The 56,882-nt window shown below is 56.2% G+C and carries 54 protein-coding genes and 5 tRNA genes (2 of these 59 only partly in view); 16 read left to right on the top strand and 43 right to left on the bottom strand.

Annotated features, from left to right (window positions below):
• From tuf to O1721_RS04910, 5 genes are all read right to left on the bottom strand, one after another.
• On the bottom strand, positions 1-1,163 hold the 5' portion of the coding sequence (gene tuf / locus O1721_RS04930; RefSeq protein WP_014885484.1) for an elongation factor Tu. 22 nt of this gene lie to the left of the window's left edge; only the first 1,163 of its 1,185 coding nucleotides appear in the window; its start codon is at positions 1,161-1,163; its stop codon lies off the left edge, out of view.
• A gap of 118 nt (positions 1,164-1,281) precedes the next feature.
• Positions 1,282-1,357: transfer RNA gene (locus O1721_RS04925), tRNA-Thr, on the bottom strand.
• Between the two features lie 6 nt (positions 1,358-1,363).
• A tRNA-Gly gene (locus O1721_RS04920) sits at positions 1,364-1,438 on the bottom strand.
• A gap of 116 nt (positions 1,439-1,554) precedes the next feature.
• Positions 1,555-1,639, bottom strand: a tRNA-Tyr gene (locus O1721_RS04915).
• 8 nt (positions 1,640-1,647) lie between these two features.
• Positions 1,648-1,723 (bottom strand) — tRNA-Thr (locus O1721_RS04910).
• 317 nt (positions 1,724-2,040) lie between these two features.
• Between O1721_RS04910 and coaA the strand changes: the two genes are divergently transcribed.
• A complete protein-coding gene (coaA, locus tag O1721_RS04905) occupies positions 2,041-2,991 on the top strand; it encodes a type I pantothenate kinase (RefSeq protein WP_015569977.1) in 951 nt (316 codons plus the stop codon).
• A gap of 43 nt (positions 2,992-3,034) precedes the next feature.
• Here the strand turns inward: coaA and dppF are convergent, their stop codons facing one another.
• The 9 genes from dppF to O1721_RS04860 all read right to left on the bottom strand — a co-directional run bounded on the left by dppF (position 3,035) and on the right by O1721_RS04860 (position 13,445).
• Positions 3,035-4,048, bottom strand: a complete 1,014-nt coding sequence (dppF, locus tag O1721_RS04900; protein WP_017383568.1) for a dipeptide ABC transporter ATP-binding subunit DppF — start codon at positions 4,046-4,048, stop codon at positions 3,035-3,037.
• The gene (gene dppD, locus O1721_RS04895; RefSeq protein ID WP_015569978.1) at positions 4,045-5,028 is read right to left on the bottom strand and encodes a dipeptide ABC transporter ATP-binding protein; all 984 of its coding nucleotides are present in this window, start codon (positions 5,026-5,028) and stop codon (positions 4,045-4,047) included. The genes dppF and dppD overlap by 4 nt, the downstream gene beginning before the upstream one ends.
• Positions 5,029-5,038: 10 nt before the next feature.
• Positions 5,039-5,941 (bottom strand): dipeptide ABC transporter permease DppC, encoded by a 903-nt coding sequence (dppC, locus tag O1721_RS04890; protein ID WP_017383569.1) that lies wholly within the window; start codon positions 5,939-5,941, stop codon positions 5,039-5,041.
• 9 nt (positions 5,942-5,950) lie between these two features.
• Positions 5,951-6,970, bottom strand: coding sequence for a dipeptide ABC transporter permease DppB (gene dppB / locus O1721_RS04885; protein ID WP_006810536.1), 1,020 nt, complete (start codon positions 6,968-6,970; stop codon positions 5,951-5,953).
• A 161-nt stretch (positions 6,971-7,131) separates the two neighbouring features.
• Positions 7,132-8,739: a dipeptide ABC transporter periplasmic-binding protein DppA gene (gene dppA, locus O1721_RS04880; protein ID WP_479953641.1), complete on the bottom strand. Its 1,608-nt coding sequence runs from the start codon at positions 8,737-8,739 to the stop codon at positions 7,132-7,134.
• A gap of 621 nt (positions 8,740-9,360) precedes the next feature.
• Positions 9,361-9,437, bottom strand: a tRNA-Pro gene (locus O1721_RS04875).
• Between the two features lie 91 nt (positions 9,438-9,528).
• Positions 9,529-11,223, bottom strand: a complete 1,695-nt coding sequence (gene eptB / locus O1721_RS04870) for a kdo(2)-lipid A phosphoethanolamine 7''-transferase (protein ID WP_017383570.1) — start codon at positions 11,221-11,223, stop codon at positions 9,529-9,531.
• Between the two features lie 238 nt (positions 11,224-11,461).
• Positions 11,462-12,664, bottom strand: coding sequence for an L-lactate MFS transporter (locus O1721_RS04865; RefSeq protein WP_015569982.1), 1,203 nt, complete (start codon positions 12,662-12,664; stop codon positions 11,462-11,464).
• Positions 12,665-12,902: 238 nt separating this feature from the next.
• Complete coding sequence (locus tag O1721_RS04860) at positions 12,903-13,445, bottom strand: lipase (protein ID WP_032646846.1); 543 nt, start codon at positions 13,443-13,445, stop codon at positions 12,903-12,905.
• A gap of 160 nt (positions 13,446-13,605) precedes the next feature.
• Here O1721_RS04860 and tag point away from each other — a divergent pair, with 160 nt between their 5' ends.
• Together tag and O1721_RS04850 are read left to right on the top strand one after the other, a co-directional pair.
• Positions 13,606-14,187 carry a DNA-3-methyladenine glycosylase I gene (gene tag, locus O1721_RS04855; RefSeq protein WP_017383572.1) on the top strand — a complete coding sequence of 194 codons (582 nt, stop codon included), beginning with the start codon at positions 13,606-13,608 and terminating at the stop codon, positions 14,185-14,187.
• Complete coding sequence (locus O1721_RS04850; RefSeq protein ID WP_032646843.1) at positions 14,165-14,605, top strand: N-acetyltransferase; 441 nt, start codon at positions 14,165-14,167, stop codon at positions 14,603-14,605. Before tag ends, O1721_RS04850 begins: the two co-directional genes overlap by 23 nt.
• Here O1721_RS04850 and O1721_RS04845 read toward each other — a convergent pair.
• Entirely contained in the window at positions 14,574-16,943 is a 2,370-nt protein-coding gene (locus O1721_RS04845; RefSeq protein WP_045324790.1) for a molybdopterin guanine dinucleotide-containing S/N-oxide reductase, read from the bottom strand. The genes O1721_RS04850 and O1721_RS04845 overlap by 32 nt on opposite strands.
• A gap of 122 nt (positions 16,944-17,065) precedes the next feature.
• Between O1721_RS04845 and O1721_RS04840 the strand changes: the two genes are divergently transcribed.
• From O1721_RS04840 to ghrB, 6 genes are all read left to right on the top strand, one after another.
• On the top strand, positions 17,066-17,728 hold the full coding sequence (locus O1721_RS04840) for an OmpA family lipoprotein (protein WP_032646838.1): 663 nt from the start codon (positions 17,066-17,068) through the stop codon (positions 17,726-17,728).
• A gap of 180 nt (positions 17,729-17,908) precedes the next feature.
• Positions 17,909-18,925 carry a LacI family DNA-binding transcriptional regulator gene (locus tag O1721_RS04835; protein WP_015569988.1) on the top strand — a complete coding sequence of 339 codons (1,017 nt, stop codon included), beginning with the start codon at positions 17,909-17,911 and terminating at the stop codon, positions 18,923-18,925.
• Positions 18,926-19,027: 102 nt separating this feature from the next.
• Positions 19,028-19,777, top strand: coding sequence for a sugar phosphate isomerase/epimerase family protein (locus tag O1721_RS04830; protein ID WP_032646836.1), 750 nt, complete (start codon positions 19,028-19,030; stop codon positions 19,775-19,777).
• A 3-nt stretch (positions 19,778-19,780) separates the two neighbouring features.
• Positions 19,781-20,719, top strand: coding sequence for a sugar kinase (locus tag O1721_RS04825; RefSeq protein WP_032646834.1), 939 nt, complete (start codon positions 19,781-19,783; stop codon positions 20,717-20,719).
• A 117-nt stretch (positions 20,720-20,836) separates the two neighbouring features.
• Positions 20,837-22,117, top strand: coding sequence for an MFS transporter (locus O1721_RS04820; RefSeq protein WP_001089079.1), 1,281 nt, complete (start codon positions 20,837-20,839; stop codon positions 22,115-22,117).
• Positions 22,118-22,144: 27 nt separating this feature from the next.
• Positions 22,145-23,119, top strand: a complete 975-nt coding sequence (gene ghrB, locus O1721_RS04815; protein WP_032646831.1) for a glyoxylate/hydroxypyruvate reductase GhrB — start codon at positions 22,145-22,147, stop codon at positions 23,117-23,119.
• A gap of 58 nt (positions 23,120-23,177) precedes the next feature.
• On the opposite strand, the gene cspE is transcribed toward ghrB, so the two are convergent.
• Positions 23,178-23,390, bottom strand: a complete 213-nt coding sequence (gene cspE, locus O1721_RS04810; protein ID WP_003860775.1) for a transcription antiterminator/RNA stability regulator CspE — start codon at positions 23,388-23,390, stop codon at positions 23,178-23,180.
• A 244-nt stretch (positions 23,391-23,634) separates the two neighbouring features.
• Positions 23,635-24,345, bottom strand: coding sequence for a DUF3053 domain-containing protein (locus O1721_RS04805; protein WP_017383576.1), 711 nt, complete (start codon positions 24,343-24,345; stop codon positions 23,635-23,637).
• A gap of 330 nt (positions 24,346-24,675) precedes the next feature.
• On the opposite strand from O1721_RS04805, the gene O1721_RS04800 reads away from it, so the two are divergent.
• Complete coding sequence (locus tag O1721_RS04800) at positions 24,676-24,963, top strand: HTH-type transcriptional regulator (RefSeq protein WP_003860776.1); 288 nt, start codon at positions 24,676-24,678, stop codon at positions 24,961-24,963.
• Between the two features lie 38 nt (positions 24,964-25,001).
• Here the strand turns inward: O1721_RS04800 and O1721_RS04795 are convergent, their stop codons facing one another.
• The 3 genes from O1721_RS04795 to ubiD form a co-directional block, all read right to left on the bottom strand.
• Positions 25,002-26,621: an ABC-F family ATP-binding cassette domain-containing protein gene (locus O1721_RS04795; protein ID WP_032646826.1), complete on the bottom strand. Its 1,620-nt coding sequence runs from the start codon at positions 26,619-26,621 to the stop codon at positions 25,002-25,004.
• Positions 26,622-26,837: 216 nt separating this feature from the next.
• Entirely contained in the window at positions 26,838-27,539 is a 702-nt protein-coding gene (gene fre, locus O1721_RS04790) for an NAD(P)H-flavin reductase (RefSeq protein WP_003860778.1), read from the bottom strand.
• Between the two features lie 39 nt (positions 27,540-27,578).
• The gene (ubiD, locus tag O1721_RS04785) at positions 27,579-29,075 is read right to left on the bottom strand and encodes a 4-hydroxy-3-polyprenylbenzoate decarboxylase (protein ID WP_017383578.1); all 1,497 of its coding nucleotides are present in this window, start codon (positions 29,073-29,075) and stop codon (positions 27,579-27,581) included.
• Positions 29,076-29,244: 169 nt separating this feature from the next.
• Between ubiD and rfaH the strand changes: the two genes are divergently transcribed.
• Positions 29,245-29,736, top strand: coding sequence for a transcription/translation regulatory transformer protein RfaH (gene rfaH, locus O1721_RS04780; RefSeq protein WP_003860779.1), 492 nt, complete (start codon positions 29,245-29,247; stop codon positions 29,734-29,736).
• Here the strand turns inward: rfaH and tatD are convergent.
• The 9 genes from tatD to udp form a co-directional block, all read right to left on the bottom strand.
• A complete protein-coding gene (tatD, locus tag O1721_RS04775) occupies positions 29,733-30,515 on the bottom strand; it encodes a 3'-5' ssDNA/RNA exonuclease TatD (RefSeq protein ID WP_032646824.1) in 783 nt (260 codons plus the stop codon). The two genes, rfaH and tatD, sit on opposite strands and share 4 nt — an antisense overlap.
• A 41-nt stretch (positions 30,516-30,556) precedes the next feature.
• Positions 30,557-31,327: a Sec-independent protein translocase subunit TatC gene (gene tatC, locus O1721_RS04770; RefSeq protein ID WP_032646822.1), complete on the bottom strand. Its 771-nt coding sequence runs from the start codon at positions 31,325-31,327 to the stop codon at positions 30,557-30,559.
• A 2-nt stretch (positions 31,328-31,329) separates the two neighbouring features.
• Positions 31,330-31,872 carry a Sec-independent protein translocase protein TatB gene (gene tatB / locus O1721_RS04765; RefSeq protein WP_003860783.1) on the bottom strand — a complete coding sequence of 181 codons (543 nt, stop codon included), beginning with the start codon at positions 31,870-31,872 and terminating at the stop codon, positions 31,330-31,332.
• Between the two features lie 3 nt (positions 31,873-31,875).
• Entirely contained in the window at positions 31,876-32,130 is a 255-nt protein-coding gene (gene tatA / locus O1721_RS04760; protein WP_003860787.1) for a Sec-independent protein translocase subunit TatA, read from the bottom strand.
• A gap of 76 nt (positions 32,131-32,206) precedes the next feature.
• Positions 32,207-33,847: a ubiquinone biosynthesis regulatory protein kinase UbiB gene (gene ubiB, locus O1721_RS04755; protein ID WP_017694740.1), complete on the bottom strand. Its 1,641-nt coding sequence runs from the start codon at positions 33,845-33,847 to the stop codon at positions 32,207-32,209.
• Positions 33,844-34,449 carry a ubiquinone biosynthesis protein UbiJ gene (ubiJ, locus tag O1721_RS04750; RefSeq protein ID WP_023295740.1) on the bottom strand — a complete coding sequence of 202 codons (606 nt, stop codon included), beginning with the start codon at positions 34,447-34,449 and terminating at the stop codon, positions 33,844-33,846. The genes ubiB and ubiJ overlap by 4 nt, the downstream gene beginning before the upstream one ends.
• 13 nt (positions 34,450-34,462) lie before the next feature.
• Positions 34,463-35,218, bottom strand: a complete 756-nt coding sequence (ubiE, locus tag O1721_RS04745; RefSeq protein ID WP_003860790.1) for a bifunctional demethylmenaquinone methyltransferase/2-methoxy-6-polyprenyl-1,4-benzoquinol methylase UbiE — start codon at positions 35,216-35,218, stop codon at positions 34,463-34,465.
• A 66-nt stretch (positions 35,219-35,284) separates the two neighbouring features.
• Positions 35,285-36,742, bottom strand: coding sequence for a DNA recombination protein RmuC (rmuC, locus tag O1721_RS04740; protein ID WP_032646818.1), 1,458 nt, complete (start codon positions 36,740-36,742; stop codon positions 35,285-35,287).
• 139 nt (positions 36,743-36,881) lie between these two features.
• Positions 36,882-37,643, bottom strand: a complete 762-nt coding sequence (gene udp / locus O1721_RS04735; RefSeq protein ID WP_003860792.1) for a uridine phosphorylase — start codon at positions 37,641-37,643, stop codon at positions 36,882-36,884.
• Between the two features lie 259 nt (positions 37,644-37,902).
• Here udp and O1721_RS04730 point away from each other — a divergent pair, with 259 nt between their 5' ends.
• Entirely contained in the window at positions 37,903-38,709 is an 807-nt protein-coding gene (locus O1721_RS04730) for a dienelactone hydrolase family protein (protein WP_032646815.1), read from the top strand.
• Between the two features lie 47 nt (positions 38,710-38,756).
• Here O1721_RS04730 and metE read toward each other — a convergent pair whose 3' ends face one another.
• Entirely contained in the window at positions 38,757-41,018 is a 2,262-nt protein-coding gene (gene metE / locus O1721_RS04725; protein ID WP_032646813.1) for a 5-methyltetrahydropteroyltriglutamate--homocysteine S-methyltransferase, read from the bottom strand.
• 116 nt (positions 41,019-41,134) lie between these two features.
• On the opposite strand from metE, the gene metR reads away from it, so the two are divergent.
• Complete coding sequence (metR, locus tag O1721_RS04720) at positions 41,135-42,088, top strand: HTH-type transcriptional regulator MetR (protein WP_015570000.1); 954 nt, start codon at positions 41,135-41,137, stop codon at positions 42,086-42,088.
• Here metR and O1721_RS04715 read toward each other — a convergent pair.
• The 3 genes from O1721_RS04715 to pldB all read right to left on the bottom strand — a co-directional run bounded on the left by O1721_RS04715 (position 41,976) and on the right by pldB (position 44,782).
• The gene (locus O1721_RS04715) at positions 41,976-42,875 is read right to left on the bottom strand and encodes a carboxylate/amino acid/amine transporter (RefSeq protein WP_023295736.1); all 900 of its coding nucleotides are present in this window, start codon (positions 42,873-42,875) and stop codon (positions 41,976-41,978) included. The genes metR and O1721_RS04715 overlap by 113 nt on opposite strands.
• An 82-nt stretch (positions 42,876-42,957) precedes the next feature.
• Positions 42,958-43,758: a sugar/pyridoxal phosphate phosphatase YigL gene (gene yigL, locus O1721_RS04710; protein WP_015570001.1), complete on the bottom strand. Its 801-nt coding sequence runs from the start codon at positions 43,756-43,758 to the stop codon at positions 42,958-42,960.
• A 31-nt stretch (positions 43,759-43,789) separates the two neighbouring features.
• On the bottom strand, positions 43,790-44,782 hold the full coding sequence (pldB, locus tag O1721_RS04705; RefSeq protein WP_015570002.1) for a lysophospholipase L2: 993 nt from the start codon (positions 44,780-44,782) through the stop codon (positions 43,790-43,792).
• A gap of 111 nt (positions 44,783-44,893) precedes the next feature.
• On the opposite strand from pldB, the gene rhtB reads away from it, so the two are divergent.
• Positions 44,894-45,514, top strand: a complete 621-nt coding sequence (rhtB, locus tag O1721_RS04700; RefSeq protein WP_006812363.1) for a homoserine/homoserine lactone efflux protein — start codon at positions 44,894-44,896, stop codon at positions 45,512-45,514.
• Here the strand turns inward: rhtB and rhtC are convergent.
• From rhtC to pldA, 3 genes are all read right to left on the bottom strand, one after another.
• Positions 45,511-46,131, bottom strand: coding sequence for a threonine export protein RhtC (gene rhtC, locus O1721_RS04695; RefSeq protein WP_006179256.1), 621 nt, complete (start codon positions 46,129-46,131; stop codon positions 45,511-45,513). The two genes, rhtB and rhtC, sit on opposite strands and share 4 nt — an antisense overlap.
• 61 nt (positions 46,132-46,192) lie before the next feature.
• On the bottom strand, positions 46,193-48,022 hold the full coding sequence (recQ, locus tag O1721_RS04690; protein WP_032646811.1) for an ATP-dependent DNA helicase RecQ: 1,830 nt from the start codon (positions 48,020-48,022) through the stop codon (positions 46,193-46,195).
• A 90-nt stretch (positions 48,023-48,112) separates the two neighbouring features.
• Positions 48,113-48,982: a phospholipase A gene (gene pldA / locus O1721_RS04685; RefSeq protein WP_003860803.1), complete on the bottom strand. Its 870-nt coding sequence runs from the start codon at positions 48,980-48,982 to the stop codon at positions 48,113-48,115.
• A 160-nt stretch (positions 48,983-49,142) separates the two neighbouring features.
• Between pldA and yigI the strand changes: the two genes are divergently transcribed.
• On the top strand, positions 49,143-49,610 hold the full coding sequence (gene yigI, locus O1721_RS04680; protein WP_006812366.1) for an acyl-CoA thioesterase YigI: 468 nt from the start codon (positions 49,143-49,145) through the stop codon (positions 49,608-49,610).
• Between the two features lie 51 nt (positions 49,611-49,661).
• The gene (gene rarD / locus O1721_RS04675; RefSeq protein WP_017694744.1) at positions 49,662-50,558 is read left to right on the top strand and encodes an EamA family transporter RarD; all 897 of its coding nucleotides are present in this window, start codon (positions 49,662-49,664) and stop codon (positions 50,556-50,558) included.
• 428 nt (positions 50,559-50,986) lie between these two features.
• Here the strand turns inward: rarD and corA are convergent, their stop codons facing one another.
• The 7 genes from corA to dapF form a co-directional block, all read right to left on the bottom strand.
• On the bottom strand, positions 50,987-51,937 hold the full coding sequence (gene corA, locus O1721_RS04670) for a magnesium/cobalt transporter CorA (RefSeq protein WP_003860807.1): 951 nt from the start codon (positions 51,935-51,937) through the stop codon (positions 50,987-50,989).
• A gap of 150 nt (positions 51,938-52,087) precedes the next feature.
• A complete protein-coding gene (gene ysgD / locus O1721_RS04665) occupies positions 52,088-52,144 on the bottom strand; it encodes a YsgD/CorL family protein (RefSeq protein ID WP_212743980.1) in 57 nt (18 codons plus the stop codon).
• Between the two features lie 149 nt (positions 52,145-52,293).
• Complete coding sequence (uvrD, locus tag O1721_RS04660) at positions 52,294-54,456, bottom strand: DNA helicase II (protein WP_032646809.1); 2,163 nt, start codon at positions 54,454-54,456, stop codon at positions 52,294-52,296.
• 79 nt (positions 54,457-54,535) lie between these two features.
• Positions 54,536-55,252, bottom strand: a complete 717-nt coding sequence (yigB, locus tag O1721_RS04655; RefSeq protein ID WP_015570005.1) for a 5-amino-6-(5-phospho-D-ribitylamino)uracil phosphatase YigB — start codon at positions 55,250-55,252, stop codon at positions 54,536-54,538.
• Positions 55,252-56,154 (bottom strand): tyrosine recombinase XerC, encoded by a 903-nt coding sequence (xerC, locus tag O1721_RS04650; RefSeq protein ID WP_015570006.1) that lies wholly within the window; start codon positions 56,152-56,154, stop codon positions 55,252-55,254. The genes yigB and xerC overlap by 1 nt, the downstream gene beginning before the upstream one ends.
• Positions 56,151-56,858 (bottom strand): DUF484 domain-containing protein, encoded by a 708-nt coding sequence (locus O1721_RS04645; RefSeq protein WP_023295731.1) that lies wholly within the window; start codon positions 56,856-56,858, stop codon positions 56,151-56,153. Before O1721_RS04645 ends, xerC begins: the two co-directional genes overlap by 4 nt.
• Positions 56,855-56,882: the 3' portion of a diaminopimelate epimerase gene (gene dapF / locus O1721_RS04640; protein ID WP_017383590.1), read on the bottom strand. The gene runs 797 nt beyond the window's last position; the window shows 28 of its 825 coding nt (coding positions 798-825); the start codon falls outside the window, past its right edge — the gene reads right to left on this strand; its stop codon occupies positions 56,855-56,857. The genes O1721_RS04645 and dapF overlap by 4 nt, the downstream gene beginning before the upstream one ends.

Genomic DNA, 56,882 nt, shown 5'->3' with positions numbered 1-56,882 from the left:
ACGCCCGCGCCAACGGTACGGCCGCCTTCACGGATTGCGAAACGCAGACCGTCGTCCATCGCGATTGGGTGGATCAGCGTCACAACCATCTTGATGTTGTCGCCTGGCATTACCATCTCTACACCTTCTGGCAGTTCGATGGTACCGGTCACGTCAGTTGTACGGAAGTAGAACTGTGGACGGTAGCCTTTGAAGAACGGAGTATGACGGCCGCCTTCGTCTTTGGACAGAATGTACACTTCAGATTCGAACTTGGTGTGTGGCTTGATTGAGCCTGGCTTCGCCAGAACCTGACCACGTTCGATTTCTTCACGTTTGATACCACGCAGCAGAACACCAACGTTCTCACCAGCACGGCCTTCGTCCAGCAGTTTGCGGAACATTTCAACGCCAGTACAGGTAGACTTCGCAGTCTCTTTGATACCAACGATTTCAACTTCTTCACCAACTTTGATGATACCGCGCTCTACACGACCGGTAACAACGGTACCACGACCGGAGATGGAGAATACGTCTTCGATTGGCAGCAGGAATGGCTTGTCAATCGCACGCTCTGGTTCTGGGATGTAAGAATCCAGGTAGCCAGCCAGTTCGATGATTTTCGCTTCCCACTCTGCGTCACCTTCCAGCGCTTTCAGCGCGGAACCACGAACGATTGGAGTGTCGTCGCCTGGGAAATCGTACTGAGACAGCAGTTCACGAACTTCCATCTCTACCAGTTCCAGCAGCTCTTCGTCATCAACCATGTCGCATTTGTTCAGGAACACGATGATGTAAGGAACGCCTACCTGACGACCCAGCAGGATGTGCTCACGAGTCTGAGGCATAGGGCCGTCAGTCGCAGCAACAACCAGGATCGCGCCGTCCATCTGCGCAGCACCGGTGATCATGTTTTTAACATAGTCGGCGTGGCCTGGGCAGTCTACGTGCGCGTAGTGGCGAGTCGGGGTGTCATACTCAACGTGAGAGGTGTTGATGGTGATACCACGAGCTTTTTCTTCTGGTGCGTTATCGATCTGGTCGAAAGCACGAGCAGCACCGCCGTAGGTTTTAGCCAGTACGGTAGTGATTGCAGCGGTCAGCGTTGTTTTACCATGGTCAACGTGGCCGATAGTACCGACGTTAACGTGCGGTTTTGTACGTTCAAACTTTTCTTTAGACATCGATTGTCCCTCTAAGACACGGATAAATCGGTGATATCACCACATCAACCAGGCGAAAATGCCTGAACTGTTGAATACATTTACATTGAAACAGAGAGAAAGGGAGGGAGAAGTGAAGTGGTGCTGATACCCAGAGTCGAACTGGGGACCTCACCCTTACCAAGGGTGCGCTCTACCAACTGAGCCATATCAGCACGTATTGGAGCGGGCAGCGGGAATCGAACCCGCATCATCAGCTTGGAAGGCTGAGGTAATAGCCATTATACGATGCCCGCATCCTGAAACTCGGCTACCCAGTTCTTTCTGTAACAAAAAAAGAGATTTCTCTCTTTTCTGTTCGAGCTGGTCAATTTTTCCAACCAGCTCCGGCGGCGTTGTCGCTGCCAGAAAGTGGTGGTGGGGGAAGGATTCGAACCTTCGAAGTCTGTGACGGCAGATTTACAGTCTGCTCCCTTTGGCCGCTCGGGAACCCCACCGGACTTGATGGTGCCGACTACCGGAATCGAACTGGTGACCTACTGATTACAAGTCAGTTGCTCTACCTACTGAGCTAAGTCGGCATCAAGTAGCGCGCATTCTATGGAGACCTGCGCAGTCATGCAACTAAAAAATTGCATAAAACGTTCTTTCGCTCACATTTTATTCGAAACCAGGGCTAACCGCTGTAAATTCATCCGCTCACGGTTAAAAATTCAACATGAACGCCTGATTTCGGCACGCTATAGCCCCAGGTGATGCCTGCCCGGTTAAGCATCGCTTTCCCATATTTTTTCTTATTATTCCTCTCATCTGGTGTTAACCTCCTGCCCATTGTCCAAAATTAACTATGTGATGAGCCCGCACCCGCCGTTTCGTGATGGTTCACAGAAGCATGCTTATGAGCAAAAAAGAGCAAACGTTAATGACGCCCTATCTTCAGTTTAACCGTAGCCAGTGGGCAGCCCTGCGTGACTCCGTCCCTATGACACTGACGGAAGGTGAAATCGCACGGCTAAAAGGGATAAACGAAGATCTCTCCCTGGAAGAGGTGGCAGAAATCTATCTCCCCCTTTCTCGCTTGCTTAACTTCTATATCAGCTCCAATTTGCGCCGTCAGGCCGTACTGGAACAGTTCCTCGGCACGAACGGTCAACGTATTCCTTATATCATCAGTATTGCGGGCAGCGTGGCAGTGGGTAAAAGTACCACCGCGCGCGTGCTACAGGCGCTGCTGAGCCGCTGGCCGGAACACCGCAGCGTGGAGCTGATCACCACCGACGGCTTCCTGCATCCCAACGAGGTGTTGAAAGAACGCGGCCTGATGAAAAAGAAGGGCTTCCCGCTCTCTTATGATATGCACCGCCTGGTAAAGTTTGTTTCAGATCTAAAATCGGGCGTACCTCACGTTACCGCGCCGGTTTACTCGCATCTGATCTACGACCGCATCCCGGATGGCGACAAAACGGTTGTGCAGCCCGACATCCTGATTCTGGAAGGCTTAAACGTCCTGCAAAGCGGGATGGATTATCCTCACGATCCGCATCATGTGTTTGTCTCTGACTTTGTCGATTTCTCAATTTATGTCGATGCGCCGGAAGATTTGCTGCAACGCTGGTATATCAACCGCTTCCTGAAGTTCCGCGAAGGCGCGTTCACCGACCCGGATTCCTACTTCCACAACTACGCCCAGCTCTCTGAAGAAGAGGCTATCAGCGTGGCGACCGGGCTGTGGAATGAGATCAACTACGTCAACCTCAAAGAGAACATCCTGCCGACGCGCGAACGCGCAAGCCTGATCCTCACCAAGAGTGAGAAACACGCCGTCGACCAGATTCGTTTACGGAAGTAGACCTCAGACGTAAAAAAAACCGGCTTAACGCCGGTTTTTTTATTTATGCCTGCGGCTTTTCGCCGTTTTCATCCTGATCGACCGCGAAGCAGGCCACCAGCTGTCCGCCATAATCCTTCAGCTGTGGCTGCAACTGCGTGCACGGGCCGAAGCGGCGACGGCAACGGGCGTTGAACGCACATCCCGGCGGCGGGTTAAGTGGGCTTGGCAACTCGCCGGTCAGCTTAATGCGCTCCCGGCGGTCATCCGGGTTCAGCCGCGGCGTTGCAGACAGCAGCGCCTGCGTATACGGATGACGCGGGTTAGTAAAGATCTGATCTTTCGTCCCCTTCTCCACGCAGCGTCCCAGATACATCACCATCACCTCATCGGCAATGTGCTCAACCACGGACAGGTCATGGGAGATGAAGACGTACGACAGTCCCAGATCCTGCTGTAAATCCATCATCAGGTTAAGCACCTGCGCACGTACGGACACGTCAAGCGCTGAGACCGGCTCATCGGCAATCACCACGTCCGGGTCAAGCATCAGCCCACGGGCGATGGCAATACGCTGACGCTGACCGCCAGAGAACATATGCGGGTAGCGATCGTAATGCTCGGTTTTAAGCCCCACCTTCGCCATCATCGCCAGCGCTTTTTCACGACGCTGCTCTTTGCTCAGATTGCTGTTAATCAGCAGCGGCTCTTCCAGAATCTGCCCCACTTTTTTACGCGGGTTTAAAGAACCGTACGGGTTCTGGAACACAATCTGGATTTTTTGACGACGCAGCTTCTGCGCCTGCGGATCGTGCTTGAGCAGATCCTGGCCCTGATAGTAAAGCTCGCCGCCGGTTGGCGTTTCGATCATCGTCAGCAGACGGCCCAGCGTGGATTTTCCACAGCCCGACTCCCCGACGACCGCCAGCGTTTTACCGCGTTCAAGGCTGAAGGAGACGCCGTCCAGCGCTTTTACCAGGCGCTCGGGGGCAAAAATCCCCTTCTTCACCGGGTAATGTTTTTTCAGGTCGATAGCCTGCAACAGCGGCTGTTGCGTGGTGGCCTCGTGCGTACTCATAGTGTTGGCCTCCCGGCATCATCGAGTGGGTAGTGGCATTTTGACTGCCGACCATCGGCCAGCAGATTCAGCTCTGGCTCCTCGGCGCGGCATTTATCCGTCGCATACGGGCAGCGCGGATTCAGCAGGCAGCCCTGCGGACGGTCATATTTACCCGGAACCACACCCGGCAGTGACGCCAGACGCGCTTTGTCCTGGGCAAACTCCGGCAGCGCGCGCAGTAACGCCTGCGTATACGGGTGACGCGGCGCGCGGAAGATATCGTGCGAACTTCCGGTCTCCACTACCTGACCCGCATACATCACGATGATTTTGTGTGCCGCTTCCGCCACCAGCGCCAGGTCGTGCGTAATCAGCACCAGCGCCATATTCTCTTTCTGCTGCAACTCCAGCAGCAGCTCGATGATTTGCGCCTGGATGGTTACGTCCAGCGCGGTAGTTGGTTCATCCGCAATCAGCAGTTTTGGTCGACAGGCAATCGCCATGGCGATCATCACGCGCTGGCTCATGCCGCCGGAAAGCTGATGCGGGTAAACGTCCAGACGCGATGCTGGGTCAGGTATCCCCACCAGGTTCAGCAGATCGATAGCACGCTGGCGACGGGTTTTCTTGTTGCCGCCCTGATGCACCTTAATGGCTTCCATAATCTGGAAACCGACGGTGTAGCATGGGTTCAGGCTGGTCATGGGGTCCTGGAAGATCATCGCCACTTCCGCGCCCACCAGCTGGCGGCGCTGTTTTTCGGAAATGCGCTTCAGATCCTGACCGTTGAACTCCAGATTTTCCGCCATCACGCGACCGGGGTAGTCAATCAGCCCCATAATCGCCAGCGAACTCACTGACTTACCGGAGCCCGACTCTCCTACAATCCCGACCACTTCGCCCTGATTAACGCTGTAGCTGATGCGGTCCACGGCGCGAAACGGTGTGCCTTCGTCGCCAAAGTGCACGGATAATTTATCTACATTTAATAACGCCATCTCGTGCCTCTTACTGCTTCAGTTTGGGATCAAGTGCATCACGCAGACCGTCACCCATCAGGTTAAATGCCAGCACCGTCAGCAGAATCGCCAGACCCGGGAAGGTGACGACCCACCAGGCGCTTTGCGCGAACTGCAACACGTCGGAGAGCATGGTGCCCCACTCCGGTGTTGGCGGCTGCGCACCCATGCCAAGGAAGCCAAGAGCGGCCATATCAAGAATGGCGTTAGAGAAACCGAGCGACGCCTGAACAATCAGCGGAGCAAGGCAGTTTGGGAAGATATTGATAAACATCTGACGCATAGCACCGGCACCCGCCACGCGAGAGGCGGTAACGTAGTCCCGGTTCACTTCCACCAGCACCGCCGCACGGGTCAGACGCACGTAATGCGGTAGCGCAACAAACGTCAGCGCAAGCGCGGCGTTACCAATCGACGGACCAAAGATCGCCACCAGCACCAGCGCCAGCAGCAGGCTTGGCAATGCCAGCATAATGTCGACGACGCGCATGATGATGTTATCAACAATGCCGCCGAAGTAGCCTGCCACCAGGCCGAGTACGATCCCCATGATCAGCGACAGTACGACAACGAGGCAGCCAACCAGCAGCGACAGGCGTGCGCCGTACATCAGGCGCGACAGCACATCGCGGCCCACGTCGTCGGTGCCCAGCAGGTGCGTCAGGCTTCCGCCGTCCTGCCATGCAGGAGGTGCCAGCAGCGCATCGCGGAACTGATCAGCCGGGTTATACGGCGCAAGGAAGTTCGCAAACACCGCAATCAGGATCATGATGGAAACATACACCAGCCCGACGACCGCGCCTTTGTTGCGCTTGAAGTAGTGCCAGAACTCCTGCATCGGCGTCATTGGCACCGGTGCGGTGACCACTTTATTTTGAGTAACTTGTGACATGATGGCCCCTTACTTCTTATGACGAATACGCGGGTTCACCACGCCGTACAGCAAATCGACCAGCAGGTTGACGAGGATAATCATCGTCGCGACCAGCAGTACACCGCCCTGCACAACCGGATAGTCACGGCGTTGTAGCGCATCAATCAGCCAGCGTCCAAGACCCGGCCAGGAGAAGATGGTTTCGGTCAGGATCGCCCCCGCCAGCAGCGTACCGACCTGCAAACCGATAACGGTTACCACCGGCAGCATAGCGTTACGCAGGGCATGAATGATGATGACGCGCATACGGGTCAGGCCTTTAGCGCGGGCAGTACGAATATAATCCTCGCCCAGCACTTCCAGCATGGAGGAACGGGTCATACGCACGATCACCGCCAGAGGGATGGTGCCCAGCACCATTGCAGGCAGGATCATGTGCGCAACCGCATCAATGAAGTTGCCCTCTTCGCCCCAGATCGCCGTATCAATCAGCATAAAGCCGGTTAACGGGTTGGTGTCGTCAAGGAAAACCATGTCGCTGACGCGTCCGGAGACCGGCGTCAGGTTCCACTGCACCGAGACCAGCATGATCAGCATCATGCCCCACCAGAAGATAGGCATGGAGTAGCCGGTCAGTGCCAGGCCAACAGCGGTGTGGTCGAAAATAGAGCCACGCTTAACGGCAGCCAGTACGCCAACGGGGATCCCTACCGCGGTCGCGAAGATCATGGCGCAGATACCGAGTTCCAGCGTCGCTTTAAAGCGCGGTACGAACTCGTCCCACACCGGAAGACGGCTTTTCAGTGAAATCCCTAAATCGCCGTGCAACACACCCCAGATATAGTGGAGATACTGCTGCCACATCGGCTTATCAAGGCCGAGTTCAGCCAGCAGTTGCGCATGACGTTCAGGGGAGATACCACGCTCGCCCGCCATAATCATTACCGGGTCACCCGGGATCATATGGACGAAGGCAAAAGTGAGAAGGGTGATACCGATAAACGTCGGGATAACCAGTCCCAGACGTCGGAGGATGAACTGCAACATAACCCGGATTCTCTCTGATGACGCACGCCCAGTGGCGTGACGTCTGTATTGCTCACAAATGTAAATTCCCTCTCCCTGTGGGAGAGGGTTAGGGTGAGGGGGTGCATGCACGACCCTCACCCCTGCCCTCTCCCACAGGGAGAGGGAGAACACCCTACTTATTATTCAACAGACACGTTTTCGAAGTGGTGTTTGCCCAGTGGATCAACCACGTAGCCCTTCACTTCTTTACGCACTGGCTCGTACACGGTGGAGTGAGCAACAATCAGCGCCGGAGCCTGATCGTGCATGACAACCTGAGCTTGCTTGTACAGTTCAATACGTTTGTTGTGATCGTCGGTCGCACGCGCCGGCTGGATCAGATCTTCAAATGGCTTGTAGCACCAGCGAGAATAGTTAGAACCGTCTTTCGCTGCCGCACAGCTGAACAGGGTCGCGAAGAAGTTGTCCGGATCCCCGTTGTCGCCGGTCCAGCCCATCATGACCGCCTGGTGTTCGCCCGCTTTAGCGCGCTTCAGGTACTCGCCCCACTCGTAGGTCACAATTTTGGCCTGTACGCCAATCTTCGCCCAGTCAGCCTGAACCATTTCCGCCATACGACGTGCGTTCGGGTTGTAAGGACGCTGTACCGGCATCGCCCACAGCTCGACGGTGAAGCCTTTGTCCTGGCCCGCTTCTTTCAGCAGCGCTTTCGCTTTCTCAGGATCGTAGGTGTAGTCCTTAATGTCGTCGTTATAACCCCACATGGTTGGTGGGATCAGGTTCTTGGCCGCAACGCCCGCGCCCTGGTAAACGGCTTTGATGATCGCTTCTTTGTTCACCGCGTAATTCAGCGCCTGACGCACTTTCACGTCATCGAACGGTTTCTTCTCGGTGTTGAAGGAGAGATAACCCACGTTCAGGCCCGCCTGCTCCAGCAGGTTGATATTTTTGTCCTGCTTCATGCGCGCGATGTCAGCCGGGTTTGGATACGGCATCACCTGACATTCGTTTTTCTGCAATTTTGCGTAACGCACGGATGCGTCAGGCGTGATGGAGAAGACCAGACGGTCGATCTGCGGCTTGGTACCCCAGTAGCCCGGGAAGGCTTTATACAGAATACGGGAATCTTTCTGGTACTGAAGCAGCTGGAACGGGCCGGTACCGATTGGGTTCAGGTCCACTTTTTCCGGGGTGCCGGCTTTCAGCATGTTGTCCGCGTACTCTTTAGAGAGAATCGAGGCGAAGTCCATCGCCAGGTCAGCCAGGAATGGCGCTTCCGGACGCGTCAGCACAAACTGAACGGTTTTATCGTCCACTTTTTTCACTTCAGCGATCAGGTCTGGCAGACCCATCCCTTCGAAGTATTCATAGCTGCCGCCAGACACTTTATGGTACGGGTTCTGGGCATTTTTCTGACGGTCGAAGGAGAACACAACGTCGTCGGCGTTAAAGTCGCGCGTAGGTTTAAATTCTTTGCTGTCCTGCCACTTCACGCCCTGGCGCAGGTGGAAGGTGTAGGTTTTACCGTCTTCGCTGATATCCCACTTTTCAGCCAGACCAGGAATTACTTCCGTGGTGCCGGTTTTAAATTCAACCAGACGGTTATAGATCGGTACAGAGCTTGCGTCGTAAGTCGTACCAGAGGTAAAGAGCTGTGGGTTAAAGCCTTCCGGAGAGCCTTCAGAACAGTAAACCAGGGTTTTTGCCTGTACGCTTGCTGCAACGGTCATGGCCACCAGGCTCAGACCAAGCTTCAGCATCCCTGACTTCTTCAAGGAAATACTCATTATTGTGCTCCAATGTGATGTTTTGCTTTGTTGTGTTACGCCGCCTGACCTTTATTTATTTTTTACCCGGTCCGGTCGGTGATGCCCGAAGGCGTTAAAAGGGATAGAGAATCCTTTCAGAAGAGCGTTTGAGTTGCAGCGCAGATCCTCCCTGAAATGCCCCTCGTGCCCTACAATCTGTCAACAGAATGTGAAAACGTCAATACAGGTGGCGGGGATTTACGTGGAGTGTGAGAAACCGCAAACAAAGATTAAAAAAACCCTGACCGTGAGTTTTCAGCAGAGAAATTTATGCTACTCGCCATGATGCAGCACAATTATCTTCATATTTCGCAACACTCAGTGATTAAGTTTTATTCAGAATGGGTAAATTTTCTTACAGAATGGTGATTATCTGAGCACTAAATACCGCGAACGTTAAAACGCACAGCGAAAAATGCTGAGGTTATCCATAAGCAACGCGAAAAAAGATCAAACTATATATAAAAAAATACAATGGATTATGTCACAAAACCGCAAGCAGGCAGGGGGAAGCAGGGCTAAGGGGTATTTTGAGGACTCGTGCGGGGTAACGCGTTAATGCAAAAAGGGCTAACCTTGCGGTTAGCCCTTTTTAGAATGTGGTCGGCGAGAGAGGATTCGAACCTCCGACCCACTGGTCCCAAACCAGTTGCGCTACCAAGCTGCGCTACTCGCCGAATGCGGAGCGCATCTTACTGCTGAGGTGCGCCCCCGTCAATCCCTTATTTTCAAAAAGCCATTCAACTGGCGATATTCTCGCCAGACCAGCTACTGCGCGGCTTTTGTGGTGTTATCAGGGAGTTTACACCAGTTGTTGTTTTCGTTAATCCCACCGTTCGGTGAGGTATAGCCGAGACAACCCATAATGGTGTCGTACAGCTCAACGTGACGGCGCGGTACCTTGATCTCTGCCTGCTGTTTCAGATGGGCAAACATTTTGGCTTTGTCCGGGTTTTCCAGGTACTTATCCGACATCCACATGATCATCGGCACGCGGAACTGCTCAGGCGGGGCCAGCTTACGCGGCGTGCCGTGTAAATGCTCTTTCTCGTTGATGGACTCGCCGTGGTCGGCCGCGTAAATCACAATCGCTTTCTTATCGCGAAGCTGGTCGATCACCCGGCTGAGGAAGGTATCCACATACAGAATCGAGTTATCATAGGCATTGATCAGCTCCTGCTTGCTACAGTTCTTGTTAATGCCGACGCACTCAGGCGTCCATTTGGCGAAATCGCGCGTGTAACGCTGATAGTAGCTGTAGTGTGAACCTTTGGTATGCAGAACAATAAGGTGCTTACCCTGCGGATGGTTTTTCAGCGACTGTTCCATCTCAGAGAGCAGCAGCATATCATCAACGTTCTTTCCGCGGTTACGCGGCTCGGCGCCAATCTGCTCGCGGTAGGCGATGTTATCCGCCATGGTGTTGGTGTAGAACCACATCTCACTTTGCATGGCGAACAGATCGGAGCTAAATCCAAGCTGCTTCAGAACAGCAAACACGTTTTGCTCTTTGAGAGTGCGCTGAGGATTATCACTCGCACCGCCCTCACGAACAAACATACAGCGCAACGAGAGCTTCGTGGCGGTATCGCAGGAGTAGCCGCGGTATGCCACCAGGTTCTTTTCCTGCGCCAGTTTCGGGGTGGTATCGCGGTCATAACCGAGAATACCCATATGATCCCAGCGCGTCGTTTCGCCGATAACGAAGACCACGTAAGTATCATCCAGTCCGTCAGCCGGAGCCTGGTAGGTGAACTTTTTGGTCGGGTTAATCAGCGATTTCACATCGCTGGATTCGTCCGCCTGAGCCCAGGCATAGAGACCTAACGCCGACAGCCAGTTAGACGGCAGATACGAGTTAGCCACCACGCCGCCGTAGCTTGGCATATCTACGCCTGTCGCTTTTTCGATCCGCTTTTGCTGTTTTTCCATCAGGCGAATAGGCGCCCATACCAGCAGACCCGCCAGAAGAACGACGGCGACGTTGCGGATGCGTTGCCCACGGGTACGCAGCTGGCGTAACAGGGTATAGCGACAGGTATTACTCCAGATAAAGAAGAGCGGGATCAGGCAGGTCAAAATCGTCCACATGATGAACCCTTGCCCCACCACCTCTTTCGAGAGGTCGATGTCCGTGGTCATCACCGAGGCCACAATACCGTAGCCAATGACCACATTCATGAATGTCATGTAATAGCTTGCGGCGGCAGAGATAATCACCACCAGCGAGGCCAGAACCTGCCATGTACGTCTGCCAAAAAGCGAGAGCAGACGTAGCAGGAAGAAGGTTGCCAGAATTGAGCCAAACACTTCAATCGCGGCGAAAATCCCGTTTCTTACGGTGAGGTGTTCAAAATAACCTTCCACTCTTCTGAACAGCACCGCGCCATTCAGAAACAAACCGATATAGACAGCCAGCATCAGACACAATCTTTGCTGGGTAAGAGACCTGATATATTTCATGCAAACAACCCTGGGGGAAGGGGTATAAAGACCCGCCGAATCTCATTGAGAAAGCAGACAGAGTAAGTAGGTGCGAGATAAACCGTTATCAGAAACGTCTACAAGCGCGATAAGTAGACCACAGCGAGGAAGAAAAGTGGCAGCAGAGAATGTGAATCGATGAAAATTTTTACAAAATAACAAGTCCGGAAGTGATATTGCGATAAAAAAAGAGGCCCTGCGGCCCCTTTTTATCGAATCATGCATGCGCTTCTTTATAGACCTCGCGTTGCGGCTGACGAATCGTGGTGGACAGCGCCAGTGAAATAATCAGCAAGGCAAATATCACGCAGAATGTCACGTAGAAGCCACCAAACAGCGAGGCAATCAGCGATCCGCAAATACTGCCGATACCGAAGCCGAGATAAATCACACCGTAGTTTTTCGCCAGATTGTTCAGCCCGAAGAACTCGCTCACCAGCGACGGGAAGACGGTAATGGTACCGCCAAAGTTAAAGGCTACGCAGGCTATCGCCGCAAAGAATGTCGCTTCGTTCAGCGGTGCAAACAGCAGCGCCGCCATGCCCACCAGAGAGATGACCTGCCCCAGCGTAATCACGCGGATGCGGGCGATTTTGTCAGACAGGATACCGAGCACCAGACGACCCGAGAGGTTAGCGATGGAGATGACCGTTACCGCGTTCGCCGCCGTCGCCGCGTCCAGTTTTACCATCCCTTGCGCGATATCTTTCGCCACACCGATGACATACAGACCGCTCATGCAGGCCGTCAGGAACATCACCGCCAGCATCCAGTACTGCGGTTTACGCATGGACTGTGCGAGGGTGAAATCATTCTCCACCACACCGTTAACGGTTTTCACTTCCTGCTGCGGCGCGTCTTTCATCAGCGTTGCGCCGAAGAGGATCATCACCAGCACAATCACGCCCCAGATCATAAAGGTTTTCTCAAGCCCCACCGAGGCCAGCAGATGCGCATCGATGAATTTGAAGCCAAGGCTGCCCAGGCCATATGAACCAATGGCAAACGCGGAGATAAGCCCTTTACGCTCCGGGAACCACTTCACGCAGTTAGACAGCGTCAGCAGGTAACCTGCGCCGTCCGCCAGCCCCACCAGCACCCCGGCGCTCAGCCACAGCATCATCAGGTTGTCGGAATATGCCGTCAGGAAGAAGCCCACGCCCAGCAAGATCCCGGAGGCCATGGTTACACGCTTCACGCCGAAGCGCTCCTGAAGTTTGCCCGCCACGGAAGAGGAAATTGCTAACCCAAGACTCAGCAAGCCGAAGGAGAACGCCACCTGGCTTATCGGCGCGCCGATCTTATCAGACAGGGCGCTGTTAAACAGGCTCCAGGTATAGACCGATCCCAGTGCGAACTGGGTAACGATGGTGCCGAATAGCGTCAGCCAACGCGTGCGGTTATAAGTTGATGTGTTCATGGCAGTGTCCTGCAAGATAAATTAAGGAAATTCGCTGAGGACACGATAAACAAAACCCCATAACGCCAGGGGTAAAACGGCATGAAATGCAGGAGAAACGGAATGAAATGCCTGGAAGCGGGAATGAATGACCTTGCCGGAGAAGAAAAAGGTCAAAGGTGAGCGATCACTATCGCTACAGTCCTCGCCGTTATTGTATTAAATATGTTACCGCAGCGTTTAAAAAAGTGACAACCCTTTAAAATTTGGCGCTCAATCCCAGCGTATATAAATATTCTTCTTCAGTTTGCTGGTTATAGCTGATCTTCGCCCAGGGGTGTAAATCACCATACTGCGTATCGACACGCCACCCCAATGAGTTCACGCTGGCATGCCAGAGTGGATCGGTAAGCGACTGCGTGGTGGTTGTATCCTCAAACGCATTCACTGGTGCGGAGGGAGCGCCATCAGTGCGCCACGCCATTACGGGCCCGGTGGTGAAATGTCCCGCCACGGGAAAATTCCAGCCAACGCTCAGAACGGTTTCCGCATCCGAAGCGGAGGGATCGTTCAGGGTAAACCCCGCAGCATTCTGCGTGCGGTTAATACGCTCCGCGAGAATATCTTCATAACGAGGTTGGTGATCGGCGTCCCATGTATAGCGTTCCATCGTATTACTTTGAGTATCTGAAACGATATATTCCTGTTGCCACGCAAAAGCGGTGTTACAAAAAAGCAGGCAGACTGAAACACCCACCAGGCCAGAAGCAGCATGGCGACCACTGATTTTTTTTATCATCATCAAAGCGACTCCAGAAAGAGCCGAGTTCGGCGATATATGTCATTGTTCGAAGAGGTATTAGGGCGTATAGCCCTGTATTAACTATTGTCTCTTTAGCAGACACGTCAAGCCGGGCAGATTGAAATTTTTGCGTTTACCGTATCAGGAAGGGAGATGACCTATGCAACGTTGCGGCTGGGTAAGCCAGGATCAGCTTTATATCGATTATCACGACAAGGAATGGGGCGTACCGGAAACCGACGGTAAAAAACTGTTTGAAATGATTTGCCTTGAAGGCCAGCAGGCCGGACTGTCGTGGATCACCGTTCTGAAAAAGCGTGAGAACTATCGCAAAGCCTTCCACCAGTTCGATCCGGCTGCGGTTGCCGCCATGACCGACGACGACGTGGAAAGGCTGGTTCTGGATACCGGTATCATCCGCCATCGCGGTAAAATTCAGGCCATTATTGGTAACGCGCGTGCTTATCTGGCGATGGAGCAAAACGGCGAACCCTTCTCAGCATTCGTCTGGTCGTTTGTGGATAACGAGCCGAAGGTGACGCAGGCCGCCACGCTTGCAGAGATCCCAACGTCGACCCCCGCCTCAGATGCCCTGTCGAAAGCGCTGAAAAAACGCGGCTTTAAGTTTGTGGGCACCACCATCTGTTACTCCTTTATGCAGGCCTGCGGGCTGGTCAATGACCACATTACGGGCTGCTTCTGCCATCCGGAGGGCCACCATGATCCGCAAATGGCAAAGTGAGGACACCGCTCCGCTTTTGAGTCTGTGGCTGGAGAGCACCACCGAGGCGCATCCGTTTATCGACGCAAGTTACTGGCAAGCGAATGAAGCGGTAGTGCGGGATGAATACCTTCCCGCCGCCGAGACCTGGGTCTGGGAGGAAAGCGGTACCCTGTGCGGTTTTATCAGCGTCATGCAGTTCCAGTTCGTGGGGGCGTTGTTTATCGCCCCGGCGTTCATCGGAAAGGGGATCGGGCGTGCGCTGCTGAACCACGTTCAGCAGCACTATCCGTATTTAACTCTGGAGGTGTATCAGAAAAACGTGCGGGCGGTGAATTTCTATCATGCTCAGGGTTTTCGCATCGAAGACAGCGCCTGGCAGGATGATACCCAACACCCGACGTGGATCATGAGCTGGCAGGCGGATCAAACGCCGTAAGGGTAAGCGCCGGCCCCTCATATTTCTCCACCCATGCCAGCGCCGTATTCCCCGCGCAGCCATTCCCCAGCTTCGAGCTGGGGAGATCTTTGGTCAGCACGTTTACGGCGCCGTTCTTACAAATACCGCCCTCGTCCAGCGCCAGATCCGGCCATGCGCCCTGATGAATGCAGAAAACGCCAGGGCGGATCCCGTCACTCACCACGGCGCCTGCCAGCACCTGCCCGCGCGCGTTCCAGACCCGAACGAGGTCGCCGTGGTTAATCCCCCGCGCCTTTGCGTCATCGCTGTTCAGCGCAATCGGCTCACGACCCGCCACCGCATACTGCTCGCGCAAAGCCGAATAGTTGAGCTGGCTGTGCAGACGATGGGCGGGATGGGCAGACAGCAGCTGAAGCTGCCCCGGCTGCGCATTGCCATGCCATTCGTCCGGCTCCAGCCACGCCGGATGTGGCGGACAGTCCGCGTAGCCAAAGCTGGCGATGCGTTCGCTGTAGATCACAATCTTCCCGCTTTCGGTTTTTAACGGATGATTCTCCGGATCGCGACGGAAGTCAGCAAAGCGCACAAACCGCGCATTCTGCTCGCTTTCCGGCATTTCGAAGAGTTGATTCGCCTCCCAGAACTCAGCGAATGGCGGCAGCGTCACGCCCTGCGCAGCCCCACGCTGGCTGGCAATCTGGTAAAACGTTTCCAGCCATTGCAGATCGGTTTTGCCCTCGGTGAAACGCTCCCGACCGCCCGCTTCCCACATTTCACTCAGGTCGGCAAAGACATCAAAATCATCCCGCGCTTCATCCCGGGGAGCCACGACGCGCTTCATCGGCACCATATGCTGATTACTGTAATCCCCCGTCATGGTGAGATCGTTACGCTCGAACGAGGTCGTGGCGGGCAAAACGATATCAGCATGTTTCGCTGACGCGGTCCAGAAGCACTCCGAGATCACCACCAGCTCCGGTTTCTGCCAGGCGCGGATCAGGCGGTTAGTATCCTGGTGATGGGTGAAGTTGGCCCCACCCGCCCACCAGACAAACTTAATATCCGGGAAATGCCGATCCTGGCCGTTGTGCTGATAAAACCCGCCAGGGTTCTCCAGGGCTTCAACAATGCGTGCCACCGGAATTTTATCTACCGCGTCCACGCCACCCTGCACCGAGCCCTGCATGGAGGCCAGCACCGCCGCTTTTCGCGTCGGGTTGCCGCCGTTAGCAAAGTGATAGGAAAGCCCAAAACCGCCGCCGGGTGTGCCAATCTGCCCGAGCATCGCGGCGAGCGTCACCAGCATCCAGTGCTTCTGCTCGCCAAACTGCTGGCGCTGCATCCCCCAGCCGGACATGAGCATCGTGACACGGCTATGGAATAACGTCGCCAGTTCGCGGATTTTAACGGCATCAACGCCGCAAATCGCCGCAGCCCACTCTGCGGTTTTGGCGATACCGTCGGTTTGTCCCGTCAGGTAGTCGGCAAATTTATCGAAGCCCGTGGTGCAGCGCGCCAGAAATTCCGTATCGTGCCAGCCGTTCTCCACCAGGGTGTGGGCGATGCCCAGCATCATCGCCACGTCGGTGCCCATATGCGGCGCGATCCACTCGGCGCTGTCGCCGAAGAAATCCAGCGTTTCAGAACGCATCGGATCGATACAGATGATGCGCTTGCCGCTTTTGCGCAGCGCATCAAAGTAGGAAACGCCCTGCTCGTCGGACGCATTCCAGGCAATTTTCAGGGTATTGAGCGGGTTGGCGCTCCAGAGCACCACCACCTCCGCATGCTCCAGCACCAGCGGCCAGCTGGTCTGCTGCTGATAAACCTCATTCCCGCCCACGACATACGGCATGATTGCCTGCGCCGCGCCGGTCGAGTAATCGCCCAGATGGCCGGTGTATCCTCCGGCCAGGCTCATATAGCGTTGCAGCAGGGTTGCGGCCTTATGCAGCACGCCGTTCGAGCGCCAGCCATAGGAGCCGGCAAAAATGGACGACGGGCCATAGCTGTCGCGAATGCGTTTATGCTGGGTATGGATCAACGCCAGCGCGTCGTCCCAGCTCACGCGTACGAACTCATCCTGCCCACGAGTACCCTGCGGCTTATCCGGTGACGCCAGAAAGCCTTTACGCACCATCGGCCAGCGGACGCGGGTTTTACTGTGTACCTGATCGCGAACGACGGTCTGTAAAGAGTTGAGATGGCGCGAAGGCAAAGCCCCGCGAGACGACAGCACAGTGTCGCCATCGGTTTCGACCAGCATCGGCCCCCAGTGGGCGGCGGTCAGAATGGTTTTTGTTGAGGTGCTCAAAGCGTGCGCTCCTGGTTGCGTGCAGGTGTTTCGGCCTTTCATTGAGGCAGTTTATCGTTTGTGACAAATTTCAGAGTTATACACTGAATTTTCTCCGTATCCGGACGTCATAATCCACTGCCACGTCCATCGTGGCAAAGAATAAAAAGGATTAAGGAAATAAGATGAAAAAACGCGTACTCGTTATTGCCGCTCTGGTGAGCGGCGCACTGGCTGTTTCTGGCTGCACAACCAACCCTTACACCGGTGAACGCGAAGCGGGCAAATCCGGCATTGGCGCGGGTATTGGTTCCCTGGTGGGCGCTGGCGTTGGCGCACTCTCCTCCTCCAAGAAAGATCGCGGCAAAGGTGCGCTGATTGGCGCAGCGGCAGGCGCAGCCCTGGGCGGCGGCGTGGGTTATTACATGGACGTGCAGGAAGCAAAACTGCGTGACAAAATGAAAGGTACGGGCGTGAGCGTGACGCGCAGCGGTGACAACATCATCCTGAACATGCCAAACAAAGTGACCTTTGACAGCAGCAGCGCGACGCTGAAACCCGCAGGCGCAAACACCCTGACCGGCGTGGCCGCGGTGCTGAAAGAGTACAATAAAACTGCCGTGAACGTGATTGGCTACACCGACAGCACCGGCAGCCAGGATCTGAACATGCGTCTGTCCCAGCAGCGCGCCGATTCCGTGGCCAGCTCGCTGATCGCCCAGGGCGTAGAAGCGAACCGCATCCGCACCAGCGGCATGGGTCCGGCTAACCCGATCGCCAGCAACAGCACGGCGGAAGGCAAAGCGCAGAACCGCCGCGTTGAGATTACGTTAAGCCCGGTGCAGTAGGTAAAAGCAAAACGGCAACCCCGTTGCCGTTTTTAGTGTTTGCGCCCTCTCCCGTGGGAGAGGGTTGGGGTGAAGGCATCAGACCGCAACCTCCGGTAAGCGAAGCCGCCACCCGGCAAATAGCTTGATTCGCCAGATTTTCCCGCTAAGGTATTCTCACTAAATTCAGGGAAATCAGCGATGATCAAACCAACCCGGGCCACCATCAGCGACGTGGCGAAAGCCGCCAAAACCGGAAAAACCAGCATTTCACGCTACCTCAACGGCGAGAAACACCTGCTTTCCGATGCGCTGCTGGCGCGAATCGAACAGGCCATTGCCGATCTCGACTACCGTCCCAGCCTGATGGCGCGCGGTCTCAAGCGGGGTCGCACTCGTCTGATTGGCCTTATCATCGCCGATATCACCAACCCCTATTCCGTTAACGTCCTCAGCGGCATCGAAGCGGCGTGCCGTGAGAAAGGCTTTACCCCGCTGGTCTGTAACACCAATAACGAGGTTGATCAGGAGCTGCATTATCTCGATCTGCTGCGCAGCTATCAGGTGGAAGGGATTGTGGTGAATGCCGTCGGGATGCGCGAAGAGGGGCTAAATCGCCTGCAACAATCGTCGCTGCCAATGGTGCTTATTGACCGCAAAATCCCGGAATTTGCCTGCGATGTGGTCGGGCTGGATAACACCCAGGCGGCCACCACCGCCACCGAGCATCTGATTGAACAGGGCTTCGAAGCCATTCTGTTCCTGAGCGAACCGCTGGGCATGGTTAATACCCGCCGCGACCGCCTGGCTGCATTTCGTGCCACGCTGGCGCGATATCCCGGCGTGATCGCCGAGAATGCCGAAATCCCCCTGCATGAAGCCGGGCAGCTGGATAATACCCTGCGCCAGTTCCATACCCGCCATCGGGGAATGCGCAAAGCGGTGATCTCCGCGAACGGGGCGCTGACGCTTCAGGTTGCCCGCTCGCTTAAACGCATTGGCCTGCACTGGGGCAGCGACATCGGCTTACTCGGCTTTGATGAACTGGAGTGGGCAGAACTTGCTGGCGTAGGCATCACCACCCTCAAACAACCCACCTGGCAGATCGGCTATGCCGCGGTTGAACAAGTGGTTCGCCGCATTGAAGGCACCCGCGACGCCGTACGCGAGCAGGTTTTTTCCGGCGAGCTGATCGTTCGCGGCTCTACTGCCCGTTAATTTCCCCTTCGTGACAGCGATCATAAATTCAGCATCCCGATCTTTTCTTTGGAACCGGTTCCATCTAGCGTAATACTATCGATTACGCTCTGGAGTCAGGAAATGAGCAGGAAAATTATGGTGGTCACCGCCGCATATGGTGCGGATCAGGTGCGACAGGCAGGCGGTCAACGGGCAATGCTTCCCGTTATTGCCGGCGCGGGAGCTGATGGCGTTGAAATCCGCCGCGAGCTCTTCAGCAACGACGAGTTAATGGCCCTGCCTGCGCTCGGCGAGTCCATTGAACTGCTGGGTTTACTGGCGTGCTACTCCGCCCCGGCCCCCCTGTTTATGCCCGATGGCACCCTCAACACGGATCTCCCGCGCTACCTTAGCGAAGCCAGCGCCCTGAACGCGCTGTGGCTTAAAGTCTCGCTGGGTCATTTCAGCGACAAACAGCCGCTTGAAGCCCTGCGCACACTGCTGGATGAAAGCGGCATGACGCTGGTGGTGGAAAACGACCAGACCGACTGCGGGCAGCTCGCGCCGATGCAGCGCTTCAAAGCCGCCTGCCGGGTAATGGCGCTGCCGGTCACGCTGACGTTCGATATGGGCAACTGGCTGTGGGTTGGCGACTCCCCGGAAGAGGCTGCACGTCAGCTGGCTCCCGCCGTGAGCTATATTCATGTAAAGGCCGCAGTCCCACATAAGGCGCAGTTCCGCGCCGTCGCACCGGATCAGACCGATTCTCGCTGGCGGGATCTGCTTAATCAACTCCCTGCCGATGCGCCACGCGGTATCGAATTTCCGCTGGAAGGGACGGATCTCACCGCCGTCACCCGCCATTACGTCAACCTGCTGCGCGAGGAGTAAACCATGCACAAGACGCTGGATGTCATCACCATTGGCGAGGCCATGGCGATGTTTGTCGCCACCGAAACGGGCGAGCTGAGCGCAGTGGAGCACTTCATTAAACGCGTGGCAGGTGCCGAGCTGAATGTTGCTACCGGCCTTGCGCGGCTGGGGCTGAATGTCGGCTGGGTAAGCCGCGTGGGAAATGACAGCTTTGGCCATTTTGTTCTCGACTCGCTGAAAAAAGAGGGCATTGATGCCGCAGGCGTGACCCTCGACGGACGCTTCCCGACGGGCTTTCAGCTGAAATCTAAAGCTGAAAATGGAACCGATCCCATCGTGGAGTATTTCCGCAAAGGCTCAGCGGCAAGCCATCTCTCCGTGGATGATTATCACGCCGCGTATTTCTCCTCCGCGCGCCACCTGCACCTGAGCGGCGTGGCGGCGGCGCTCTCGGCCAGCTCGTACGATTTACTGGATCACGCGGCTTCGGCAATGAAAGCACAGGGCAAAACGATCTCTTTCGATCCTAACCTGCGCCCGGTGCTGTGGAAAAGCGAAGCGGAGATGGCTGAGAAACTCAACCGACTGGCGTTTCAGGCGGACTGGGTTCTGCCTGGCATAAAAGAGGGAATGATCCTTACTGGCGAAAGCACGCCCGAAGGCATTGCCGATTTTTACCTCAACAAAGGGGTAAAAGCCGTGGTGCTGAAAACCGGTGCCGACGGCGCATGGTTTAAAACTGCCGACGGCGAGCAAGGTGCCGTCGCTGCGGTAAAAGTCGACAACGTGGTCGATACCGTGGGCGCGGGCGATGGGTTTGCCGTCGGAGTCATCAGCGCTCTGCTGGAGGGCAAACCGCTGTCGCAGGCCGTGGCGCGAGGCAACAAAATTGGTTCGCTGGCGATTCAGGTGCAGGGTGACAGCGAAGGATTACCAACACGAGCAGAGCTCGGCGTCTAAATTCCCTCTCCCTGTGGGAGAGGGCCAGGGTGAGGGCAGCAATCCGCACCAGATAATTAAGCCACCGTGTACCCTACAGACAACGGCGGCAACAACCTCAACAACAGAGGCAAGCCTATGAACAGTTCGACCAATGCAGTAAAACGCTGGTGGTACATCATGCCAATCGTGTTTATCACGTACAGCCTGGCGTACCTGGATCGTGCCAACTTCAGTTTCGCATCCGCCGCCGGGATCAACGAAGACCTCGGGATCACCAAAGGGGTCTCCTCCCTGCTGGGTGCCCTCTTCTTCCTGGGTTATTTCTTCTTCCAGATCCCCGGCGCGATTTACGCTGAACGCCGCAGCGTGCGAAAGCTCATTTTCATCTGCCTGATCTTATGGGGTGCCTGTGCGTCGCTTACTGGCGTGGTGAATAACATTCCTGCTCTGGCGGCTATTCGCTTTATTCTCGGCGTGGTTGAGGCGGCCGTCATGCCAGCAATGCTGATTTACATCAGCAACTGGTTCACAAAATCTGAGCGTTCACGTGCTAATACGTTCCTGATACTCGGTAACCCGGTCACCGTGTTGTGGATGTCGGTGGTTTCCGGCTACCTGATCCAGTCCTTCGGCTGGCGCGAGATGTTCATCATCGAAGGGGTTCCCGCGATTATCTGGGCCTTCTGCTGGTGGGTGCTGGTGAAAGATAAGCCAGCCCAGGCAAAATGGCTTTCAGAGGACGAAAAAGCCGCACTCCAGGCGCAGCTGGATAAAGAGCAGCAGGGGCTGAAAGCGGTGCGTAACTACGGTGAAGCCTTCCGCTCCCGGAACGTTATTCTGCTGTGCGCACAGTATTTTACCTGGAGTATTGGCGTGTACGGCTTTGTGCTGTGGCTACCGTCGATTATCCGCAGCGGCGGTGAAAACCTTGGCATGGTGGAAGTGGGCTGGCTGTCATCGGTGCCTTACCTGGCTGCGACCATCGCGATGATTATCGTCTCCTGGGCATCGGACAAGCTGCAAAACCGTAAGCTGTTCGTCTGGCCACTGCTGCTGATCGCTGCTTTTGCCTTTATTGGCTCCTGGGCCGTAGGCGCGAACCACTTCTGGGCTTCGTATACGCTGCTGGTGATTGCGGGTGCGGCCATGTATGCCCCGTATGGTCCGTTCTTTGCCATCATCCCGGAAATGCTGCCGCGTAACGTCGCTGGGGGCGCGATGGCGTTGATCAACAGTATGGGCGCGCTGGGTTCGTTCTTTGGCTCGTGGTTTGTGGGCTATCTGAACGGCGCCACTGGCAGCCCATCGGCCTCTTACATCTTTATGGGGGTGGCGCTTTTTGCCTCGGTATGGCTTACTCTGATTGTTAAGCCTGCTAATAATCAACAGCTACCCGTCGGCGCACGCCACGCCTGAATCCTTTTAAAATCAACGGAGATTAGCATGAAGCCGTCCGTCATTTTGTACAAAGCACTGCCTGAAGACCTGCAAAAACGCCTGGAGGAACACTTTACCGTTACCCGGGTCAAGAACCTCAGCCCGGAAACCGTGGCACAGCACGCCGACGCGTTTGCCAGCGCCGAGGGCCTGCTGGGTTCGAGCGAAAAGGTGGATGCAGCGCTGCTGGAGAAAATGCCGAAGCTTCGTGCTACCTCAACCGTTTCGGTGGGATACGACAATTTCGACGTGGATGCGCTAAACGCGCGCAACATCCTGCTGATGCACACGCCGCATGCCCTGACAGAGACCGTCGCCGACACGCTGATGGCGCTGGTGCTCAGTACCGCGCGTCGCGTGGTGGAAGTGGCCGAGCGCGTGAAAGCGGGCGAATGGACGAAAAGCATTGGCCCGGACTGGTTCGGCGTGGACGTTCATGGCAAAACGCTGGGGATTGTTGGGATGGGCCGCATCGGTCTGGCGCTGGCACAGCGCGCGCATTTCGGCTTCAGCATGCCCATTCTGTATAACGCACGCCGTCACCACACTGAAGCCGAAGAACGTTTCAATGCCCGCTACTGCGAGCTTGATACGCTGTTGCGGGAAGCCGACTTTGTCTGCCTGATCCTGCCGCTGACGGATGAAACGCGTCATCTCATCGGCAAAGCGGCGTTTGAAAAGATGAAGAAATCGGCCATTTTCATCAACGCGGGTCGTGGTCCGGTGGTCGATGAGAAGGCGCTGATTGAGGCACTGCAAAACGGTGAGATCCACGCCGCTGGTCTGGACGTGTTTGAACAGGAGCCGCTGCCGGTGGATTCTCCGCTACTGACCATGCCGAACGTCGTCACCCTGCCACACATCGGCTCTGCCACTCATGAAACACGCTACAATATGGCGGCGACCGCCGTGGATAACCTGATTGCCGCGCTCGGCGGTAAAGTGGATAAGAACTGCGTTAACCCACAGATACAACAGTAGAAACGAAAAAACCCGCCAGAAGGCGGGTTTTTGAATTTTGTGCTACTGGGTTGGAAGCTTACAGGCTTACAACGTTACCAGCTGCTGGGCCTTTAGCGCCGCTTTCGATGGTGAAGGAAACTTTCTGACCTTCATCCAGAGATTTGTAGCCATCGTTCTGGATAGCAGAGAAGTGTACGAACACGTCTTTAGAACCATCGTCAGGAGTGATGAAGCCGAAACCTTTATCAGCGTTGAACCATTTTACCAGACCAGTCATTTTAGCAGACATAGAAATTACCTTATTAACAAATATATTGTGCCTTCCGGCTTGATGGATTGCGTTACAGATTTTTAAGCGATGAAGGAAGGGTCACTACGAAGGGTATCTATGGATAACAATCTGGACTGCTTTACTAAACTGCTTTAGGTCTGTGTAACAAACCGACGAACATAGTTATACCGATGTGGTAGATGAATGACAAGCGTTATTTTCATCAAGCATAAAAAAAACCCCGCCGAAGCGGGGGTTTTTCTTATTCCGTAGCAGCGACCGCTGCGCTCCAGGCCTGGCTAAAGGCCTGATGCTGGGACGCGAGCGGCCCGATCAGCGCGTTGTACTGGCTCGCCTGCTGGGAGGTCGGGAACTGGATACCGTTAGAGACGAAGCTCACCTGCGTACCTTGTTCACTGATAAAGTCACCCACCTGAACCAGCTGCTGAGTAAAGACCTGCGCCGCCGGGATCAGCGGTTGCAAGGCGTTTGACGGCTTGGTCACGACTTTCTCATACACCTGGTCATAGACCGGTTTGAGATCCTCGCCCTGCTTCAACGCGGAACGCGACGCATCAGCCTGCATTTTGGCATTTTGCAGCTGCTGGCTCAGTACCCCAAGCGCGCCATTTGACTGGCGCAGCGGTTCGCGCTGGGTCATATAATCCTGTGGAACGCGGATGGCATTCACGCTATCCACTACCGGGCGAATACCGGAATCCATCGCCTGGCTTACCTGCTGTGAATAGCCATACAGAATGGCGTAATCCGACACGAATGGACCAAACTGTTTTTTCTGATCCGCAGTCAGCGTTGGTAAACGCTCGCCGCTACGCATCACTGTATTCTGTAGAAAATCGATAAACGCTTTGCGCTGATCGCCTTCTTTATCGAAACACCCACTCAGGCTAACAACCATCAACAACGCCGCAATAGGCGCAAACCAGCGAGAGCAGGACTTTCCTGTCGCCATTTTATTACTCCTTTCACCCAAAAAGCGCACACCGGCACACGCGTGCCCAACGCTGACAAGGATAGTCCAGGTCAGCCTTGCAAGATAGAGTTTTCATGCAAAACGGGTATTCCCGTTTTTGTACTGACTATTTACAAAAAAATACCTGTGCATACCTACATATGACTAATCAGGTAATTAGCATAACTATCCATATAGCTGAAACGCGTAAAGCGATCGTTATCGCACAATTAATCACAGCCGTGACGATCCTGTGTCTGGTTTAGGGACTATTCTTAACAGGCTCTCTGATGTTCATGATCCCGATGTGTGATTTATGAGGAGTTCTCAATGGAATTAAAAGATCCTGAGTTTGAGCTGCTGAGCAGCCTGGAACAGATTATTTTTAAAGATGTACCGCCGACGGTTACCCTGAATCAAAAGTCCAATCCTTTTAGTGAATTTGAGCGTTTACGCAAAGGATCGGGCCTGAAAACAGATGAATTCGCAAGAGCGATGGGTGTCAGCGTAGCGATGGTGCTGGAGTGGGAGTCAAAACGTGAAAAACCAACCCCAGCCGAGCTAAAGCTGATGCGCCTGATCCAGGCAAACCCTGACCTTCGCAAGCAGTTAGCCTGATAAAGTTTGTTTGCCCCCGCCCTTGCGGGGGCTTGTGTTTACAGGCTTTCACATCGCCATCCCGTCTCTTCCCATACCAGTTCATGCGTCAACTTCAGCCCTGCCAGAAAGGCTTCATCATGCGACACCACCAGCAGCGCGCCGGGGTAATCGGCTAAGGCCGCTTCTATAGCCTGAACAGAGGCCAGATCAAGATGGTTGGTCGGCTCATCCAGAAGCAACAGCTGCGTTGCCGCTTCACGCCACAATACGCAGGCCAGCGCGGCCTTCAGGCGCTCGCCGCCACTCAGTTCGGCCAGTGGTAGTGCCACTTTCTCTGCGCCCAGCTGAAGCTGCGCTAAACGGGTACGCAGCTCCCCTTCTTCGAGCGGCGTATTGCCCAGGCTAAGGTGAGTCATCACCGACTGCGACAGATCCAGCCGGGAAAGATGCTGATCGAGATAAGCACACCTGACGGAGACCTTACAGGTTCCCGTGACAGGGGCGGTTTCGCCCAACATCACTTTCAACAGCGTGGATTTTCCACAGCCGTTCGGCCCGCGTAGCGCCACGCGCATCGGGCCATCCATTCGCCAGTTTATCGGGGAGACAGGCACGTACGGAACCACCAGTTCTTCCAGCACCAGCACCTGTTTTCCTTCCGGGATTTCACTGCCCGGCAGGGTAAACATCACCGCGTTCTCCTCTTCAACCCGCTCGCGTGCCTGGTTGACCGCAGCGTTCAGAGCATAATTTTGATCGCTATGCTGTTTTTTCCAGGAACCAATACGCTCTTTCGCCGCCCCTTTGTATTTGACCCGTTCAAACGAGGCGATGTTAAGGCTGTCGACCGTGCGAAGCGTTTTGGCTGAACGCCGCAGGCTGTCGTCATGCTCTTTATGCATACGGGCGCGGGTACGCTTGCGTTCGGTGGCAGCATGCTCCAGCGCGGCGCGGGCAGCCAGCTGCTCAGCATCACGCTGGGTTCGATAGTCAGCATAATTCCCCCCGTAGCTGCGCAAGCCCAACGCGCTCAGTTCAAGGATACGCGGTACCTGGGCCAGCAACTCACGGTCGTGAGAGGCCACCAGTACCCCGCCCTGATACCGGGAAAGCTGCTCGTAGAACCACACGCGGCCTTGCCTGTCGAGGTGGTTGGTCGGTTCGTCCAGCAGCAGGTAATCAGCATCTGCGGTGAATGCGCTGCACAGCAAAGCACGAATGCGCTCGCCGCCGCTCAGTTCTGCCGCGCGTTTATTCGGGTCAAAAGGGGGAAGTTTTGCAGCGATAAAAGCCTGGCTCAGCCGTTCAGCCAGATCCCAGTAACCGTCGAGCGTGTCGAGATCGTCGGGTTCATAATGACCGCTGTCGATGCGCGTGCGCGCCGCAAAGATCGCGTCGTAACCAAGCAGTCCGGCAAGCGTGGTATCCGCAGAAATATCCTGCTGTTGCGCCACATAGACGTGTGTACCAAAGCGCTCAATATGACCGCTGGCGGGTTCATCAACCCCTGCCAGCAGCCGCAGCAGCCGTGTTTTGCCGCTGCCGTTGCGGCCAACCAGCGCGCACACTGACGCATCCAGAGAAAGATTCAGTGGACCAAAAAGGATATCGCCCGTCGCAAACTGACAGGTGACCTGATGCAAAATAAAAGAGGGGGACTGCGCAAAATGAGCCATAAGCACTCCTGAATGAAATCAAAACATCCCCTGCCGACGCGGTGCGTTGAGCAAGGATCGAAATTCATCAGTCGTGTTTGTTCATTTTTGGGGGGCGCTCCTGAGGGCGAAATTTAACGGGAACAAGAATAACGGCATTGCGCCGCTCATTTCAAGGTTAAATTTTCACCAGGCTATTGCCCGAGCATAAAAAACCCGCCGAAGCGGGTCTCTCAATCAGATAAACGCAAACGCATCGCCAAACAGACGATCTTCCCGCGCGTCACGCTCGTTGCAGAACAGGTCGCGGGCAATTTTTGCCATTTCAAAGCGACCGGCAATGTAGATATCGTGCCCGGCCAGCGTCCCGTGATCCTGCAATACCGCAGTCAGCACCGTACCGCTGCGCCCGCGCCAGCCCTCTTCCGGCTGCTCGACAACCGGCTCGATGCGCAGGTTTGGATGATTTACGCTCAGCGCTTCCAGCTCAGACAGATCGTAAAGATGCTTCTCTTCACGGCCGCCCCAGTAGATGGTGATATCGCGATTCGGGTTGCGCGCCAGCGCGGTCAGCAGAATAGAGCGGACATATGAGAAGCCCGTGCCACCGGCAATCAGGATCAGCGGACGGTCTTCGTCTTCACGCAGCCAGGCCTCGCCGTGAGGAATATCGACCACGATTTCACGCTCTTTCAGGATGCGGTCCATCACGGCCATCGCGTACAGGTTAAGCTCAGACGCACCAATATGCAGCTCAATAAATTCCTTCTCTGCTGGCGTTGAGGCCATAGAGAAAGGACGCTTATCACGCTCGTCCATCACGACCATCAGGTACTGACCGGCACGGAATGAGAAGGCCGCTTCAGGAACCAAACGGACGCGATATACGGTGTCGGTAATAGCATCTACCGACGTCACTTTACAGCTTAAGGTTGTCATTCGCTCTCTCTGTCGGGAAGTCTATAGGGCTAAACGGTCTTATTCTGCCTTACCGTTATTCATTATGGCCAGCTCGTCCCAGATCGCGTCAATTCGCGCGGTCACGGCAGGATCTTTTTTGATCGGGCGACCCCATTCACGGTCGGTTTCGCCAGGCCATTTGTTCGTGGCATCCAGTCCCATTTTTGAGCCAAGGCCGGAAACCGGCGAGGCAAAGTCCAGGTAATCAATCGGCGTGTTTTCCACTAACACCGTATCACGCGCCGGATCCATACGCGTGGTGATGGCCCAGATGACGTCATTCCAGTCGCGGGCATTGACGTCATCATCGCAGACAATCACAAACTTGGTATACATAAACTGGCGCAGGAAAGACCATACGCCCATCATCACGCGCTTAGCGTGACCGGCATACTGCTTCTTCATCGTCACCACCGCCAGGCGATACGAACACCCTTCCGGCGGCAGATAAAAATCAACAATTTCCGGGAACTGCTTTTGCAGGATCGGCACGAACACTTCGTTCAGCGCCACGCCAAGCACCGCCGGTTCATCCGGTGGACGGCCGGTATAGGTGGAGTGATAGATGGCATCTTCACGCTGGGTAATGTGGGTGACGGTGAACACCGGGAAGTTATCCACTTCGTTGTAATAGCCGGTGTGGTCGCCGTACGGCCCTTCGGGCGCCAGCTCGCCCTGTTCAATGTAACCTTCCAGCACAATCTCTGCGCTGGCCGGTACTTCCAGGTCATTGGAGATGCACTTCACCACTTCGGTTTTGGTGCCGCGCAGCAGCCCTGCAAAGGCATATTCAGACAGCGTATCAGGAACAGGCGTCACCGCGCCCAGAATGGTTGCCGGATCGGCACCCAGCGCGACGGAAACCGGGAAGCGTTCGCCCGGATGGGCCGCGCACCACTCCTGGAAATCCAGCGCCCCACCGCGATGGGACAACCAGCGCATGATGAGCTTGTTCTTGCCAATCAGCTGCTGGCGATAAATGCCGAGGTTTTGACGCTCTTTATGCGGCCCACGCGTCACGGTGAGGCCCCAGGTGATCAGCGGTGCGGCATCGTCAGGCCAGCACTGCATGATGGGAATTTTGGTCAGATCCACCGCATCGCCTTCCAGCACTTTTTGCTGGCACGGCGCACCGCGCAGGCGTTTGGTGGGCATGTTCAGCACCTGCTTAAACTGCGGCAGCTTGTCGAACAGGTCGCGGAACCCTTTTGGCGGCTCCGGCTCTTTAAGAAAGGCCAGCAGTTTGCCCACTTCACGTAACGCCGTGACATCTTCCTGTCCCATCCCCAGCGCCACGCGGCGAGGTGTGCCAAACAGGTTGCACAGCACCGGCATGGCGTAGCCTTTTGGGTTTTCAAACAGCAACGCCGGGCCGCCCGCGCGCAGGGTGCGGTCAGCGATTTCTGTCATTTCCAGATACGGATCAACAGGAAGCGTAATGCGTTTGAGTTCGCCCTGCTTTTCCAGCAGCGCCAGGAAGTCGCGTAGATCGTGGTATTTCATGCAGTTAATCATGGCCTCTCTGTAAGCGCTTCATTATACGGCGTAAGACCGCGTGATGCTGTAATTTTGTTAAATTAGCGTGAACTTCCACGACTTACTCTCTTTTTCGCCATTATAATCACCTTAGCGATCCCGCCAGGGTTTTGGTATGCTTGCGCCCCGAACAATGGGAAGAGTGATTATGCAGGCCTGGTATTTACTGTATTGCAAACGCGGGCAACTTCAGCGCGCGCAGGAACATCTTGAACGTCAGTCTGTTAACTGCCTGACACCCGTGATCACGCTTGAAAAAATGCAGCGTGGAAGACGCACGACCGTCAGTGAGCCTCTGTTCCCGAACTATCTGTTCGTCGAGTTCGACCCCGAAGTGATCCACACCACGACGATCAGCGCCACGCGCGGCGTCAGCCATTTTGTGCGTTTTGGCGCCCATCCGGCAAGAGTACCGTCATCGGTTATTCATCAGCTTTCTGTCTACCAGCAGCCTGAAGATATTACCGATCCGGAAACCCCTTATGCCGGCGACAGCGTGGTGATCACCGAAGGCGCCTTTGAAGGGTTACAGGCCATCTTCGCTGAGCCGGACGGTGAAGCGCGCTCCATGCTGCTGCTCAACCTGCTGAACAAAGAGGTGTTGCAGAGCGTTAAAAACACCGATTTCCGCAAAGTTTAGAACTGCACGCCGAACAGACGACGCACGTTATCATCGGTTTGTGCTGCCAGCCACTGCGCATCTTCTCCGCGCCAGTGCGCCACTCGCTCAGCAATATGCCCCAGGTAGGCCGGTTCATTACGTCGTGATGGCGGTTTGGGCTGCATATCCCGGGGCAACAGATACGGCGCATCCGTTTCCAGCAGCAAACGATCGGCCGGGATAACGGGTAACAGCTCACGCAGCTCCAGCCCACGACGCTCATCGCAGACCCAGCCCGTGATACCCAAATACAGCCCGCGGTTCAGGCAGTCCAGCGCTTCCTGACGGGAGCCCGTAAAGCAGTGCAACACCGCGCCCGGCAGTTTCTCCAGCCAGGGTTCCAGAAGCGCCATAAAACGTTCATGCGCATCGCGACAGTGCATAAACACCGGCATCTCCAGCTCTGCTGCCAGCGCGAGCTGGGCGGTAAATGCCTTCTCCTGCTCTTCAGGCGTCGAAAAGTTACGGTTGAAATCAAGCCCGCATTCGCCAATGGCAGCCACTTCTGGCGTTTGTGCCAGACGATGAAGCGTCTCAGCGCTTTCATGCGTCCACTGGCTGCTGTCATGAGGATGCACGCCTGCGGTGGACCAGCAGTGTTGATAGCGTTGCGCCAGCTGCCGTGCCTGCTCACTCTCATGCAGATTCGTTCCCGTCAGTAGCAGCCCACCCACGCCGGCGGCAAAGGCGCGCGCCACCACCTCATCGTGGTCTTTCGCAAACTGGGCGCTGGTCAGGTTAAGCCCGATATCAAACATACGTATCCCCATATGACAACCGCCCTGACGGGCGGTTGGTTTTATTCTTTAGTGGTCTCTTCAGACGGCTCGTCTTCTTCGTCCCCGGTACGCCCCTTTCCGACGTAGAAACGAGCGAAGAACACGCCGACTTCAAACAGGCAGTACATGGGTATCGCCAGTAAGGTTTGCGAGAAGACGTCCGGTGGCGTTAACAGCATACCTACAACAAATGCCCCCACCAGGATGTACGGGCGCTTCTTACGCAGATCGTCAGGCGTGGTCACCCCCACCCAGCAGAGCAGGACAATTGCTACGGGCACCTCGAAGGCGACACCAAAGGCCATAAACAGCGCCATCACGAAGCTGAGGTAGCTGGCGATGTCCGTCGACACCTGTACCCCTTCCGGTGCGGTATGCGTCAGGAAGCCGAAGGCCAGCGGGAAGACAACGAAGTAGGCGAACGCCATGCCGATATAAAACAGCAGCGAACTGGACACCAGCAGCGGAATAACCAGCTTGCGTTCATGCTTGTACAGCGCGGGCGCCACAAATGCCCAGACCTGATACAGAATGACCGGCGCAGAGGCAATCAACGACACCCAGAAGGTCAGTTTGATCGGGGTAAAGAACGGTGAAGCAACGTCTGTTGCAATCATCGTCGCGCCCAGAGGCATCTGTTTAATCAGCGGCGCGGAAACCACCTGATAGATATCGTTGGCAAAATAGACCAGACATAAAAAAATGAGGAAAACCGCAATAATGCAGTTTAACAGGCGCTTACGCAGCTCAATGAGGTGCGTAATAAGCGGTTGAGTATCATCTACTGCCATGTTTACGCTTTATCACTCGACGAGGGGGATGATTCGGAAACGGGCGCGGCGGGTTTTACCTCAGCCGTTTTGACCACGGGCTCTTCCGGCGGCACCTGCTTTTTCACTTCGGGCTCCTGCGGCGATTGCTCTGGCGAAGCAGCCTGATGCTCCGCGCTGGAAGGCGTTACACCCTCGCGCTGCTCTTCGCTACCCTTCACCACCGGATTGTGGATGGTGTTTGCTTCATCGCTCGCCTTCTCAGGATCGTTAATGCTGTAAGAACGCTTCATGGATTCCGCCGCTTCGCGCAACTCATCCATTGATGCTTTCAGCTCCGGCGTCAGGTTGTCCATGCTCGCCTTTTCAACCTTTTTCAGGCTGTCCTGAAATTCCTGAAGCTTCAGCTCCTGCGCCAGCTCGTTCTGCACGGTAGTTGCCAGCGAGCGAAGCGCCCGCACCCAGCCCACGACGGTTTTCACCGCAACGGGTAAACGCTGCGGCCCCAACACAATCAGACCAATCACAAAGACCAGCAGTAACTCACCAAAACCAATGTCGAACACGAATTACACCTGCTCTTTATCGTGACGTTTAGCCTCTTCCTTTTTGGCTTCGTCCTGCTTATCGGCGATGGATTTAGCGGTAAAATCAGCATCCTGACTGGTTTTTTCCTGCTTATTCTCATCATCGCTCATGGCTTTCTTGAAGCCTTTGATTGACGCGCCCAGGTCGGAACCAATCGATCCGAGTTTTTTCGTGCCAAACAGCAGCACAACGATGACGGCAATGATCACTAACTGCCAGATACTGATACCACCCATGCGTGTTCCCCAGTGATAGATGATTAATTAGTCAGATCGCATTATACGTATGCAATCTCTCGATAGCGACGCTAATTCAGCGCGTTTTTCGCCAGCCAGCAAGCCAGACAACCACACCGGCAGCCATAATCCAGGCTGGCATCATTTCCCAGTCCGGACGATTGATCAACAGCAACGTGCCGCTTATCAGCAGCGTCGCGCCAATTCCGAAGAGATAGCGGGACTGCCCCTGACGCACGCGACTGGATTGAAGCTCGTGCGCGATTTTATCCATGCTGTGCTGAAGGTTCTTGCTCTGACGCAAACTGTCGTAAACCAGTTCAGGAATTTCAGGCATTTTTTCAATCCAGAACGGGCCTTTCTCTTTAAGCGAGCGAACCAGGGCTGGAATACCGACCTGATCCTTAATCCAGGATTCGAGGAACGGTTTCGCGGTTTTCCACAAGTCTAACTGAGGATAGAGCTGGCGGCCTACGCCCTCAACGTAAAGTAATGTTTTCTGAAGTAAAACTAATTGTGGCTGCACTTCCATATTGAAACGGCGTGCGGTGTTGAACAGGTTGAGCAGGACGTGTCCGAAAGAGATCTCCGAGAGCGGCTTTTCAAAAATCGGCTCACAGACGGTGCGGATCGCAAATTCAAACTCTTCCACGTTGGTATCTGGCGGAACCCAGCCTGAATCCACGTGCAGCTCGGCCACCTTACGGTAGTCGCGATTGAAGAAAGCGATAAAGTTCTCTGCGAGGTAGCGCTTATCCTCTTTATTTAGCGAGCCGACAATACCGCAGTCGATGCCGATGTATTTCGGATCTTCCGGGTGCTCATAGCTGACGAAGATGTTGCCCGGATGCATGTCTGCATGGAAGAAGCTGTCGCGGAAAACCTGAGTAAAGAAGACCTGCACGCCACGCTCGGCCAGCAGCTTCATGTTGGTGCCCTGTTTTTCCAGCGCCGCCACGTCCGAGACCGGAATACCGTAGATACGTTCCATTACCATCATGTTCTGACTGCAATAGTCAGAATAGACTTCAGGAACATACAGCATCGGGCTGTCTTCAAAGTTTCGACGCAGCTGAATGGCGTTCGCCGATTCACGCAGCAGGTTAAGCTCGTCAATCAGCGTTTTTTCGTATTCCCGAACCACTTCCAGCGGACGCAGACGGCGACCATCCGGCAACAGACGCGGCACCCAGCGAGCCAGGCGATAAATCAGCTTCATGTCTGCTTTGATAACCGGCAGGATATCCGGACGAATCACTTTGATGACCACCTCTTTGCCATTTTCCTTCAGGCGCGCGGTGTGAACCTGCGCAATAGAGGCAGAGGCCAGGGGCTGAATATCGAAATCATCAAACCAGGTCTCGATGGGGATATTGCCCATCGCTTCTTCGATTTGTTTCTTCGCTCTCTCTCCGTCAAACGGAGCAACGCGGTCCTGCAATAGCGCGAGCTGATCGGCAATCTGCGGTGGGAAAAGGTCGCGACGTGTTGAGAGCATCTGCCCAAACTTGATCCAGACCGGGCCCAGCTCCTGTAACGCAAGACGCAGGCGTGCGCCCAGCTCCTGATCCTTATGGCGATTCGGCATCCAGAACAGCGTGCGACGCCAAAGCCGAAGCGGCAGGGTGATACGCATTCTGGGGATAAGCTCGTCGAGCCCGTAGCTCAAAAAGGTGCGAACGATAAAATAGAGGCGCCGAATTTCACCAGGCGTCATTTGCCCTCCAGTTTTTCCAGCCGTTTGGTTAACGCATCAACTGCGCGCTCAACTGCCGCGGTCTCTTCTGCAAACCAGGCGACTTCTAAAGGCCCCGGCGCCATACGCCACTCTTCGGTCAGCACCTCGGCAGCGTAGCGCTGTTGACGGAGCAGACCTTTACGAAGGAAAGCGGAACCCGTGCGCAGCGTTTTGCTTATACCTTCAGCCGCGATGTCGCCGATATAGGGCGCCATCAGTTCCGCCGGGTCGAATTCAGCCTGATCGCTGAGTGCAACGAAGTTCTGTACCACCTGAATATCGCCTTCGACCTCCAGCTCACCGCTGCGAATAAGCGCCGTCATCTGCTGACGGTCACGCAGTTTTGGCAATACGCTCATGTGCGTAATCACCGAGCAGTCAGCCTCGCCTTCCCACTCACCCAGAACGTCAAGCTGGCGTTCGCTGAAGACCAACACAAGCGGCGTCGAGAACTCCTTTAAAACGATGCGCAGCACCTTTCCGTTAAGCCGCTGACGTGCGGTTTTCAGCGCCGGAGCGCGATACAGAAAGGCATTCAGTACATTCTCGATGCCTGCGGTGACTAAGGGTTTAATGGGCACGGGAAACCTCCACTCAGAACTTGTAACCACGATGCAGCGCGACGACACCCGCCGTCATATTGAAGTATTCCACGTTTTCAAACTCCGCATCCTGCATCATCGCTTTCAGCGTGTCCTGATCCGGGTGCATTCGGATGGATTCGGCCAGATAACGGTAACTTTCTGCATCGTTTGCCACCAGCTCGCCGATGCGCGGCAGAACGTGGAAGGAATAGGCATCGTAAGCTTTGCTCAGCGGGTCGATAATCGGTTTAGAAAACTCGAGAACCAGCAGTCGGCCGCCCGGCTTCAGCACGCGGTACATGGAGCGCAGCGCTTTATCTTTATCGGTCACGTTACGCAGACCGAAAGAGATGGTGATGCAGTCGAACGTATTATCCGGGAACGGCAGCGCTTCGGCGTTGGCCTGAACATATTCAACGTTGCCCACCACGCCGATGTTACGCAACTTTTCGCGTCCCATTTTCAGCATGGAGTCGTTGATATCCGCCAGCACCACGCGGCCGGTTTCGCCAACCAGACGGGAGAATTTAGCGGTCAGATCCCCTGTGCCTCCGGCTAAATCCAGCACCGTTTGTCCACGGCGCACGCCGCTGCAATCAATAGTGAAGCGCTTCCACAAGCGATGAATGCCGAATGACATCAAATCATTCATCACATCGTACTTCGCCGCCACGGAATGAAATACGTGGGCCACCATGTCAGCTTTCTGCGCTTTGGCGACAGTCTGAAAGCCAAAGTGCGTTGTGTCTTGTGAATCGTCAACCATCTCAGAGCCTGCTAATCAGTCAAATGTTCGTGAAGTGTAACAGATTGGGCGCATTTGCCCTACGTTTCAACCACCGTGAAAGAAACGCGCCGGCTGTGCTTCGGGGGATAAATTTGCCGCTAAACCATTGTCTTCATTGCGGCTATTTTGCTCACCGTCGCCTTCACGCAGACGAAACTCTTCGTCCTGAGCCGTAGCCTGCTCCACCAGTTCCGGATTAATCTCGCGTTTAACTTCCACCCCCAGGCTGCGAAACGCCTCCGCCTGCGCCAGCAAATTGCCACGCCCGGAGGAGAGTTTTTTCATCGCCTGGCGGTAGTTATCCTGCGCGCGCTCGAGGCTTTGCCCCACCGAGGACATATCGTCCACAAACAGCCGCATTTTGTCGTACAGCTTGCTGGCGCGATCGGCAATCTGCTGCGCGTTACGGCTTTGGTGCTCATAGCGCCACAGGTTGGCAATGGTACGTAACGCCACCAGCAGCGTGGTGGGGCTGACCAGCATAATGTTATTTTTCAGCGCTTCGGTGATCAGCTCGGGCTGTCTGTCGAGCGCCAGAAGGAACGCAGGCTCGACCGGAATGAACATCAGCACATAATCCAGCGATCGCAGCCCCGGCAACTGCTGATAATCTTTTCTGCCAAGCAGACGGATATGGTTACGCACGGAGGCGATGTGCTCCTGCAACGCTGTTTCGCGGGTGTAGTCATCTTCCGCGTTGAAGTAGCGCTCATAGGCCACCAGCGTCATTTTGGCGTCGATAACCACATCTTTGCCCTGCGGCAGACGAACAATGACATCCGGCTGCATCCGCGAGCGCGTATCGTTCTCAATGCTGACCTGCGTTTCATATTCGTATCCTTCGCGCAGGCCAGAGGCCTCCAGCACGCGCGTCATGACCACTTCGCCCCAGTTTCCCTGCGCTTTGTTATCACCTTTCAGTGCGCGTGTCAGGTTAACCGCCTCCTGCGCCATCTGCGCATTCAGCTGCTGGAGATTACGAATTTCATGCGCCAGCGTGTGGCGCTCGCGGGCCTCCTGACCAAAGCTGTCCTGTACCTGACGGCGAAAGCCATCCAACTGCTCACGCAGGGGCGTCAGCAGGCTGTTCAGGCTCTGGCGGTTCTGCTCATCCACGCGGCGATTGCTGTGCTCAAAAATGCGGTTCGCGAGGTTCTCAAACTGCTCGCTAAGACGCTGCTCGCTGTTGATCATCTGACGGATTTTGTCTTCGGCGTGCAGTTGGGTGGACTCAAGACGGGTGGTCACTTCCCGGAGATCGGCCTCCAGCGAGGTGTTGATATCACGCAGATTGCGCAGTTCGTTATTGAGCAGTTCGCACTCGTCGCGCCAGTGGTCACTCAGCGCAAGCTGTTGTTTCGTCGCGCTGAGTTCGGCGACGATCTCTTCGCGCTCTGCCAGCTGTTCGGCTTTCTGCTGCGCATGCTGGTAGCCGGAAATGAGCCAGCCAATCCCCACGCTCACCAGCGCAACTACCGCATAAACCAGGATTGAGATATCCACAATGCCCCCTGCATCCACGTCTAACCCGCACAAAATAGAATTGTGCTGTATGAACGTCCAGTTTGAAAGGGTTTTCCTGCGAGGCGTTACGCAAAAAGAAAAGGCCGAGCATGTCGGCCTTTTAGCACTGAAGAGAGAATTAGATCAGGCGGCGCGCCGCTTCAACCACGATTTTCACCGCATGGCTTTCAGTCTGCTTCATGGTTTCAGCGTTCGGGATCTCCTGCTGAGTCCGGTTGACGATTACGCCCGCCACCATACCGGCACGCAGACCCTGGCTTGCGCACATGGTCAGCAGCGTCGCAGATTCCATTTCGTAGTTCATGACGCCCATCGACTGCCACTCTTCCATGGAGCCTTTGAAACGGCTCACCACGCGACCAGAGAAGGTGTCGTAACGCTCCTGGCCCGGGTAGAAGGTGTCGGAAGAGGCAGTTACGCCCACGTGGGTGGTGGCGCCCACGGACTTCGCGGCTTCAACCAGCGCGGTGGTGCATTCGAAATCGGCCACTGCCGGGAATTCCATCGGTGCAAAGTGCAGGCTCGCCCCGTCCAGACGCACGGAGGCGGTGGTAACCAGCACGTCGCCCACGTTGATGTGCGGCTGAATGGCGCCGGTGGTGCCGATACGCAGGAAAGTACGAATGCCCAGCTGCGCCAGCTCTTCAACGGCGATAGAGGTAGACGGGCCACCAATACCGGTAGAGCACACGATCACCGCTTTACCGTCCAGCTCTGCGCGCCAGGTGGTGAATTCGCGATGGGCTGCCAGCTTAACCGGCTTATCCATCAGCGCGGCGATCTTTTCCACACGCTCAGGATCGCCAGGGACGATAGCAAGCGTAGCCCCTTGTAAATCGTTTTTAGTGAGGCCGAGATGAAAAACATCAGACTTAGACATAGGTGACTCCTCTGTGGGTCGGTTTGTCAGAAGAAGTAAAACGGTACTTTACAGAAGCAATGCGCATCATTTCGTGACACACCTCACCATGAATGAAAATGATTGCAGTTAATTTCCATAAAATAGTGATTCACATCACATTAACAAGTTATATCGCCGGGTGCTGCACAAAAGATAGACGCTATAAGGCACTGTGGGTTGTTAACCTGGTGTCTATATTTATCTTTGCGCTAATCCATTCATTGGTACGGAGAATGCCATGACTGAAAAAACCGGTTTTGCACCTGCTGCGGCCCCGCACGCTTCAACCATCGTCTCAACCCCTGAAGAAGCCATTACCGCAGGCGAGACCTCCATTCCCTCCCAGGGAGAGAACATGCCAGCGTACCACGCGCGGCCAAAATCTGCCGATGGCCCGCTGCCCATCGTGATCGTGGTGCAGGAAATATTTGGCGTTCATGAACATATTCGCGACCTCTGCCGCCGTCTGGCGCTGGAAGGTTACCTGGCCGTTGCGCCGGAACTCTATTTCCGTCAGGGCGATCCGAATGATTACAGCGACATCCCGACGCTGTTCAGCAACCTGGTCAGCAAAGTCCCGGACGCGCAGGTGCTGGCCGATCTGGACCACGTTGCCAGCTGGGCGGCGCGCAACGGTGGCGACCCGCACCGTCTGATGGTGACCGGCTTCTGCTGGGGCGGACGCATAAGCTGGCTGTATGCCGCGCACAATCCGCAGCTGAAAGCCGCTGTGGCCTGGTACGGTAAACTGGTGGGTGAAAAGACTCTGAACTCGCCAAAGCATCCGGTTGATATCGCCACCGATCTCAATGCCCCGGTGTTAGGGCTGTATGGCGGTCAGGATACCGGCATTCCGCTTGATACCGTCGAGACCATGCGCCACGCGCTGCGGGCGGCAAACGCGACGGCGGAGATCGTGGTGTACCCGGATGCGGGACACGCGTTTAATGCCGATTATCGTCCGAGCTATCACGCAGAATCGGCGAAAGATGGCTGGCAGAGAATGCTGGCGTGGTTCAGCCAGTACGGCGGGAAGAAAGCGTAATACAAAAAGCCCGGTGGCGGCTGCGCCAACCGGGCAATCCAGCCCAACTACGCCTGACGCAAATTCTGCGCCGCCTGCACCATGTTCGCCAGCGCCGCGCGGGTTTCAGGCCAGCCGCGGGTTTTCAGGCCGCAGTCCGGGTTTACCCACAGACGTTCCGCCGGGATGCGCCGGGCGGCTTTTCTCAGCAGCGCTTCAATCCACTCCACGCTCGGCACGTTAGGAGAGTGAATGTCGTACACGCCCGGCCCGATTTCGTTCGGGTAGTCGAACTCTTCGAACGACTCCAGCAGCTCCATATCTGAACGCGAGGTCTCGATGGTGATCACATCGGCGTCGAGCGCGGCAATGGCGTCCATGATGTCGTTAAATTCGCAGTAACACATGTGGGTGTGGATCTGCGTGTCGTCCTTCGCGACGGCCGCGTTGAGGCGGAACGCCTCCACGCCCCACGTCAGATAAGCATCCCAGTCGCTGCGACGCAGCGGCAGGCCTTCACGCAGCGCCGGTTCGTCGATCTGAATGATGCCAATCCCCGCCGCTTCCAGATCCGCCACTTCATCACGCAGCGCCAGGGCGATCTGTTTGGCGATGGTTTCCCGGGATACATCTTCACGCGGGAACGACCAGCAGAGAATGGTCACCGGCCCCGTCAGCATGCCTTTTACCGGTTTGTCGGTCAGAGACTGGGCATACTTCGCCCACTCCACGGTGATCGCTTCCGGGCGGCTGACGTCGCCGATCACCACCGGCGGCTTCACGCAGCGGGAGCCGTAGCTTTGCACCCAGCCGTTCTGGGTAAAGACGAAGCCGTCCAGGTGTTCACCGAAGTATTCCACCATATCGTTACGCTCGGCCTCGCCGTGCACCAGCACGTCCAGACCCAGACGTTCCTGCTCGACGATTGCCTGTTTGATGTGTTCCGCAATGCCGGTGCGGTAATGATTCGCATCCAGATTGCCCTTTTTGAAGTCCAGACGCAGGCCGCGGATCTCGGTAGTCTGCGGGAAGGAGCCGATGGTTGTGGTCGGCCACGCGGGCAGGTTAAAGCGCGCACGCTGGGCTTCGGCGCGCACTTCATACGGGCTCTGGCGCTGGCTGTCCCGGGCAGTGATGGCCGCCAGACGTTTTTCCACCACAGGGTTATGCACGCGCGTCGAGTGACGGCGCGCCTGGATCGGCGCGCTCCAGTCGGTAATCGCTGCCGTGTCGCCGCTGTTTAACGCGTCGCGCAGCAGAGCCAGCTCCTCACATTTTTGCAGGGCGAAGGCAAACCAGCTTTTCACCTCAGGGTCGAGTCGGGTCTCCACGCTCAGGTCGATCGGGCTGTGCAGCAGGGAACAGGAAGAGGCTACCCACAATTCACGTTTACCGACAATATCCTTAATTTGTGCATATTTCTCAGTGAGATCGGCGCGCCAGACGTTACGACCATTCACCAGACCGGCAGAGAGCAGCCACTCCGCAGGCAGACGCTTGTGCAACTCTGCCACATCGTCTTTGCCGTGAACGAGATCAACGTGCAGACCCTGAACCGGCAGCGCAGTAATGGTGTCGAGGTTAGGCGTTACGCCCTCGAAATAGGTGGTCAGCAGCAGCTTCACCTGGCCCGTGAGCGCGTCATACGCCGGTTTGAAGGCATCCAGCCACGCCTGCGGCAACTCAAGCACCAGCGCCGGTTCATCGATTTGCACCCACTGAATACCGCGCTTACCCAGCTCAATCAGAACCTGCTTATAAACCGGCAGAATAGCGTTCAGCAGGCTGAGGCGGTCGAACTGCTCGCCTTTCACTTTGCCCAGCCACAGGTAGGTGACCGGCCCCAGCAGCACGGGTTTCACCTGGTGACCCAGCGCCAGCGCTTCGTCCACTTCATCCAGAAGCTGGGTCCAGGTCAGTTTGAACTGCTGGCCCTTAACGAACTCCGGCACCATATAGTGATAGTTGGTGTTAAACCACTTGGTCATTTCCGCCGCTGCCGCTGGCTCACCCGTTGGCGCGCGGCCACGGCCGATGCGGAACAGGGTATCGATATCCACCGATCCATCGTTGTTCTGATGACGAGCCGGCACGTTGCCAAGCAGCAGGCTGGTGGTCAGAACATGGTCGTACCAGGCGAAATCGCCCACCGGCAGCAGGTCTACGCCCGCCTGTTTTTGCTGATCCCAGTGACGCGCGCGCAGCTCGCGTCCCACGGCCAGCAGTTCTTCGCGGGTGGCGTTACCCGCCCAGTAACTTTCTTGCGCTTTTTTCAGCTCGCGACGCAGGCCAACGCGAGGGAAACCGAGAGTGTGAGTGCGGATTGTCATGACATACCCCTTGTAGAAATTCGTTATTTAGACGTCCAGATGTTTACACTTCTATAATTGGCAGGTACTGTATATTCCTCAAGCGCAAAATGTTCATGGCGAAGTGAAGGACTTTCATGATCGAGATAAAACACCTGAAAACGCTACAAGCGTTGCGGAACTGCGGTTCTCTTGCGGCGGCAGCGGCCACGCTGCACCAGACTCAGTCTGCCCTTTCTCACCAGTTCAGCGATCTGGAACAACGCCTCGGCTTTCGTCTTTTTGTGCGTAAGAGCCAGCCTTTGCGCTTTACGCCGCAGGGCGAAATTTTGCTTCAGCTGGCGAACCAGGTGCTGCCGCAGATTGCCAGCGCGTTGCAGTCCTGCAACGAGCCGCAGCAGACCACCCTGCGCATCGCCATTGAGTGTCACAGCTGTATTCAGTGGCTGACCCCCGCGCTTGAGAACTTCCGCCAGAAGTGGCCGCAGGTGGAGATGGACTTCAAATCCGGCGTCACGTTTGATCCGCAGCCGTCGCTTCAGCAGGGTGAGCTGGATCTGGTGATGACCTCAGATATTCTACCGCGCAGCGGTCTGCACTATTCGCCAATGTTTGATTTTGAGGTGCGTCTGGTGCTGGCCCCGGACCATCCGCTGGCCGCTAAAACGCGTATCACGCCGGAAGATCTGGCAACGGAGACGCTGCTGATTTACCCGGTACAGCGCAGTCGTCTGGATATCTGGCGCCATTTCCTGCAACCCGCGGGCATCAGCCCACAGCTGAAAAGCGTGGATAACACGCTGCTGTTAATTCAGATGGTGGCGGCCAGAATGGGGATTGCGGCGCTGCCGCACTGGGTGGTCGAGACGGTTGAACGCCAGGGTCTGGTGGTCACCAAAACCCTGGGTGAAGGACTGTGGAGCCGGCTGTACGCCGCCGTGCGCGACGGCGAGCAGCGTCAGCCGATTACGGAAGCGTTTATTCGCTCAGCGCGGAACCACGCGTGCGACCATCTTCCGTTTGTGCGGAGCGCGGAGCGACCCAGCGGCGATGTACCCACAGCGAAGCCAGGATCACCGTTCCCCCAATAAGGAAACTCGGCCAGTGCGGCTGCTCCTGCCAGATGGCGAGGTTCACCAGTAGCCCCGCCGGCACGTGCACATTGTTCATGATCCCCAGCGTCCCGGCGTCTACCTGCGTAGCGCCGTAGTTCCACATAAAATAGCCCAGCCCCGACGCCACCACGCCCAGCCAGACCAGAACGCTCCACTGCACGGAGGTAGTCGGCAGCTTTTGCGGATTGCCGAGCAGAAACCACGCCGCTACCGCGACAATCGCCGCGCCCATATAGAACCACGCAAACGCGTTATGCTGCGGCATCGGGCGGGTCTCCATCAGACGTTTGTAACCCACCATCCCGATGGCAAAGCTGATATTAGCGAGCTGGACGAACATCAGCCCGGTCCAGAAGTGATCGCTTACCTTGTCATAGCGAATAATCGCAGCGCCAATGACTGCCAGCGCAGCGCTCAGCAGATATCCCCAGCGCAAACGGCGCCTGCTGAGCAAGTCGTAAATCAGCGTGATGTAGAGCGGCGTCAGCACGGTGAAGAGCAGAAATTCCGAGACGGACAGGTAAACGTAGGCCCGGAAGCTGAACAGGTACATGATGCCGAGCTGCATCGCGCCTACCAGCATGTACAGCAGTATCGTTTTTAGCGACTGCCCGCGGGTACGCAGGAACGGCAGGAACACCAGCGCCGCCAGCCCCACGCGCATCAGTACCGAGAAGTAGCTGTCGACCGATCCGGCAAGGTATTCGCCAATCAGACTAAAGGAGAAGGCCCACAGGATAGTGGTGATAATGAGTAGCGCCACAATGCTTGTCTCTCAGAAAGAAGGAGAGGCATTGTAGCGAACTCTTTAGTTGACATCTGAACAATAAACAATCAATTGAAGATTATTCAAGGAACAGTTTGCGCAGATACTTAGGCACGGCGTTATCGCCGTTGGTGCCGATCACTTCCAGCTCCGGGTGCAGATCTTTCAGGCGCTGGTGCGCGTTCTGCATGATGCAGCCTTTACCCGCCATGGAGAGCATCTCGGCATCGTTCATGCCATCGCCAAAGGCGATACAGTCTTTCAGATCAAAGCCCAGCCGTTTCGCTACCGCTTCCAGCGCGTGACCTTTGGACACCCCGCCCGCCATCACTTCCAGACAGGTCAGCGTGGAGAAGCTCACGTTCACGCGGTCGCCCCAGCGGGCGTTGATCGCCTGCTCCAGCGGCAGTAACTCCTCATGATTTACACAGGTGAAGAATACCTTGCTGATCCCTTCCGGCTCCAGCAGACCCGGCTCGTACAGTGAGTACTGGAATACGGCTTCCTTGAAGAAGCGCATCTCTTCCGGGCGATGGCGGTTCATAAACCACTCGTCGTCGCGGTAAACGTTAGTCACGATATCCGGGTTGTTATGCACAATGCCGAACAAATCGGTGGCGATGTCACGATCGAGATTATGGGTAAAAATCAGGTTGCCGTCCGTGTCATGTACGCGCGCACCGTTAGAGGTGATCATGTACGACTTGATCTCCAGGTTATCGCGGATCTGTCCCACGTCCACGTGGTGGCGACCGGTGGCGAACACAAAGTTCACGCCACGGGCAGTCAGGAGTTTTAGGGTCTCTTTCGCATAAGGCGACAGGGTGTGGTCGGGGGAAAGCAGCGTGCCATCTAAATCAGATGCAACAACCTGGTACATAGGGATTTCAACCTCTGGTGGAAAACAATAATCAGTTATGCCTGTTGAAAAATTCAACAATGGCGTTGAGCGCGACTGAGCGCATAGCGTCCTTTTCAAAAAGGATCTCATGGTACGCACCGTTGATGACCAGCGGTTTACCCCCTTCACAGGGATGGCCCGCAGCGGCGCGAAGTTCACAATAGCGGTCATGCATGCGGTTATCCACCACACGCTCTTCTTCCGCCTGGATCAGGAGCGTCGGCGTGTCATCATCGCCTACGCCCGCCAGCACCTGCTCACCGGCATGAATACCTTCCCGCACCCAGTGCCAGGTGGGGCCGCCGACCCGCAGACGCGGTTCATCGGCATAAAAACGCAGGTTGCGGCGATAACGCTGCCGGCTGTGGGTTAACACGTTGATGGCAAATGGCAATGCCCGCCAGCGTCCTGTTCCGATGGCATAGCCTTCTCGAATGCGCTGATGGCCCTCAGCCCAGTCGAGAAGATGGCGCACCATCCAGTCAGGAAAACGTATCACAATGCCGTACATCGGCGCGGTCAGCGCAATGGCGTCACACTGGTGCTTATGGCGCTGCAAAAACAACGTCGAGATCGCCCCCCCCATGGAGTGGGCAAGAATATAACGCTTGCGCCACGGTCCGGGCTGCACTTCCTGCTGCCAGAACGCGGCCAGATCGTCGACGTAATCGCTGAAGTTATCCACGTGGCCGCGATGGGTATCCGGCAACATCCTGCCAGAAAGCCCCTGCCCGCGATGGTCGATAATTAACACATCAAAGCCCAGATGGAACAGGTCATACGCCAGCTCGGCATATTTGATATAGCTTTCGATGCGCCCGGGGCAGACCACAATCACCCGGTCATTTTTTTCATCACGGAAACGAACGAAGCGCACCGGGATTTCCCCGACGCCCATAAACTCATCTTCCTCACGCTGGCGCCAGAAATCGGTCAGCGGCCCCATGGAGAAAGCAGCAAATGCGTTTTCTCGTGTTTCCCAGTCCTTTTTCTGCTGAAACATTGGGTTTCCACCCCCCGTAATTCAGGGAATATCGTTTTTTTCGTTACCGGTCACAAAATGACTCAACAATAGCGTATTGTGGCATAAAAACAGACGATCCGGGAGTTTCAAATGACCTTCGAATGGTGGTTCGCCTACCTGCTGACATCCATCATCCTCAGCCTTTCACCTGGCTCGGGCGCAATCAACACCATGACCACCTCCATTAATCACGGCTATCGCGGCGCGGCGGCGTCAATCGCCGGTTTACAGACCGGGCTTGGCATTCATATTGTGCTGGTGGGGATTGGTCTGGGCACGCTGTTCTCCCGTTCGGTGCTGGCCTTCGAGGTGCTGAAATGGGCTGGCGCAGCGTATCTTATCTGGCTGGGTATTCAGCAGTGGCGCGCCGCAGGCTCGATTGATCTGCATACGCTCTCCCGGACGCAAACACGCGGCCACCTGTTTAAACGCGCGGTGTTCGTTAACCTGACCAACCCGAAAAGCATCGTGTTCCTCGCCGCCCTGTTCCCGCAGTTTATCGTGCCGCATCAGCCACAGGTGATGCAGTACGTGGTGCTGGGCGCGACCACCATTATTGTCGATATCATTGTGATGATTGGTTACGCGACGCTGGCGCAGCGAATTGCGGCGTGGATCAAAGGGCCTAAGCAGATGAAGGCCCTGAACAAAGTCTTTGGTTCGCTGTTTATGCTGGTTGGCGCGCTGCTTGCGTCAGCGCGTCATGCTTAGCGAGAAATGATGAGATGAATGCCGAAGCCGGCGAACAGCGCGCCGGCAAAGCCGTCGATCCATTTCGCGATGCGCTGGTAGCCGCGACGCATCGCCGGTAAGGCAAACAGGCTTGCCACAACGGTAAACCAGGCGAACGTCTCAACAACGATCAGCAGGAAGATCCCCCAGCGCGCGCCCGCGCCGACGTTATCCCCCACAAACAGCGAGAACACAGAGCCGAAGTAGATAATCGCTTTCGGGTTCGCCAGGTTGGTCAGCAGCCCTTTCACAAAGCTACGGCCGCCCGTTGCCAGCTCAACCTTTGGCTCTTCCGGCTTTTTCTCTTCTTTCTTCAGCGCCCCGCGCAGCATCTGGTAGCCCATCCAGCACAGGTACAGACCGCCGCCGACCATGATGATGTTATGCAGCCACGCCATTTTCGCCAGGATCAGGTTCAGACCGAGCAGCGCAACCGCCGCCCAGACCATGACGCCCATGGTAATACCGAGCACACCCATCATCGCCTCTTTACGGGAGCGGCTGACGGCCGTTTGCGACACGAAGAAAAAGTCAGGGCCAGGGCTCATCAGCGCAACGATGTGCACTAACGCCACGGTGAGAAATAGCATTAACATAATTAGCTCGCGGGGAAATAATACAGTGAGTCACCATCCTGGCACTTTTTCGCCCGGCTGACTACTCCTCATCATCACCATCAGCGTGGGAACGGATGAGCGCCATAAACTCTTTACCAAAGCGCTCCAGCTTACGCGTGCCGACGCCGTTGACGCTGAGCATCTCGCTGGCGCTGAGCGGCATTTGCTCGGCCATCTCGATCAGCGTCGCGTCGTTGAACACCACGTATGGCGGGATGTTCTCTTCATCCGCAATGGCTTTACGCAACTTACGCAGCTTGGCGAACAGCTTGCGGTCGTAGTTGCCGCCGTAGGATTTTTGCATCACGCGCGGCTTCAGGGCGACGACGCGCGGAACGGCGAGCTTCAGTTCAACCTCGCCACGCAGGACCGGTCGCGCCGCTTCGGTCAACTGAAGCGCAGAGTGCTGGGCAATATTTTGCGTGGCAAAGCCGAGATGGATCAGCTGGCGGATGATACTCACCCAGTGCTCATGGCTCTGGTCTTTCCCGATGCCGTAAACCGGCAGCTTGTCGTGACCCATGTCGCGGATACGCTGGTTGTTAGCCCCGCGCAGCACTTCAACGACGTAGCCCATCCCAAAGCGCTGGTTCACGCGTCCGATAGTCGAGAGCGCTTTGCGCGCGTCCATCAGGCCATCGTACTGCTTCGGCGGGTCGAGGCAGATATCGCAGTTGCCGCACGGCGCCTGACGCCCTTCACCAAAGTAGTTGAGCAGCACCAGACGGCGGCAGGTTTGCGCTTCGGCGAAGGCCCCCATCGCGTTAAGCTTGTGGCGTTCGATATCCTGCAACTGCCCCTGCGGTTTCTCCTCAAGACAGCGGCGCAGCCACGCCATATCCGCTGGATCGTAAAACAGCATCGCTTCCGCAGGCAGGCCGTCACGCCCGGCGCGGCCGGTTTCCTGATAGTAGGATTCGATATTGCGCGGAATGTCGAAATGCACCACAAAGCGCACGTTGGGCTTGTTGATTCCCATCCCGAACGCCACCGTTGCGACCACGATTTGCAGGTCGTCGCGCTGGAATTTCTCCTGCACGTCGGCGCGGATATGGTTCTCCAGCCCGGCGTGATAGGCCGCGGCGCTAAAGCCACGGTTTTGCAGACGGGCGGCGGTGTCTTCCACCTTCGCACGGCTGTTGCAGTAGATGATGCCGGACTTACCGCGCTGCTCCTGCACGTAGCGTAAGAGCTGATCCAGCGGCTTGAACTTCTCCATCAGCATATAGCGGATGTTCGGGCGGTCGAAGCTGCTGACCTGAATATACGGGTCGTTCAGCCCCAGCAGGCGAACGATGTCCTGACGCGTGGTGTCGTCTGCCGTAGCGGTAAGCGCCATAAACGGCAGTTCGGGGAAGCGCTGACGAAGCTGGCCGAGGGCGGCATATTCCGGGCGGAAATCGTGCCCCCACTGGGAGATACAGTGCGCTTCATCCACCGCCAGCAGCACCGGATTCCAGTGCGCCAGATGATCGAGGAAGTTGTCCAGCATCAGGCGTTCTGGCGCGATATACAGCAGGCGGATCTGCCCGGTACGACACCCGGCCATTACTTCTTGCTGTTGCTCGCGGGTCTGCGTCGAGTTCAGACAGGCCGCCGCCACGCCGTTGGCAAGCAGCTGGTCGACCTGGTCTTTCATCAGGGAAATAAGAGGCGATACCACGACCGTCAGGCCATTAAGCACCAGCGCGGGCACCTGATAGCAGAGCGATTTACCGCCGCCGGTCGGCATGACCACCAGGCAATCGCGGCCTTCCAGCACGGTTTCAATGATGGTTTCCTGGCCGGGGCGGAACTGCTGGTAGCCAAAGGTTTCATGCAAAACCTGTTTAGCCAGCGATTCCTGATTCAATACTTCCGCCTGCGCCACGTTAACCCCATATGCCAGAAATGAAACAGGCGCTATTTTCAGCGCCTGAGAGAGAAACTTCAACGTTTAACGCAAAAACATTCGAGCAGCTTAGAAAATATCGTTCAGCATCACGCCCACACCGACGCGGGTCTGGTTGAAGTTGTAGTCGATCAGCGATTCGCCATACCCGCTATACACCTGAGTATAGAGACGAACGTGTTTCGTCACCGGGTAGCTCAGGCCCAGCTCTGCGCCGCCGTAGCCGGTATTCCAGTTGTACTGGCCTTTGGCACTCAGCACCGCGTCACCCAGCTGATAGCCCACTTTAAGCTGATAGTAGCCCATGTATTTGGTGATATCCGGGTTGTCATCGGTGCTGCCCACCACGTACCACGGCTTCACTTCCACCATGAAATTGCCGTTCTGCGCCATCAGACGCGTATAGATGCGGTTCCAGCTGCGTGAGGTTGGGTCGGAACGCCCGTTGGAATCGTGGTTATAGCCCACCTCCACGTCTCGCAGCGTCCAGCCTGCAAACTCATAATCGGTGGCGAAACCGAGGAACAGCTGCGGTTCATAGTTGGTTTCGCGGAACGGTGAAGATTCTCCGCTGTTTGAGAGCTGCCACCATGACTTCTGCGTGTAAGACGCGCCAAGTACCGAGTTCGGCCCCAGGATGCCGCGCCAGAACGGGAAGGCGAGGCTGAGCTGGAACTTCACCTCATCTTTACGCGCATTATCAGACCAGTTATAGGAGCTTATCGCCTCTTTGTTGAGATCGCTGGTCTGGGTGTAGATCACGTAGTTTGTGTCATACGGGTACAGCGTGAACGGATTGTCATGCTCCTGAAGCATATTGGCGATGATGCTGCCCTTAACGGCAGGTTTATCATGCACCTCTTTGATCGTCGCTTCCTGCGCATATGCTGTGAGGGGCAGCGCAACCGCCGCCAGTAACCAACCCAGATACGTCCGCATCGGTGGTGTTCTCCTGAAATGGTGACATTTAATGAATAGTTTTGTCCGGGCATTCTACAGACTTCTGCGATAACTTCCGCTTCCTCGTTTCTTAAAGTGGCATTCCTTTATCCTGAAGCATAAAATCAACATTTTGTTAACAACAAGGATGCCACGTCAGATGTCAGCCACACTCACCGCCGAAGAAACCTTAAAGCTCGTGGGCGAGATTTTTGTGTACCACATGCCGTTCAACCGTGCACTGGGTCTTGAGCTGGAGCGATACGAAAAAGACTTCGCTCAGCTGAGTTTCAATAATCAGCCAATGATGGTCGGTAACTGGGCGCAAAGCATTTTGCACGGCGGGGTGATTGCCTCCGCGCTGGACGTGGCGGCCGGTCTGGTGTGCGTGGGTAGCACGCTTACGCGCCATGACACCATCAACGAAGATGAGTTACGCCAGCGCCTGTCGCGCATGGGCACCATCGATTTACGCGTCGACTACCTGCGTCCGGGACGCGGAAACCGCTTCACCTGCACCAGCAGCCTGCTGCGCGCCGGGAATAAAGTTGCCGTCGCCCGCGTTGAGCTGCATAACGAAGAGCAGGTTTATATCGCCAGCGCAACCGCCACTTATATGGTGGGTTGAGACGGCAAATTCGGGTAAAATTACTTCACTTTTTTGTAACGGATTTTCCCGATGGATGCTAAACAGACGCGGCAGGGCGTTTTACTCGCCCTTGCCGCTTATTTTATTTGGGGTATCGCACCGGCGTACTTCAAACTTATCGCCTATGTCCCGGCGGACGAGATCCTCACTCACCGCGTTATCTGGTCGTTTTTCTTCATGATTGCGCTGATGAGTATCAGCCGTCAGTGGTCAGGCGTCAAAACGCTGCTGAAAACCCCGAAGAAGGTCTTCCTGCTCGCTCTCTCTGCGGTGCTGATTGGCGGAAACTGGCTGCTGTTTATCTGGGCGGTGAATAACCATCACATGCTCGAAGCCAGCCTGGGCTACTTTATTAACCCGCTGGTCAATATTTTGCTGGGGATGATTTTCCTCGGCGAGCGCTTTCGCCGGATGCAGTGGGTGGCGGTGATTCTGGCCTTCTGCGGCGTGCTGGTACAGCTGTGGACCTTCGGCTCACTGCCGGTTATCGCCCTGGGGCTGGCGTTCAGCTTTGCCTTCTACGGCCTGGTGCGTAAAAAAATTGCCGTGGAAGCGCAGACGGGAATGCTGTTTGAAACCCTGTGGCTGCTGCCTGTCGCCGCGATCTACCTGTTCGGTATTGCCGACAGCGCCACCAGCCACATGGGCAGCAACCCATGGTCGCTGAACCTGATGCTGATGGCCGCAGGCGTGGTCACAACGATCCCCCTGCTGTGCTTTACCGGCGCGGCAACGCGTCTGCGCCTCTCCACGCTGGGCTTCTTCCAGTACATTGGCCCCACGCTGATGTTCCTGCTGGCGGTGGTGTTTTACGGCGAGGTGCCGGGTGCGGATAAGATGGTGACGTTCGCCTTTATCTGGGTGGCGCTGGCCATCTTTGTTGCGGATGCGATTTATACCCAGCGCAGGGTGCGCAAAGGGCTGTGATGTTGCCCTCACCCTAACCCTCTCCCACAGGGGAGAGGGTTCCCCAGTAATTTGAAAGCAAAAGCGATAACGTTGCCTCAGAATAACTGAGGGCTTTACAGGGATGTTACCTCCGCCCGTCCCCGATAAGCCGGAAGGAATAAGCCGAAGGCACCGCGAAGCGGCGATTTTCCGCCGGAAGCCCGGGTCGCCAGGGTGGTGGCGACTGAGCCACCCTGGCACGTTCACCGGTCATGTCGTGACAGAGTAGCAAGGAACATAAAGTGAACGGAATGACCACCAGAGCCGTATGTTCCCCCTCACCCCAGCCCTCTCCCTCAAGGGAGAGGGGGCCGTCTGTGCAGGCATTATTTTGTGGGGAACCCTCTCCCACAGGGAGAGGGAATTCGATCGTAGGGCGGGTAAGCGCAGCGCCACCCGCCAGATTTTTACAGCCAGTTCTTCCGCTTGAAGTACAGATACGGCGCCAGCCCGGCGAGGATCATAAAGATAATCGCCCCCGGGTAGCCAAAGCTCCACTTCAGCTCCGGCATAAACTCGAAGTTCATCCCGTAGCTGGACGCCACCAGCGTCGGCGGCAGGAACACCACGGACACCACCGAGAAGATCTTGATGATGCGGTTCTGCTCGATGTTGATAAAGCCCATCGCCGCCTGCATCAGGAAGTTGACCTTCTGGAACAGGGATTCGTTGTGCGGCAGCAGGGATTCGATATCGCGTAAGATCTCACGCGCCTGCTCCAGCTGACCGCCCGGCAGACGCGCCTTGCGCACCAGGAAGTTCAGCGCGCGCTGGGTATCCATCAGACACAAACGCACCTTCCAGCCGATATCTTCCAGCTCTGCCAGCGTGGACAACGCTTCGTCGTACTCATCGCCCTGATGGCCTTCCATGATCACGCGGCTCAGCTTTTCCAGGTCGCTGTAGATGTTTTCGATTTCATCCGCCAGCTGTTCGATTTTGGTTTCGAACAGATCCAGCAGCAGCTCATAGGCGTTACCGTCCATCATCGCCTGGCTGCGGGCGCGCATACGGTAGAGACGAAACGCAGGCAGTTCGCGCTCGCGCAGGGTGAACAGGCGGCCATCGCGGATGGTAAACGCCACGGTAGAGTTCCCCGCGTGGTCTTCGGCATCTTCGAAAAAGAAGAAGGAGTGAATGTGCAGGCCGTCTTCGTCTTCAAAAAAACGGGCGGATGCTTCGATGTCTTCCAGTTCCGGGCGTGTCGCCAGGCTTTGCCCCAGTTCAGATTGTACGCGAAGGCGCTCATCGTCGTCCGGCTCGACCAGATCCACCCATACGGCATCAATGAGGGGCTGTGACTCTTCGGCTTCAAGCCGAGTCAGTCGGTTATTTTCGAGTTGAAATGCGCTCAACATGACCGGGACTCCCAATGCAAAAAATATCGGACAGTTCGGTGGGCACACAGAAACAAATTGGGTTTCAGACCATTAAACAGCCTGACTCAGCGCGACGGGAATGATGCAGTCGCTGACAACCACTAAGGCCATCAGCAAGAGGAGATAGCCTTAGGAGTTGTTCCTGGATGACAGGGAATTGAGCCAGTATCTACTGGGTGTGTCCAAGGCGAATGTCCTCTTAGCGTAATCGTGCGCGCATGTTACGCCAGCAATAACTGTGGCGTCAACACGCAACGGAACGCTGAAGGGCATTAATTGACCTTCAACGTATAAGGCTAGCAGATTATTACAAAATAGTGATATTTTTCTGAAAGTTACACACTTTCCAGCTTGGCATAGGCTGCCACCAGCCATTTGATCCCCTGCCCCTGGAACGCTACCTGCAAACGGCTGTGCTCGCCGCTGCCTTCCAGGTTGACGATGGTGCCTTCGCCAAACTTCGAGTGGCGCACGCGCTGGCCCAGCTTGTAACCGGTGTCGGTTTCAGAGATCGGCGAGCCCATACGCTGATGGCTGACCGGACGGCTGATGCTGGCGCGCAGGCGCACCTCTTCCACGCACTCTTCCGGCAGCTCGCCGATAAAGCGCGACGGACGGTGATACACCTCTTTCCCGTACAGGCGGCGGGTTTCCGCGTAGGTCAGAGTCAGTTTCTGCATCGCACGGGTCACGCCCACGTAGGCCAGACGACGCTCCTCTTCCAGACGCCCGCCTTCATCCAGCGACATCTGGCTCGGGAACATCCCCTCTTCCATACCGACGATGAACACCTGCGGGAACTCCAGACCTTTCGCGGAGTGCAGGGTCATCAGCTGAACCGCATCCTGCCAGGTATCGGCCTGCCCTTCCCCCGCTTCCAGCGCGGCGTGAGAGAGGAATGCCTGCAACGGCATCAGGTCTTCGTCTTCTTCGTTGTAGCTGAACTGGCGCGTTGCCGTCACCAGTTCCTCTAAGTTATCAATACGGGTCTGGCCCTTCTCGCCTTTTTCCTGCTCGTACATGGTGCGCAGGCCGGAATCTTTGATCACCCGGTCGGTCTGGACGTGCAGCGGCATGTCGGCGGTTTCCTGCGCCAGCGCGTCGATTAACTCCAGGAAGCGCTGCAATGCGCTGGCGGCGCGTCCGGCGAGGGCTTTTTCCTGTAACAGCTCGCGGCACGCCTGCCACAGCGTAAGCTGACGATCGCGCGAGGCCTGACGCACCACGTCCAGCGTACGATCGCCGATGCCGCGCGTCGGCGTGTTCACCACGCGCTCAAACGCCGCATCGTCGTTACGGTTGGCAATCAGACGCAAATACGAGAGCGCATCTTTGATCTCCTGACGTTCGAAGAAGCGCATGCCGCCATAAATGCGGTACGGCATGCTCACCTGCAACAGCGCCTCTTCCAGCACGCGCGACTGGGCGTTGCTGCGATAGAGAATGGCACACTGCTCCAGCGCGCCGCCGTTCTCCTGCCAGGTTTTAATGCGGTTCACCACGAAGCGGGCTTCGTCGAGCTCGTTGAAGGCGCAGTAAATCGAAATCGGTTCGCCGTCGACGCCATCGGTCCACAGCTTTTTACCCAGGCGCCCGTTGTTGTTCTCAATCAGGGCGTTGGCCGCGCTCAGAATGTTGCTGGTAGAACGGTAGTTCTGCTCCAGTCGGATGGTTTGCGCGCCGGGGAAATCGTTGAGGAAGCGCTGGATGTTCTCCACCTGAGCGCCGCGCCAGCCGTAGATAGACTGGTCGTCATCGCCAACGATCATCACTTTGCCGGTATCCCCGGCCAGCAGGCGGATCCAGGCGTACTGGATGTTGTTGGTATCCTGGAATTCGTCCACCAGGATGTTGGTAAAGCGTTCACGGTAGTGTTGCAGGATATGCGGTTTGTTCAGCCACAGCTCGTGGGCGCGCAGCAGCAGCTCGGCGAAATCTACCAGACCGGCGCGATCGCACGCTTCCTGATAGGCCTTGTAGACGTTCTGCCAGGTCTGCTCGACCGGGTTACCGAAGCTCTGGATATGATGCGGACGCAGCCCTTCGTCTTTCTGACCGTTGATGTACCACATCGCCTGACGCGGCGGCCACTGCTTCTCATCGAGATTCATCGCCTTGATCAGGCGTTTCAGCAGGCGCAGCTGATCTTCGCTGTCGAGGATCTGGAAATCCTGCGGCAGGTTAGCGTCCATATGGTGCGCGCGCAGCAGGCGGTGCGCCAGGCCGTGGAAGGTGCCAACCCACATGCCGCCCTGGCTGGTGCCCATCAGCTGTGCGATACGGTGGCGCATCTCCGCCGCCGCCTTGTTGGTGAACGTCACGGCCATAATCGAGTACGGCGAGCAGTTCTCCACGCTCTGTAGCCAGGCGATACGGTGAACCAGCACGCGCGTCTTACCACTGCCCGCTCCAGCCAGTACCAGCAGGTTTGTACGCGAGGCGGCAACCGCGTCACGCTGTTTATCATTAAGGCTGTCGAGCAGGTAAGAAACGTCCATTGGCACCGTCACGTCATGTCGGGCAGGCAAATGTTTCCATTCGCCAAAACCCTGTTAATTTATACAGAACAATTGATGATTATATCAGCGTCGTGAGGGATGCCAACCGTGAAATTTCCACGTGCGGCAGAAGACGGCTATCCGGGGTAGTCATCAGATCGGCATTTTCCGGCTTGATCCAGCAGGCCTGCATGCCGCAGCGGATCGCCCCGGCGACGTCCGTGGTCAGGTCGTCGCCCACGTGCAGGATCTCACCGAGCGGCAAATCCAGTTTTTCCGCTGCCAGATGATACATATCGTTGAACGGCTTCGAGCGTCCGTGCGGGCCCGCGCGCAGCACGAACTGAAAATAGTTCCCCAGACCAAACAGTTCAGGCTGAGCATTGCCGTTGGTGATGGCCACCAGCGGCCACTTTTCGGCGAGCTTCGCCAGCGTGTCGTGGGTCTCCTGCGGCACGTCGATCCGACTGCGCCATTTGGCGAAGTTTTCCATGGCCGCTTCGGCCCCCGTGGCCGCATCCTGCGCGCTCAGGCCGGCGTTGAGCATCGCCTGCTCAACCGCACGGCGGCGCCATTCGGTCACGTCGTGGTAAATCTCCGGTTCGGTTTCCCGCAGGGACTGACGCAGCTTCTGGAAGTCTTTGTTCTGCATCGCTTTCAGCGCAGGATGGTAGTTCTGCACAAACGCCAGCGACTCCTGCTCGGTACGCAGGATCACCGGACGATTGTCGTAAAGGGTGTCATCAAGATCAAACGTCAGGGCTGAGATCTGACCGAGTGGGCGGTAAAAACGCATTATTTCCCCCGTTTGGCGCGTGGATGCGCCGCGTCATACACCGAGGCAAGGTGTTGGAAGTCTAAGTGGGTATAGATTTGGGTGGTCGACAGATTCGCGTGACCAAGCAGCTCCTGTACGCCGCGCAGGTCGCCGCTTGATTCCAGCATGTGCGTCGCAAAGGAGTGGCGCAGCTTGTGGGGGTGAACGTGGCTGTTCAGCCCCTGCTTAATGCCCCACTCCGCAAAGCGCTTCTGCACGTTACGCGCCGAGATCCGCTTGCCGAGTTTCGACAGGAACAGCGCATCTTCGTCGGCGCCAAACAGCCCGCGAAGGTCCAGCCAGTGCTCAATCCAGGAGACCGCATTGCGGCCGATCGGCAGGCGGCGCTCTTTGCTGCCCTTGCCCATTACCCACACCTCGCCGGATTCCAGATCGAGGTGCTTTAAGTCGAGGTTCACCAGCTCAGAGAGACGCAGGCCCGCGCCGTACATCACCTCCAGCATCGCGCGGTCGCGCACGGCCAGCGGATCGTTAAGATCGATATCCAGCAGGCGGTTTACGTCGTCGACGTCGATATTTTTCGGCAGATGACGCGGGGCTTTCGGCGTGGCGATCCCTTTTGCCGGGTTGGCTTTCAGACCGCCCTGACTGACCAGCCAGTCGAAGAAACTGCGCAGGGCAGAGAGCCGGAGCGCCAGGCTCGCCGGGCTGAGATTTTTTTTACGGCTACGCACGACGAACCCGCGTACCGTGGCGGCGTCACATTGTTGCCAGCTTTTCAGGCCGATTTCATCGGCAATCTGCATGATGGCATCAAGCTGACGCTGATAGTTGAGCAGCGTAATAGGGCTGAGCTGGCGTTCTACGCCCAGATAGCGCAGAAAGCGGTTGACGTCAGTGGCGAGCAGTCCGTCCGTCATACGCGCTCAATCCAGCGCTCCAGCAGCTCAGGCAGCATCAGGGCGATCTCCTGCAACAGTTGCGTGCCCTGCCCCTGTTCATAATGATGCGCATCGCGGCTGGTAAATAACATCACACCCAGGTCACCATCGCGCCCCATCAGCGACATCGCCACCGAGCCGATAGCTTTGGCTTCCGGCAGCACCACCAGCAGTTCTGGCCCGTTAAGCGGCCCCAGATAGTGGTGCTCATGGCCCAGACGCTGAATGCGCAGCGGCTCAAACGCCTGGCGGCTCAGCGCCAGATGGGTAAACCCGGACGGCGCGCCAATGCGCCAGCGGTCAGGGAAGAGGCGGATCGTCGCGCCTGCCAGCCCCAGCTCGCGCGCCCAGCGGTGGAAGCGGTTGAGGAACTCTTCGAGACTGTGCGCGGAAGCCAGACGCGCCTGAAGGTGCAGTAGACGGTAGAACAGGCTTTCGTTATTGCTGGCCTGCTCCATCAACAGCGTCATGTTCTCTTCGAGCTGATTGATGTGGTTGCGCGAGCGCGCCATGTGCCATTCAACCAGCGACACGGTCTCGCGAACCGGATGCGGCACGCGCATCCGTTCGACGACGCGTGCATTGCGGATAAAAAACTCAGGATTGTGCAGCAGGTAATCCACAACAGCGCTGTCGTCCAGCTCCGTTACAGGTTCCCGCAGTTCTTCCCCTGGTTGCTTCATAGATGGATAAACCCGTCATAAACA

The sequence above is a fragment of the Enterobacter cloacae complex sp. HYC033_NIDB genome (assembly GCF_056673335.1).
This window is presented reverse-complemented; position numbering and strand designations above follow the sequence as displayed.

Coding starts and splice junctions, on each gene's coding strand:
- coaA (WP_015569977.1), top strand. CDS start 2,041: ATGAGCAAAAAAGAGCAAACGTTAATGACGCCCTATCTTCAGTTTAAC.
- dppF (WP_017383568.1), bottom strand. CDS start 4,048: ATGAGTACGCACGAGGCCACCACGCAACAGCCGCTGTTGCAGGCTATC.
- dppD (WP_015569978.1), bottom strand. CDS start 5,028: ATGGCGTTATTAAATGTAGATAAATTATCCGTGCACTTTGGCGACGAA.
- dppC (WP_017383569.1), bottom strand. CDS start 5,941: ATGTCACAAGTTACTCAAAATAAAGTGGTCACCGCACCGGTGCCAATG.
- dppB (WP_006810536.1), bottom strand. CDS start 6,970: ATGTTGCAGTTCATCCTCCGACGTCTGGGACTGGTTATCCCGACGTTT.
- dppA (WP_479953641.1), bottom strand. CDS start 8,739: ATGAGTATTTCCTTGAAGAAGTCAGGGATGCTGAAGCTTGGTCTGAGC.
- eptB (WP_017383570.1), bottom strand. CDS start 11,223: ATGAAATATATCAGGTCTCTTACCCAGCAAAGATTGTGTCTGATGCTG.
- O1721_RS04865 (WP_015569982.1), bottom strand. CDS start 12,664: ATGAACACATCAACTTATAACCGCACGCGTTGGCTGACGCTATTCGGC.
- O1721_RS04860 (WP_032646846.1), bottom strand. CDS start 13,445: ATGATGATAAAAAAAATCAGTGGTCGCCATGCTGCTTCTGGCCTGGTG.
- tag (WP_017383572.1), top strand. CDS start 13,606: ATGCAACGTTGCGGCTGGGTAAGCCAGGATCAGCTTTATATCGATTAT.
- O1721_RS04850 (WP_032646843.1), top strand. CDS start 14,165: ATGATCCGCAAATGGCAAAGTGAGGACACCGCTCCGCTTTTGAGTCTG.
- O1721_RS04845 (WP_045324790.1), bottom strand. CDS start 16,943: ATGAAAGGCCGAAACACCTGCACGCAACCAGGAGCGCACGCTTTGAGC.
- O1721_RS04840 (WP_032646838.1), top strand. CDS start 17,066: ATGAAAAAACGCGTACTCGTTATTGCCGCTCTGGTGAGCGGCGCACTG.
- O1721_RS04835 (WP_015569988.1), top strand. CDS start 17,909: ATGATCAAACCAACCCGGGCCACCATCAGCGACGTGGCGAAAGCCGCC.
- O1721_RS04830 (WP_032646836.1), top strand. CDS start 19,028: ATGAGCAGGAAAATTATGGTGGTCACCGCCGCATATGGTGCGGATCAG.
- O1721_RS04825 (WP_032646834.1), top strand. CDS start 19,781: ATGCACAAGACGCTGGATGTCATCACCATTGGCGAGGCCATGGCGATG.
- O1721_RS04820 (WP_001089079.1), top strand. CDS start 20,837: ATGAACAGTTCGACCAATGCAGTAAAACGCTGGTGGTACATCATGCCA.
- ghrB (WP_032646831.1), top strand. CDS start 22,145: ATGAAGCCGTCCGTCATTTTGTACAAAGCACTGCCTGAAGACCTGCAA.
- cspE (WP_003860775.1), bottom strand. CDS start 23,390: ATGTCTGCTAAAATGACTGGTCTGGTAAAATGGTTCAACGCTGATAAA.
- O1721_RS04805 (WP_017383576.1), bottom strand. CDS start 24,345: ATGGCGACAGGAAAGTCCTGCTCTCGCTGGTTTGCGCCTATTGCGGCG.
- O1721_RS04800 (WP_003860776.1), top strand. CDS start 24,676: ATGGAATTAAAAGATCCTGAGTTTGAGCTGCTGAGCAGCCTGGAACAG.
- O1721_RS04795 (WP_032646826.1), bottom strand. CDS start 26,621: ATGGCTCATTTTGCGCAGTCCCCCTCTTTTATTTTGCATCAGGTCACC.
- fre (WP_003860778.1), bottom strand. CDS start 27,539: ATGACAACCTTAAGCTGTAAAGTGACGTCGGTAGATGCTATTACCGAC.
- ubiD (WP_017383578.1), bottom strand. CDS start 29,075: ATGATTAACTGCATGAAATACCACGATCTACGCGACTTCCTGGCGCTG.
- rfaH (WP_003860779.1), top strand. CDS start 29,245: ATGCAGGCCTGGTATTTACTGTATTGCAAACGCGGGCAACTTCAGCGC.
- tatD (WP_032646824.1), bottom strand. CDS start 30,515: ATGTTTGATATCGGGCTTAACCTGACCAGCGCCCAGTTTGCGAAAGAC.
- tatC (WP_032646822.1), bottom strand. CDS start 31,327: ATGGCAGTAGATGATACTCAACCGCTTATTACGCACCTCATTGAGCTG.
- tatA (WP_003860787.1), bottom strand. CDS start 32,130: ATGGGTGGTATCAGTATCTGGCAGTTAGTGATCATTGCCGTCATCGTT.
- ubiB (WP_017694740.1), bottom strand. CDS start 33,847: ATGACGCCTGGTGAAATTCGGCGCCTCTATTTTATCGTTCGCACCTTT.
- ubiE (WP_003860790.1), bottom strand. CDS start 35,218: ATGGTTGACGATTCACAAGACACAACGCACTTTGGCTTTCAGACTGTC.
- udp (WP_003860792.1), bottom strand. CDS start 37,643: ATGTCTAAGTCTGATGTTTTTCATCTCGGCCTCACTAAAAACGATTTA.
- O1721_RS04730 (WP_032646815.1), top strand. CDS start 37,903: ATGACTGAAAAAACCGGTTTTGCACCTGCTGCGGCCCCGCACGCTTCA.
- metE (WP_032646813.1), bottom strand. CDS start 41,018: ATGACAATCCGCACTCACACTCTCGGTTTCCCTCGCGTTGGCCTGCGT.
- metR (WP_015570000.1), top strand. CDS start 41,135: ATGATCGAGATAAAACACCTGAAAACGCTACAAGCGTTGCGGAACTGC.
- yigL (WP_015570001.1), bottom strand. CDS start 43,758: ATGTACCAGGTTGTTGCATCTGATTTAGATGGCACGCTGCTTTCCCCC.
- pldB (WP_015570002.1), bottom strand. CDS start 44,782: ATGTTTCAGCAGAAAAAGGACTGGGAAACACGAGAAAACGCATTTGCT.
- rhtB (WP_006812363.1), top strand. CDS start 44,894: ATGACCTTCGAATGGTGGTTCGCCTACCTGCTGACATCCATCATCCTC.
- rhtC (WP_006179256.1), bottom strand. CDS start 46,131: ATGTTAATGCTATTTCTCACCGTGGCGTTAGTGCACATCGTTGCGCTG.
- pldA (WP_003860803.1), bottom strand. CDS start 48,982: ATGCGGACGTATCTGGGTTGGTTACTGGCGGCGGTTGCGCTGCCCCTC.
- yigI (WP_006812366.1), top strand. CDS start 49,143: ATGTCAGCCACACTCACCGCCGAAGAAACCTTAAAGCTCGTGGGCGAG.
- rarD (WP_017694744.1), top strand. CDS start 49,662: ATGGATGCTAAACAGACGCGGCAGGGCGTTTTACTCGCCCTTGCCGCT.
- corA (WP_003860807.1), bottom strand. CDS start 51,937: ATGTTGAGCGCATTTCAACTCGAAAATAACCGACTGACTCGGCTTGAA.
- uvrD (WP_032646809.1), bottom strand. CDS start 54,456: ATGGACGTTTCTTACCTGCTCGACAGCCTTAATGATAAACAGCGTGAC.
- yigB (WP_015570005.1), bottom strand. CDS start 55,252: ATGCGTTTTTACCGCCCACTCGGTCAGATCTCAGCCCTGACGTTTGAT.
- xerC (WP_015570006.1), bottom strand. CDS start 56,154: ATGACGGACGGACTGCTCGCCACTGACGTCAACCGCTTTCTGCGCTAT.
- O1721_RS04645 (WP_023295731.1), bottom strand. CDS start 56,858: ATGAAGCAACCAGGGGAAGAACTGCGGGAACCTGTAACGGAGCTGGAC.